The sequence below is a fragment of the Pyruvatibacter sp. HU-CL02332 genome (assembly GCF_040362765.1).
Classification (GTDB): domain Bacteria; phylum Pseudomonadota; class Alphaproteobacteria; order CGMCC-115125; family CGMCC-115125; genus Pyruvatibacter.
Map to the genome: position 1 here is coordinate 53,733 of NZ_BAABWK010000002.1, position 55,954 is coordinate 109,686.

The 55,954-nt window shown below is 57.5% G+C and carries 57 protein-coding genes and 1 tRNA gene (2 of these 58 only partly in view); 24 read left to right on the top strand and 34 right to left on the bottom strand.

Annotated elements, in window-relative coordinates; translation table 11 throughout:
- The 3 genes in view from ABXH05_RS10860 to ABXH05_RS10870 are tightly spaced (at most 10 nt apart) and all read right to left on the bottom strand, a layout consistent with a single transcriptional unit that may run on beyond the window.
- Positions 1-478, bottom strand: the 5' portion of a protein-coding gene (locus tag ABXH05_RS10860) for an ROK family protein (protein WP_353561038.1). 440 nt of this gene lie to the left of the window's left edge; 478 of the gene's 918 nt are visible here — the first part of the coding sequence; the start codon lies at positions 476-478; its stop codon lies beyond the left edge, outside the window.
- A gap of 10 nt (positions 479-488) precedes the next feature.
- Complete coding sequence (locus ABXH05_RS10865; RefSeq protein ID WP_353561039.1) at positions 489-1,169, bottom strand: hypothetical protein; 681 nt, start codon at positions 1,167-1,169, stop codon at positions 489-491.
- The gene (locus ABXH05_RS10870; protein WP_353561040.1) at positions 1,166-1,453 is read right to left on the bottom strand and encodes a DUF3572 domain-containing protein; all 288 of its coding nucleotides are present in this window, start codon (positions 1,451-1,453) and stop codon (positions 1,166-1,168) included. The genes ABXH05_RS10865 and ABXH05_RS10870 overlap by 4 nt, the downstream gene beginning before the upstream one ends.
- 180 nt (positions 1,454-1,633) lie before the next feature.
- On the opposite strand from ABXH05_RS10870, the gene ABXH05_RS10875 reads away from it, so the two are divergent.
- Positions 1,634-1,999, top strand: a complete 366-nt coding sequence (locus tag ABXH05_RS10875; RefSeq protein ID WP_348140965.1) for a response regulator — start codon at positions 1,634-1,636, stop codon at positions 1,997-1,999.
- 25 nt (positions 2,000-2,024) lie between these two features.
- The gene (locus ABXH05_RS10880) at positions 2,025-3,398 is read left to right on the top strand and encodes a PleD family two-component system response regulator (RefSeq protein WP_348140963.1); all 1,374 of its coding nucleotides are present in this window, start codon (positions 2,025-2,027) and stop codon (positions 3,396-3,398) included.
- Positions 3,399-4,131: 733 nt separating this feature from the next.
- Here ABXH05_RS10880 and rpmG read toward each other — a convergent pair.
- The 7 genes from rpmG to topA all read right to left on the bottom strand — a co-directional run bounded on the left by rpmG (position 4,132) and on the right by topA (position 12,790).
- Positions 4,132-4,299 (bottom strand): 50S ribosomal protein L33, encoded by a 168-nt coding sequence (rpmG, locus tag ABXH05_RS10885; RefSeq protein ID WP_043949228.1) that lies wholly within the window; start codon positions 4,297-4,299, stop codon positions 4,132-4,134.
- Between the two features lie 120 nt (positions 4,300-4,419).
- On the bottom strand, positions 4,420-5,622 hold the full coding sequence (locus tag ABXH05_RS10890) for an MFS transporter (RefSeq protein ID WP_353562376.1): 1,203 nt from the start codon (positions 5,620-5,622) through the stop codon (positions 4,420-4,422).
- A gap of 12 nt (positions 5,623-5,634) precedes the next feature.
- Positions 5,635-6,267, bottom strand: coding sequence for an NUDIX hydrolase (locus ABXH05_RS10895; protein ID WP_348140959.1), 633 nt, complete (start codon positions 6,265-6,267; stop codon positions 5,635-5,637).
- The gene (locus tag ABXH05_RS10900) at positions 6,264-7,070 is read right to left on the bottom strand and encodes an NUDIX hydrolase (RefSeq protein WP_353561041.1); all 807 of its coding nucleotides are present in this window, start codon (positions 7,068-7,070) and stop codon (positions 6,264-6,266) included. Before ABXH05_RS10900 ends, ABXH05_RS10895 begins: the two co-directional genes overlap by 4 nt.
- A gap of 47 nt (positions 7,071-7,117) precedes the next feature.
- Positions 7,118-7,603 (bottom strand): DUF983 domain-containing protein, encoded by a 486-nt coding sequence (locus tag ABXH05_RS10905; RefSeq protein ID WP_502947744.1) that lies wholly within the window; start codon positions 7,601-7,603, stop codon positions 7,118-7,120.
- Between the two features lie 75 nt (positions 7,604-7,678).
- Positions 7,679-9,958: a ribonuclease R gene (rnr, locus tag ABXH05_RS10910; RefSeq protein ID WP_502947735.1), complete on the bottom strand. Its 2,280-nt coding sequence runs from the start codon at positions 9,956-9,958 to the stop codon at positions 7,679-7,681.
- Positions 9,959-10,069: 111 nt separating this feature from the next.
- Positions 10,070-12,790 carry a type I DNA topoisomerase gene (gene topA / locus ABXH05_RS10915; protein WP_353561043.1) on the bottom strand — a complete coding sequence of 907 codons (2,721 nt, stop codon included), beginning with the start codon at positions 12,788-12,790 and terminating at the stop codon, positions 10,070-10,072.
- Positions 12,791-13,147: 357 nt separating this feature from the next.
- On the opposite strand from topA, the gene ABXH05_RS10920 reads away from it, so the two are divergent.
- Entirely contained in the window at positions 13,148-13,372 is a 225-nt protein-coding gene (locus ABXH05_RS10920; protein ID WP_348140949.1) for a hypothetical protein, read from the top strand.
- A 13-nt stretch (positions 13,373-13,385) separates the two neighbouring features.
- On the opposite strand, the gene dprA is transcribed toward ABXH05_RS10920, so the two are convergent.
- From dprA to ABXH05_RS10945, 5 genes are read right to left on the bottom strand one after another with little or no spacing between them, the layout of a single operon-like run.
- Positions 13,386-14,537 carry a DNA-processing protein DprA gene (gene dprA / locus ABXH05_RS10925; RefSeq protein ID WP_353561044.1) on the bottom strand — a complete coding sequence of 384 codons (1,152 nt, stop codon included), beginning with the start codon at positions 14,535-14,537 and terminating at the stop codon, positions 13,386-13,388.
- A 7-nt stretch (positions 14,538-14,544) separates the two neighbouring features.
- Positions 14,545-15,183 (bottom strand): glycerol-3-phosphate 1-O-acyltransferase PlsY, encoded by a 639-nt coding sequence (gene plsY, locus ABXH05_RS10930; protein ID WP_353561045.1) that lies wholly within the window; start codon positions 15,181-15,183, stop codon positions 14,545-14,547.
- 42 nt (positions 15,184-15,225) lie between these two features.
- A complete protein-coding gene (gene pyrC / locus ABXH05_RS10935) occupies positions 15,226-16,509 on the bottom strand; it encodes a dihydroorotase (RefSeq protein ID WP_353561046.1) in 1,284 nt (427 codons plus the stop codon).
- Between the two features lie 29 nt (positions 16,510-16,538).
- Positions 16,539-17,510, bottom strand: a complete 972-nt coding sequence (locus ABXH05_RS10940; RefSeq protein WP_353561047.1) for an aspartate carbamoyltransferase catalytic subunit — start codon at positions 17,508-17,510, stop codon at positions 16,539-16,541.
- A gap of 58 nt (positions 17,511-17,568) precedes the next feature.
- Positions 17,569-18,495 (bottom strand): AEC family transporter, encoded by a 927-nt coding sequence (locus tag ABXH05_RS10945; RefSeq protein ID WP_353561048.1) that lies wholly within the window; start codon positions 18,493-18,495, stop codon positions 17,569-17,571.
- A 115-nt stretch (positions 18,496-18,610) separates the two neighbouring features.
- On the opposite strand from ABXH05_RS10945, the gene ABXH05_RS10950 reads away from it, so the two are divergent.
- Positions 18,611-19,069, top strand: a complete 459-nt coding sequence (locus ABXH05_RS10950; protein WP_353561049.1) for a PaaI family thioesterase — start codon at positions 18,611-18,613, stop codon at positions 19,067-19,069.
- On the opposite strand, the gene ruvX is transcribed toward ABXH05_RS10950, so the two are convergent.
- On the bottom strand, positions 19,066-19,530 hold the full coding sequence (ruvX, locus tag ABXH05_RS10955) for a Holliday junction resolvase RuvX (protein WP_353561050.1): 465 nt from the start codon (positions 19,528-19,530) through the stop codon (positions 19,066-19,068). The two genes, ABXH05_RS10950 and ruvX, sit on opposite strands and share 4 nt — an antisense overlap.
- Positions 19,531-19,709: 179 nt before the next feature.
- On the opposite strand from ruvX, the gene gatC reads away from it, so the two are divergent.
- From gatC to tesB, 7 genes are all read left to right on the top strand, one after another.
- Positions 19,710-19,997, top strand: coding sequence for an Asp-tRNA(Asn)/Glu-tRNA(Gln) amidotransferase subunit GatC (gatC, locus tag ABXH05_RS10960; protein WP_348140932.1), 288 nt, complete (start codon positions 19,710-19,712; stop codon positions 19,995-19,997).
- Positions 19,994-21,472 carry an Asp-tRNA(Asn)/Glu-tRNA(Gln) amidotransferase subunit GatA gene (gene gatA, locus ABXH05_RS10965; RefSeq protein WP_353561051.1) on the top strand — a complete coding sequence of 493 codons (1,479 nt, stop codon included), beginning with the start codon at positions 19,994-19,996 and terminating at the stop codon, positions 21,470-21,472. The genes gatC and gatA overlap by 4 nt, the downstream gene beginning before the upstream one ends.
- Complete coding sequence (gene gatB / locus ABXH05_RS10970) at positions 21,472-22,935, top strand: Asp-tRNA(Asn)/Glu-tRNA(Gln) amidotransferase subunit GatB (protein WP_348140928.1); 1,464 nt, start codon at positions 21,472-21,474, stop codon at positions 22,933-22,935. The genes gatA and gatB overlap by 1 nt, the downstream gene beginning before the upstream one ends.
- A gap of 105 nt (positions 22,936-23,040) precedes the next feature.
- Positions 23,041-23,385 (top strand): hypothetical protein, encoded by a 345-nt coding sequence (locus ABXH05_RS10975; protein ID WP_353561052.1) that lies wholly within the window; start codon positions 23,041-23,043, stop codon positions 23,383-23,385.
- An 88-nt stretch (positions 23,386-23,473) separates the two neighbouring features.
- Positions 23,474-24,112, top strand: a complete 639-nt coding sequence (locus ABXH05_RS10980) for a glutathione S-transferase N-terminal domain-containing protein (protein WP_353561053.1) — start codon at positions 23,474-23,476, stop codon at positions 24,110-24,112.
- Between the two features lie 294 nt (positions 24,113-24,406).
- A complete protein-coding gene (locus ABXH05_RS10985) occupies positions 24,407-24,679 on the top strand; it encodes an SEL1-like repeat protein (protein WP_348140922.1) in 273 nt (90 codons plus the stop codon).
- 156 nt (positions 24,680-24,835) lie between these two features.
- On the top strand, positions 24,836-25,699 hold the full coding sequence (gene tesB / locus ABXH05_RS10990; protein ID WP_353562380.1) for an acyl-CoA thioesterase II: 864 nt from the start codon (positions 24,836-24,838) through the stop codon (positions 25,697-25,699).
- A 9-nt stretch (positions 25,700-25,708) separates the two neighbouring features.
- Here the strand turns inward: tesB and mscL are convergent, their stop codons facing one another.
- Positions 25,709-26,131 (bottom strand): large conductance mechanosensitive channel protein MscL, encoded by a 423-nt coding sequence (gene mscL, locus ABXH05_RS10995; RefSeq protein WP_353561054.1) that lies wholly within the window; start codon positions 26,129-26,131, stop codon positions 25,709-25,711.
- 175 nt (positions 26,132-26,306) lie between these two features.
- On the opposite strand from mscL, the gene ABXH05_RS11000 reads away from it, so the two are divergent.
- A tRNA-Ser gene (locus ABXH05_RS11000) sits at positions 26,307-26,397 on the top strand.
- A gap of 37 nt (positions 26,398-26,434) precedes the next feature.
- Here the strand turns inward: ABXH05_RS11000 and ABXH05_RS11005 are convergent.
- The 12 genes from ABXH05_RS11005 to ABXH05_RS11060 all read right to left on the bottom strand — a co-directional run bounded on the left by ABXH05_RS11005 (position 26,435) and on the right by ABXH05_RS11060 (position 39,001).
- Positions 26,435-27,244 carry a TonB family protein gene (locus ABXH05_RS11005; protein ID WP_353561055.1) on the bottom strand — a complete coding sequence of 270 codons (810 nt, stop codon included), beginning with the start codon at positions 27,242-27,244 and terminating at the stop codon, positions 26,435-26,437.
- A complete protein-coding gene (locus ABXH05_RS11010; RefSeq protein WP_353561056.1) occupies positions 27,241-27,648 on the bottom strand; it encodes an ExbD/TolR family protein in 408 nt (135 codons plus the stop codon). The genes ABXH05_RS11005 and ABXH05_RS11010 overlap by 4 nt, the downstream gene beginning before the upstream one ends.
- Positions 27,645-28,058, bottom strand: a complete 414-nt coding sequence (locus ABXH05_RS11015; RefSeq protein WP_353561057.1) for an ExbD/TolR family protein — start codon at positions 28,056-28,058, stop codon at positions 27,645-27,647. Before ABXH05_RS11015 ends, ABXH05_RS11010 begins: the two co-directional genes overlap by 4 nt.
- A gap of 8 nt (positions 28,059-28,066) precedes the next feature.
- Positions 28,067-28,753: a MotA/TolQ/ExbB proton channel family protein gene (locus ABXH05_RS11020; protein WP_353561058.1), complete on the bottom strand. Its 687-nt coding sequence runs from the start codon at positions 28,751-28,753 to the stop codon at positions 28,067-28,069.
- 16 nt (positions 28,754-28,769) lie between these two features.
- Positions 28,770-29,603, bottom strand: coding sequence for a heme ABC transporter ATP-binding protein (locus ABXH05_RS11025; RefSeq protein WP_353561059.1), 834 nt, complete (start codon positions 29,601-29,603; stop codon positions 28,770-28,772).
- A complete protein-coding gene (locus ABXH05_RS11030; protein WP_353561060.1) occupies positions 29,597-30,673 on the bottom strand; it encodes a FecCD family ABC transporter permease in 1,077 nt (358 codons plus the stop codon). Before ABXH05_RS11030 ends, ABXH05_RS11025 begins: the two co-directional genes overlap by 7 nt.
- Before the next feature lie 2 nt (positions 30,674-30,675).
- Positions 30,676-31,629 (bottom strand): heme/hemin ABC transporter substrate-binding protein, encoded by a 954-nt coding sequence (locus tag ABXH05_RS11035; RefSeq protein WP_353561061.1) that lies wholly within the window; start codon positions 31,627-31,629, stop codon positions 30,676-30,678.
- Complete coding sequence (locus ABXH05_RS11040; protein WP_353561062.1) at positions 31,629-32,687, bottom strand: hemin-degrading factor; 1,059 nt, start codon at positions 32,685-32,687, stop codon at positions 31,629-31,631. The genes ABXH05_RS11035 and ABXH05_RS11040 overlap by 1 nt, the downstream gene beginning before the upstream one ends.
- A 43-nt stretch (positions 32,688-32,730) precedes the next feature.
- The gene (locus ABXH05_RS11045; RefSeq protein WP_353561063.1) at positions 32,731-34,962 is read right to left on the bottom strand and encodes a TonB-dependent receptor domain-containing protein; all 2,232 of its coding nucleotides are present in this window, start codon (positions 34,960-34,962) and stop codon (positions 32,731-32,733) included.
- Between the two features lie 379 nt (positions 34,963-35,341).
- Entirely contained in the window at positions 35,342-37,591 is a 2,250-nt protein-coding gene (locus ABXH05_RS11050) for a copper-transporting P-type ATPase (protein ID WP_353561064.1), read from the bottom strand.
- Between the two features lie 120 nt (positions 37,592-37,711).
- Complete coding sequence (gene cueR / locus ABXH05_RS11055) at positions 37,712-38,101, bottom strand: Cu(I)-responsive transcriptional regulator (RefSeq protein ID WP_348140888.1); 390 nt, start codon at positions 38,099-38,101, stop codon at positions 37,712-37,714.
- 51 nt (positions 38,102-38,152) lie between these two features.
- A complete protein-coding gene (locus tag ABXH05_RS11060) occupies positions 38,153-39,001 on the bottom strand; it encodes a TauD/TfdA dioxygenase family protein (RefSeq protein ID WP_353561065.1) in 849 nt (282 codons plus the stop codon).
- Positions 39,002-39,142: 141 nt separating this feature from the next.
- On the opposite strand from ABXH05_RS11060, the gene ABXH05_RS11065 reads away from it, so the two are divergent.
- On the top strand, positions 39,143-39,496 hold the full coding sequence (locus ABXH05_RS11065; protein WP_353561066.1) for a DUF1801 domain-containing protein: 354 nt from the start codon (positions 39,143-39,145) through the stop codon (positions 39,494-39,496).
- On the opposite strand, the gene ABXH05_RS11070 is transcribed toward ABXH05_RS11065, so the two are convergent.
- A complete protein-coding gene (locus ABXH05_RS11070; protein ID WP_353561067.1) occupies positions 39,493-40,839 on the bottom strand; it encodes a sodium-dependent transporter in 1,347 nt (448 codons plus the stop codon). The two genes, ABXH05_RS11065 and ABXH05_RS11070, sit on opposite strands and share 4 nt — an antisense overlap.
- A gap of 112 nt (positions 40,840-40,951) precedes the next feature.
- Between ABXH05_RS11070 and ABXH05_RS11075 the strand changes: the two genes are divergently transcribed.
- The 4 genes from ABXH05_RS11075 (at position 40,952) to ABXH05_RS11090 (ending at position 45,062) form a co-directional block, all read left to right on the top strand.
- Complete coding sequence (locus tag ABXH05_RS11075) at positions 40,952-42,772, top strand: amidohydrolase (RefSeq protein WP_353561068.1); 1,821 nt, start codon at positions 40,952-40,954, stop codon at positions 42,770-42,772.
- Between the two features lie 88 nt (positions 42,773-42,860).
- Positions 42,861-43,478: a carbonate dehydratase gene (gene can / locus ABXH05_RS11080; protein WP_348140878.1), complete on the top strand. Its 618-nt coding sequence runs from the start codon at positions 42,861-42,863 to the stop codon at positions 43,476-43,478.
- Positions 43,479-43,529: 51 nt separating this feature from the next.
- A complete protein-coding gene (locus tag ABXH05_RS11085) occupies positions 43,530-44,558 on the top strand; it encodes a bestrophin family protein (RefSeq protein WP_353561069.1) in 1,029 nt (342 codons plus the stop codon).
- Positions 44,559-44,663: 105 nt separating this feature from the next.
- Positions 44,664-45,062 carry a BLUF domain-containing protein gene (locus ABXH05_RS11090; RefSeq protein WP_353561070.1) on the top strand — a complete coding sequence of 133 codons (399 nt, stop codon included), beginning with the start codon at positions 44,664-44,666 and terminating at the stop codon, positions 45,060-45,062.
- A 16-nt stretch (positions 45,063-45,078) separates the two neighbouring features.
- Here ABXH05_RS11090 and ABXH05_RS11095 read toward each other — a convergent pair whose 3' ends face one another.
- Positions 45,079-46,191, bottom strand: coding sequence for a D-alanyl-D-alanine carboxypeptidase family protein (locus ABXH05_RS11095; RefSeq protein ID WP_353561071.1), 1,113 nt, complete (start codon positions 46,189-46,191; stop codon positions 45,079-45,081).
- A gap of 194 nt (positions 46,192-46,385) precedes the next feature.
- Here ABXH05_RS11095 and ABXH05_RS11100 point away from each other — a divergent pair, with 194 nt between their 5' ends.
- Both ABXH05_RS11100 and ABXH05_RS11105 read left to right on the top strand, forming a co-directional pair.
- Positions 46,386-47,000, top strand: a complete 615-nt coding sequence (locus ABXH05_RS11100) for an SPOR domain-containing protein (protein WP_353561072.1) — start codon at positions 46,386-46,388, stop codon at positions 46,998-47,000.
- Between the two features lie 121 nt (positions 47,001-47,121).
- Entirely contained in the window at positions 47,122-48,354 is a 1,233-nt protein-coding gene (locus tag ABXH05_RS11105; protein ID WP_353561073.1) for an APC family permease, read from the top strand.
- 15 nt (positions 48,355-48,369) lie between these two features.
- On the opposite strand, the gene ABXH05_RS11110 is transcribed toward ABXH05_RS11105, so the two are convergent.
- Complete coding sequence (locus ABXH05_RS11110) at positions 48,370-50,502, bottom strand: lytic transglycosylase domain-containing protein (protein ID WP_353561074.1); 2,133 nt, start codon at positions 50,500-50,502, stop codon at positions 48,370-48,372.
- 306 nt (positions 50,503-50,808) lie between these two features.
- On the opposite strand from ABXH05_RS11110, the gene dapA reads away from it, so the two are divergent.
- The gene (dapA, locus tag ABXH05_RS11115; RefSeq protein WP_353561075.1) at positions 50,809-51,687 is read left to right on the top strand and encodes a 4-hydroxy-tetrahydrodipicolinate synthase; all 879 of its coding nucleotides are present in this window, start codon (positions 50,809-50,811) and stop codon (positions 51,685-51,687) included.
- A 27-nt stretch (positions 51,688-51,714) separates the two neighbouring features.
- Positions 51,715-52,197 carry an SsrA-binding protein SmpB gene (smpB, locus tag ABXH05_RS11120; RefSeq protein WP_353561076.1) on the top strand — a complete coding sequence of 161 codons (483 nt, stop codon included), beginning with the start codon at positions 51,715-51,717 and terminating at the stop codon, positions 52,195-52,197.
- On the opposite strand, the gene ABXH05_RS11125 is transcribed toward smpB, so the two are convergent.
- Together ABXH05_RS11125 and ABXH05_RS11130 are read right to left on the bottom strand one after the other, a co-directional pair.
- Positions 52,194-52,880, bottom strand: a complete 687-nt coding sequence (locus ABXH05_RS11125) for a uracil-DNA glycosylase (protein ID WP_353561077.1) — start codon at positions 52,878-52,880, stop codon at positions 52,194-52,196. The two genes, smpB and ABXH05_RS11125, sit on opposite strands and share 4 nt — an antisense overlap.
- An 8-nt stretch (positions 52,881-52,888) precedes the next feature.
- The gene (locus ABXH05_RS11130) at positions 52,889-53,500 is read right to left on the bottom strand and encodes a LabA-like NYN domain-containing protein (RefSeq protein WP_353561078.1); all 612 of its coding nucleotides are present in this window, start codon (positions 53,498-53,500) and stop codon (positions 52,889-52,891) included.
- A gap of 112 nt (positions 53,501-53,612) precedes the next feature.
- On the opposite strand from ABXH05_RS11130, the gene folK reads away from it, so the two are divergent.
- From folK to ABXH05_RS11145, 3 genes are all read left to right on the top strand, one after another.
- Positions 53,613-54,152, top strand: coding sequence for a 2-amino-4-hydroxy-6-hydroxymethyldihydropteridine diphosphokinase (folK, locus tag ABXH05_RS11135; RefSeq protein WP_353561079.1), 540 nt, complete (start codon positions 53,613-53,615; stop codon positions 54,150-54,152).
- Positions 54,153-54,375: 223 nt separating this feature from the next.
- A complete protein-coding gene (rpoZ, locus tag ABXH05_RS11140; protein WP_348140854.1) occupies positions 54,376-54,810 on the top strand; it encodes a DNA-directed RNA polymerase subunit omega in 435 nt (144 codons plus the stop codon).
- A protein-coding gene (locus ABXH05_RS11145; RefSeq protein WP_348140852.1) for a RelA/SpoT family protein crosses the window boundary here: on the top strand, positions 54,788-55,954 show its start. Its footprint extends 1,203 nt past the window's final position; 1,167 of the gene's 2,370 nt are visible here — the first part of the coding sequence; the start codon lies at positions 54,788-54,790; the stop codon falls past the right edge of the window. Before rpoZ ends, ABXH05_RS11145 begins: the two co-directional genes overlap by 23 nt.

Here is a 55,954-nt window from a genome sequence, read left to right on the forward strand (position 1 = left end):
GTGGGGTATGTCCCCATTCGCCTGTGATGGAGTTTGGGCCGGAGACCAGTTTGCCATCCACAACAAGGCCGCCGCCGACGCCGGTTCCCAGGATTACGCCGAACACTGTGTGATGGTCGGCACCGGCACCGTCGCTTGCTTCAGACAACGCAAAACAATCAGCATCGTTGGCGAGCCGCACCCGTGGGCCGATGCGCTGTTCAAGGTCGGCGAGGAGGGGGTGACCGATGAGCCAGGTCGAATTGGCGTTTTTTATGAGGCCGGTTTGAAGTGACATGGCCCCGGGCATGCCAATGCCGACAGAACAGGGACGACCGGCTTTGTCGTCGAGTTGGGCGACCAGTGACGCGAGCATGTCGAGATTGGCTGCATAGTCCTTGGCGGGCGTTGGGACGCGCAGTCGCAGGACATCGCTTCCATCTGGCGCCATAAGCAGGGCTTCGGTCTTTGTGCCACCAAGATCAATGCCAATGCGCATGGGTGTCGCCTTAGGCAGCTACATGCGCGCGGATGCGATCACTGATGTGGCTGGCCGTATGCTCCCAGTCGCCAGAGCTTATGTGGTCGGCTTTTGGCGAGGGCACCAGCTTGCGAAGGCGAGGGTCCGCCACGAAATGTACAAGCTGGACGTCATTGACCGCCTCATGCACGGACTGGAGATTGTGGGGAATGTCGTCCAGGAAGAAGATCGGTCGTCCACCAAGACTTGCGAGTGACGACATGGCAGGGCCCTTCAGGCCGCTGTTGGCCACAAGCGGATAGGGCATACCGCTGTCTTCAAGCGACCTGGCGCGGGCATCGCGCTGGGCAAAGGGAACGTTTGACAGAACAACAATGTCGGCTTCGTCTGACAGTCGAGCCAGGGCATCGGCCGCGCCTGAAACAGGGGCAAGCCGATGGGTTTCTTCTTCGAAGAAGCCGCCAAGGAGCTGCTTCATGTCAGCGGGCTCCACGACGACGCCGGTTTCACGGTGCTTCACGTTGCCGGTGATGGCAAAACTCTTGAGGGAAATCTCGTAGCCCTGCCTATCCAGATAGCTCTCAAGCCCTGCCATGAACTGGAACAGGACCTCGTCAGCGTCGGTCACGATCAAGGGACGGTCCTTGCTCAAGGATAGGGCTGCGATCTGTTCTGTGACAAACGGGTCGAGTGTGGCGTGTTCGGTCATGCAGACGTCCAGTCTTGGGTCATGGCGCGGCCTCCAAGGGCCTTGCGGGCAAGGGCGGGGTCCTGATCGTGGCAACCTTCTTCGGCGGTAAAGGCGAGCAGGAGCGTTTCGTTACCCAATAGATAATCCAGAATTGCCGCCTGTCCGTGTTTCTCGGCCACCATTTCCCTCAAATCATGGGGCTCGATCCCCGTCATCCGCAGAAACCCTTCAATGCGCTGGGAATCTTCCAAAAGGAACGTCAACGCGTGGAGGGCCAAAATCTGTGCATCTTCACTATTCAAAACGCCGTTTTCCCTTGTTTTTAGGCCTGATTCTCTCGGTGAAACCTGCCTGCTTAAACAGTGCCTTAAACCTTTTAGCCCACAGTCGGCAAAGTTGAAGGGGAAGAGTGTCGCCAATCCGGGTGGGCCAATTCTCCGAAATCAGAGATTTTGCCTGTTAAGGCACCAGGAGAGACCAGAATGTCGAAGCGCGTTTTGATCGTCGAGGACAATGAGCTGAACATGAAGCTGTTTCATGATCTGCTTGACGCCCATGGGTATGAAACCCTTCAGACACGAGACGGCATGGAAGCGCTGGAGATTGCGCGCTCCGAACGCCCTGATCTCATCTTGATGGATATTCAGCTGCCGGAAGTGTCGGGCCTTGAGGTCACCAAGTGGCTCAAGGAAGACGACACCCTCAAGCAGATCCCCGTGGTGGCGGTTACGGCCTTTGCTATGAAGGGTGACGAGGAAAAGATCCGCCAGGGTGGCTGCGAAGCGTACATTGCCAAACCGATTTCGGTTGCGCAGTTCATGGAGACCGTTCAGCGGTTCCTCAACTAGGGCACGGTAACCGGGAGAGTAACTGATGACGGCACGTGTCCTGGTGGTTGATGACATCCCTGCGAATGTCAAACTGCTCGAAGCAAAACTGACTGCTGAGTATTTTGACGTTTCAACGGCATTCAACGGTCGTGAAGCGCTTGAAGCTGCGACAACTGAAAAACCCGATATCATTCTTCTTGACGTTATGATGCCTGAGATGGACGGCTTTGAAGTCTGCCGCCGTCTTAAATCCATGCCGGAAACTCAGCATGTTCCCGTCATCATGGTGACGGCGCTTGATCAGCCTGCTGATCGCGTGACAGGGCTTGAGGCTGGCGCTGACGATTTTCTGACAAAACCAGTCGATGACATCGCGCTGATGGCGCGGGTGCGCAGCCTGGTACGGCTCAAGCTCATGACGGACGAGCTACGTATGCGCGAGACGACCAGCAACCAGCTGGGTCTTATGGATGAAGCCGAAGCTCTGCACAGAGCTGACGCCGCCATGGGGCGTGTTCTGGTGGTTGAGGACCGTGAGACATCTGCACGCCGTATTGCAGAGAGCCTACGTGAGCAAAACCGTGTCACGATAGAGAGCGATGCCCGTGAGGCATTGGTTCGCGTAAGCGGTGAAGATTATGACCTTGTGGTGGTCAGTCTGTCTCTTGAGCGCTCGGATGGGCTTCGTTTCTGCTCGCATTTGCGATCTGAAGAGCGCACGCGAAATACTCCAATTCTGGCCATCGTTGAGAATGGCGACACGACGCGGCTGGTGCGCGCACTCGATATGGGTGTGAACGACTATCTGATGCGTCCGGTGGATCGCAACGAACTGACGGCCCGTGTCCGCACGCAGCTCAAGCGTAAGCGGTATCAGGATGTGCTGCGGCAGAACCTGCAGTTGAGCCTGGAAATGGCCATTACGGACCCGCTGACGAACCTGTACAACCGTCGCTACATGGAAAGCCATCTGAGCACGCTTGTGCAGCGGGCGGCTGACCGGGGTAAGGCAATTTCATTGCTGATCGTCGATATCGACTTCTTCAAGGCCGTGAACGATACCCATGGCCATGATGTGGGCGATGATGTTCTGCGGGAGTTCGGTGAACGTCTGGCGCGCAATGTGCGCGGAATCGACCTGGCTTGCCGGTATGGCGGGGAAGAATTCGTGGTCGTGATGCCTGATACGGACGTGGCTTTTGCGAATACGGTGGCAGAACGGCTGCGCAAGGGCATCGCGGACGAATCGTTCAATGTGGGCGGCGGTGTAGGGGCACTCGACATCACAGCCTCCATCGGCGTGACGTCACTTCAGAGCCCCACCGAAAGTGTGGACCAGTTCCTCAAGCGGGCTGATCAGGCGCTGTATCGCGCGAAGCGCGAAGGTCGCAACCGGGTCGTTTCCGAAGCTGCCTAATCGGCCGGATATTTTTTCAGATCAATCCATCAAGTGATGCATTTGCTTTTGCAGCAGATGCATCTCAACAACTCCGCACACCTATGTGTGGAAAGAATGTGGATAACAACGCGTTTGCATGAAGAAAGATGGTTAACGTCATAATACTTTTGCAGTTTTCGTTCCGAAGTATCCATTAAATACTTGCCAGTTCTCGGACGGCTGATAGGTTTTTGGTGCTGGTGTCTTTTTGGGGGAGATGCTGGCAATAGCGCCTTGGGACTGCGAGTGGGGATTTGCGGGACCGGTGCCGGACGGGGATCAGTTTTCTGATATTCAGTCTGGCAAATGGCTGCTGAAAACGGGGGGCGTTGCCTTTTTAGTGAGGGGATCGCCGTTACGAGCTCCTGTTTCGATCAGGCTGCCGCATCGCCAGATCACATGAAGCAGGAAAGCAGGTGGACCGCAGGTTTCCGGGGTTGAATAGGCCTCTTTTGGGCCCGGAAAAATGCACTATCGGCTTTAACGCTCGTCACCGTGGCATTCGCCGGGCACCAGCCGCATCTGGTCCGGCACTTGCGGTGGACTTACCGGCCGGGGACAGGTCTTTGACCGACCCCGGCCGCCCGGTTTCTTAGGAACTGTCTTCAAGTATTTGATTTTTAACGACAAAAACGCCGCCGCGATTTCTCGCGACGGCGTTTTTGTATTCGTTCCAGTCTCCGACCGCTGGTGAGATATCCAGCGCTTCAGGCTACTTGATTTTTGCTTCCTTGAACTCGACGTGCTTGCGCACGACGGGGTCATATTTTTTCACGACCATCTTCTCGGTCATGGTGCGCGCGTTCTTTTTGGCAACGTAGAAGTAGCCAGTGTCCGCGGTGCTCTGAAGCTTGATCTTGATCGTTGTTGGCTTAGCCATTGGCCAGGTCCTGCAGAAGAATTGTGGGGCCCGAAATCCTCCAAAGAGGCAGGCGAAGCGCGCAACCTACTGATCATGCTGCTGGTGTCAAGTTTGTTGCGCTGCGAATGGACGAAAACCTTATGTATCGCGGGCATCTGGCGGTAATGCCGGGCCTGCCGTACGGCGTCGCCAGAGTGTCAGAACAAGGCCGAATCCCGCGATTGTGGCCAGTGAGATGGTAAGGCCGTTGGGGTCGTTGATATCCATGGCAGTCCCTCCCGCGATAGGGCCGACAAGAGCGCCAAGGGAGTACATGACCACGAAGGCTGCATTGGCCGCGGCAAGGTCCGCGCCGGTGAACCGCTGTCCCAGAAGGGCTAGCCCTACCGTGTACATGCCAACCACCACGCCGCCATAGATGAACAGGATGGGGTAGAGGACCCAGGGCTGTCCGGCGGCAAGAGGCAGCAGCATGGGGCCAGCCACGCCGACTGCGGCGCACCCGGCCAGAACATGGCGACGATCAAATCTGTCTGCCAGGTAACCGATCGGCACCTGCATCGCTACATTGCCTGCCGCGAAGATGCTGAGCACGAGGGCAGCCACGGTCTCTGTCGCGCCGGTGCGAATTGAATAGACCGGCAGCAGGTTGAAAACCTGCGTTTCGATGGCGCCATAGGCTAACGCAGCAAAAGTGGCCGCCGGCGCCACCAGGATGAAGGACATGAAGCTCTGAGACGGCTTCTCGTGAATGTTGGGCATCAGGCCGCGGGCCAGCTGCAGGGGCAGAATGGCGACGAGTGTCATGCCAGCGGTGATCATGAAGGGAAGGGAGCCATCCGTGCCGACCGCGAGCAGGATGACAGGTCCCAAGGCGAACGACCCGGCGAAAACGGTCGCGTAGAGGCCAATGATGCGGCCTCTGGTTCTGTCCTCCGCAATCTGGTTGATCCAGATCTCGCTGACGATGAAGAGCCCCGCCAGTGATGCAGAGGTGAGGAAGCGCAAAGGGAACCAGACCCAGATATTGGGAAAGGCCACATAGCCCATTATTCCGATGGATGCTGCGACGGCGCATATCAGCAGGAAGGGCATCATGTTGATGTGCCGAAGGATGCGCGGCACGAGCGGCGTAAAAATGAGATGCGAGAGACCCACCATGGCGGTGTTGAGGCCGATCATGGTGGCTGTTGCACCCATGGAATCCATGCGCAGGGCAAGCAGCGGCAGCGTAGCGCCTAGGCCGATACCCACAGCGCCGATGCAGCCAAGGGCGGCCAGGATGGACCGTCTGCGTTCATCGTCTGTCAGGTTGTGGGTGGCGCTTGAGCCGGTCTGCACGTCCGTCAATGATCAGCCCTCGTATGACAGGATGGGGGTGCCAGAGCGGTAACGCCAGAATGCGACCGGTCCTTCGAGGCTGTTTTTTTGCGCGCGTTCGGAGACTTCCTTCAGGACGAATTCAGTGACGTCGATGATGGGAAGCGTCTTGGCGTGGTTCAGTGGATACCAGTCGAGATCCAACAACTCGCCAGACCCTTTGAGTTCACCTGAGACACTGGCGTTGTGCGCGGTGAAGAACCTGGCGTGAAACCGAATGGGGCTTTCTGCCGGCGTAATGGCCCGAGCAAGGAGCCGAAGCTTCTTTGCATCAGGAACAAGGCCCTGATCGCGGAACTGTCCCCATGTGCCTTCAACGGGTGCGCCGATGTCTCCGGGGCAGGCGAGTAGGAGGCCGGTCTCCTCAAAGGTCTCGCGAATGGCAGCCGCTTCCAGCGCCTGTTTGGCTGGTGATGCCTTGCTTGATGCGGATTGCGCGGTCGTCACGCGTTTGTCGTCGGCGTCGAGTTTCCCGCCGGGAAAGACGAATGCGTCTGGAATAAAGGCATGGCGTGAATGGCGACGACCCATAAGGACTTCGGGACCATCGGATGCATCGCGCAGCAGGACAAGACTGGCGGCATCCCGGGGCTTAACGGCACTCATACTTTGATCTTGTCCTGAATTGGTTTGGCGCCGCGAAAGTAGACAAACGGCACAGGGCGTTTGGCTGCATCCTTTGGCGCCTGAAGGCGAGATTCAATCTCGGCAATCACCATGCGGGTGATGTTGGGAAGGTCTACGTCACGGGCCTCGTCAACAGTTAGCCAATGCAGGTCGAGCAATTCTCCGGATGCTCCGGCGGTGTCGTGCATGTCGCTGAGAATGGTCGAGGCATCGCCCATTAAGAAGCGGGTATCAAACCGGCGGTTGCGATAGGGCGGTGTAATGGCGCGGGCGATCATGTCGAACTTTGAAAGGTCGGGCAGGGCGCCCTGCTGGAAGTAAGCGTGCCAGTCTGCGTGGCGAGACTTGGGAGCGGCGCCTGTATTCGGGGCGCCTACCACAAGGCCGGTTTCCTCGAAGGTCTCGCGCACTGCCGCCAGGGCGTAAGAGCGGGCGCGGGCGAGTGATGGGGTGCCGCGCATGCGGTCCATCAGCTGCCGCTGAACAGTACGGGTCAGGTCCCTGGCTGGTTTGATACGGCTGTCGGCAATGTCCACACGTCCACCTGGGAACACATATTTGTTCGGCATGAACTTGTGGCTGGCGGCACGTTTTCCCATAAGAATGCGCGGTGCGTTGTCGTCATGGCGCACAAGGATCAATGTGGCTGCATCTTTGGGACGTACGGCCGGTGTCTTTTCCTCGCGATACTCGCTGGGCCGCATATAGGCCGGATCGAAGGGGCCACCTTTTTTGGATGGGACCTGTTTGGTCGATTTTGCTGTCTTTTGATTTTTTGTCATGGCGAGGGACGATGCCTCGCATTGTCAGGTCTGTCTAGGACTTGAAATCAGCTAATGCCTGTGCGGGCCCCTGAGGCATCAGCTGGCTCTTCGTCATATTCAAAGCCGTGCATGCGAAAAGCCCACTGCAGGCCGACCAGAGCGCCTTTAATGGGCGGGAGCAGGGCCATGCACATGATCAGCGTTACCGGCAACCATACCGCCATGTGAATCCACAAGGCGGGCTCCCAGATTCGTTCCACCACGATCATCAGTGGAATGATGATATGGCCGGATACAAAAATAGTGAAATAGGGTGGCGCGTCGTCTGCACGATGGTGGTGCAATTCCTGTCCGCAGCTGTCACAAGAATCAACAACCTTCAGATAAGCGCCAAAAAGAGCACCTTTGCCGCATTTCGGGCATCTGTGCTTCAGGCCTTTCATCATCGCCGGCCAAACGGGACGTGCTGTCTGGCCTACAGACGTTACTGGTGTGACCAGGGTGGGGTCGGTACCAGGCGATGCAATCGGGGCTGTTGTTTCCACTGTCATGAAAGACAAAATGATCTGTAGGGTCTTGGGTCTCAAGGTGTCCGATTGCCGCACAGCCTGCCAAACGGTCGCAGGTCACTTGCGGCGGGAGGAGGATTTCTTTTTGCCTGAGCGAGGCAGTTTTGGGCGTCTGGAGGGGTTTGCCCGTCCATGTTTTCCGCCTGCCTGCGAGCGTGCGTTCTGGCGATCCTTGCGCGCGTGCTTCTGCTCGGATGGGTCTGCCTTGCGGCCGCCGGCAATCATCTCAAAGCGCATACCGCCTTTCAGCGGCGCTACTTCTTCGAGGCGCACAGTAACGTCGTCGCCAAGGCGGAACATCATGCCTGTGCGCTCGCCGATGAGGGCGTGAAGGCTCTCTGAATGATGATAGTAGTCGCCATTCAAGGATGAGATGAGTACCAGGCCGTCAGCGCCGGTTTCGTTCAGTCGAACGAATAATCCAAATCGGGTGACGCCTGAGATGCGACCTTCAAACTCGGCACCGATGCGATTGGACAGGAATTGAGCAAGATAGCGGTCCTTGCTTGCGCGTTCGGCTGCCATGGCGCGCCGCTCAGTCGACGAAATATGTTCGGCAATCTGCGCGAGGTTCTTCTCCTCGTCGTCGGTAAGCCCGTCTTTTGCAACGTTGGGCGTGAGTCCGAGTGCGCGAATGAGAGATCGGTGGACCAACAGATCCGCATACCGACGAATGGGTGATGTGAAATGCGCATAGCGTTGCAGGTTCAACCCGAAGTGCCCAAGGTTCTCAGGGTTGTATTCTGCTTGAGCCATGGATCGCAGCACGACTTCACTGACCATGTCGGAGGTTTCGGTATCGGCGGCGCTTTCAAGAATACGGTTGAGATGGCCGGGCTTGATAACTGCGCCACGGGGTATGGACATATCCAGTGTCTGCAGAAACTCCGCCAGCGCCGTCAGCTTTTCAGGGGAGGGTGCATCATGGATCCGATACACTACCGGCGCCTTCTTGCTCTCAAGGGTTTCGGCAGCGCACACGTTCGCTGAAATCATGAACGCCTCAATAAGGCGCATGCTGTCGAGCCGCTCCACGTCGCGAATTTGCGCGATGTGGCCATCGGGGCCCATTTCAATTTTTCGTTCTGGCAAATCAAGCGCGAGGGGCGCTCGTTTTTCCTGAGCGCGTGTGATCGCCTCATAGGCTTGATAGAGCGGCACGATGACGTTTTGTGTCAGTGCGTCGGGTACATCAGATTCAACATCTGATGTCAGGCTGTCATACGCTCGTTGGGCCTGCTGATAGGACAGCTTGGCAGCTGAGCGCATGATGGCGCGCATGAACTCATGGCTCTTCTTGTTGCCATGCTTATCAAACACCATGCGAACCGCGATGCAGGGGCGGTCTTCACCCTCAACAAGCGAACACAGATTGTTTGAAATGCGTTCAGGCAACATAGGAATGACGCGGTCAGGGAAGTAGGCCGAGTTGCCGCGCTTTTCAGCATCGCGGTCCAGTGCAGAGCCCGGGCGGACGTAACCTGCGACGTCGGCAATGGCTACGATAACTTCGAAACCGCCTTTGTTGTTCTGTTCTTCGCTGGGTGTTGCCCAGACCGCATCATCGTGATCGCGCGCATCTGCCGGGTCGATGGTGATTAGAGGAATGTCGCGAAGATCGGTTCGCCCGCGGGCGTTGGCAGGCTTTGCCGCTTCGGCTTCAGCAAGTGCTGCCGGGTCAAAGTCTACGGGAATACCCTGTTCATGCACGGCAATGAGGCTGATGGCGTGGGTGCCCTCGAGGGGACCAAGTGACTTGATGACCTTTGCGGAGTGCCGGTGGTACTGGCGACCTGAAAGAACTTCTGCTTCAACCAGATCTTCAGGCTTTGCATCGGCGACATCGCTTGATGCAATCCGGTAATCGTTTCGTTCGCGTTTATCTACTGGTTCGAGGGTCCAGTCCTTGCCTGGACCCGAGCGCAGGACACCGATGACGGTCTTGGCGCCATCCCCGAGTTTCTTGATGACACGGGCTTCGTAGTCAAAGCCTTCAGTTGCCTTGTTGAGCCGGGCGAGGACACGGTCACCAACGCCGAAACTACCAGGGTCCTTGTGACCTGCAGGTGCCAGAACGATTGTCGGTGGGTCTGTTTCTGCCGTCCAGTTGGCAGGCTTGGCGATCAGCTCTCCATCGGCATCGCGGTCCACAATGTCGACTACGCCAACCGGCGGAAGTTCGCCCACGCGGGTGAACTTTTTGTTGGACGCCTTTTCAAGAAGGCCTTCTTCTTCCATCTGCCGCAACAAACCTTTCAGGGCTACGCGCTGCGGACCCTGAATGCGGAAGGCGCGAGCGATTTCGCGTTTGCCCGGAACGCCCTGATAGGTCGCCATGAACTCAAGGACCTGGTCCTTAGTCGGCAAAAAGTTGGCAGACGCAGCTTTGGCTTTGCCGCGTTTTGCAGGTTTTTTCCGAGGGCGAGGGCTATTGGGTTTTTTGGCCACTTAGGAATCGTCTGACGACGTATCGGCTGTTTCATCAGCCTTTGGTGACGCGGATTTGGCCTTGGCTTTGGTTTTAGCTTTAGCCTTTGTTTTCGCCTTGGCTTTGGTTTTTGACTTCGCCTTCGCCTTCGCCTTCGCCTTCGTTTTGGTTTTCGCCTTGCTCTTGGCTTTTGTCTTTGCCTTCGACTTTGCCTTGGGTTTCTTCTTGCCGGACTTGGCAGCTTTTTCAGCCACAAGCTCGACGGCACGCTCAAGTGTCAGATCATCAAGGTCGATGCTCTTGGGCAGCGTGGCGTTGATCTTGGCGTGCTTGATGTAAGCGCCATAGCGGCCATCGAGAACCTGCACGGGACCGTCATCATCAGGGTGCTTGCCCAAATCCTTGAGGACTTTTGCCTGATTGCGGCCACCTCCACGCTGGGCTTTCTGCGCAATCGCATCTACGGCGCGGTTGATGCCGACGTCGAAAACTTCTTCGATGCTATCCAGATTGGCGTATTTGCCGTCGTGCAGCACAAACGGGCCGTAGCGGCCCAGACCGGCAGTAATCATCTTGCCGGACTCAGGATGCAAGCCGACGTCGCGCGGCAGGGACAGCAGCTTGAGTGCATAGTCGAAATCCACGTCGCCCTTGTCCATGCCCTTGGGAATGCCCGAGCGCTTGGGCTTTTCATTCTCTTCGGTTTTCTCACCCAGCTGGATGTAGGGACCAAATCGGCCGCTCTTTAGTGTGACTGCAAGTCCGGTTTCGGGGTCAGTGCCGAGTTCCTTGTCGCCCCCGGCTGCATCCTGTGCGCTGTCGCCGGCCATGGGCCGCGTGAACTTGCATTCGGGATAGTTGGAACAGCCGATGAAGGCACCGAACCGGCCGGTCTTGATTGACAGCTGGCCGGCACCACAGGTTGGGCAGAGGCGAGGGTCCGAGCCGTCACCCTTGTCAGGGAACACGTGATGGCCGAGCACGTCATTCAGTGTGTCGAGCACTTCGGTGATGCGCAGCTCTTTCGTGTCGTCCACGGCGGCAATGAAATCTCGCCAGAAATCCTTCAGGACGTCGCGCCAATCCATCTCGCCGGCTGAGATTGAATCGAGCTGCTCTTCGAGGCCGGCCGTAAAGTCATACTGGACGTAGCGATTGAAGAATTTTTCAAGGAACGCTGTAACAACGCGGCCCTTGTCTTCAGGCATGAACCGGTTGCGGTCCATGTGCACGTATTCACGATCCCTCAGTGTGCTGAGAGTTGACGCATATGTTGATGGGCGACCGATGCCGAGTTCTTCCATCCGGCGCACCAAAGACGCTTCGGTGAAGCGGGGTGGGGGCTCGGTAAAGTGCTGGTCGGCATTGACGGCTACCGTCTTTGGTTTTTCGCCTTCGGACAATTTGGGCAGACGGTTGCCATCCTCGTCGCCTTCTGAATCATCCACGCCTTCCTGATAAAGGGTCAGGAAGCCATCAAAGGTGAGGACCGAGCCATTGGCGCGCATGCCAACGGAGCCGTCTTCATTTGTCATTTCCACGGTTGTGCGCTGGAAGGCAGCGCTTTCCATCTGACTGGCGATGGCGCGCTTCCAGATCAACTCATAAAGCTTGAGCTGCTCGTCACTGACGAATGTGCGGATGTCCTGGGGCGTCCGCGACAGGTCCGTTGGGCGGATTGCTTCGTGTGCTTCCTGCGCATTCTTTGCCTTGGTGCGATAGATGCGCGGGCTGTCGGGCAGGTAGTTGGCACCAAACTGAGCCGTGATGGCATTGCGAGCATCGTCAATGGCCTCTGGCGTCATCTGCACACCATCGGTTCGCATATAGGTAATGAGACCAACCGTCTCGCCACCGATGTCTTCACCCTCGTAAAGGCGTTGGGCGACCTGCATCGTTCGCGAGGCGTTGAAGCCGAGTTTGCGTGACGCTTCTTGTTGCAGTGTGGATGTGGTGAAGGGAGCCGGCGGATTCCGCTTGGCGGGCTTGGCTTCCACAGAGGCAACAGTAAGAAGTGAGTTCTTGACCGCGGCTTCGGCCTCGCGGGCCAGCGTTTCGTTGGCCAGATCGAATTTGTCGAGCTTCTTGCCGTTGAAGTTGGTCAGGCGCGCGTTGAACGCTTCACCGCTTTCATTCGTCATATCTGCGGCGATTGACCAGTATTCCTGCGGCTTAAACTGATCGATTTCCATCTCGCGGGACACGATCAGACGTAGTGCCACGGATTGTACCCGGCCAGCAGATCGGGAGCCGGGCAGCTTGCGCCACAGGACCGGCGACAGGTTGAAGCCCACCAGGTAGTCCAGTGCACGGCGGGCTTTGTAAGCCTCGACCAGGTCATTATCGAGCTCGCGGCCATTTTCCATGGCTTCAAGGATCGACTTCTTGGTAACGGCGTTGAAGACAACGCGCTCCACCGGCATGTCCTTGAGCACTTTCTTCTGCTTGAGCATATCAAGCACATGCCAGGAGATAGCTTCGCCTTCGCGGTCGGGGTCAGTCGCCAGAATCAGCTTGTCGGCGCCTTTGACGGCAGTCTCGATGGCTCGTATCTGCTTTTTTGAGCTGGGAGAGACCTCCCACTTCATATCGAAGTCGTGCTCCGGGTCCACGGACCCGTCTTTCGGCGGTAGATCACGCACATGACCGTATGAAGCCAGGACTGTGAAGTCCTTGCCCAGGTACTTGTTGATGGTCTTGGCCTTGGCCGGGGATTCTACGATTACGACGTTATTGACCACGCAAACCTCAAACTCGGGTCGGCGCAGATGCGCCGGTATTGGGGAGGGAGACCCTACCGTTATTCAAAAAGTGGGCTCCGATTCGTCGCGACAACATGGTGTTGGAAGTGGCGAGGTGTCAAATGGGCGCCGGGATTGGTTTTTAAATTAGGTAATTCGACACCAAATAGGTGCAGGTTCGTTGGCAACTGTCATTAAAATGAAATGTATCGTTGATTGCACGCTAAACGTGTGTTGTCATACGTCGTATGACCGCCTTACTTATACCCCTAGGTTGTAGTGGGATATGTAGGCTACGGTCTGGGGGTGGATGGCTGAAGACAGCCATTAAGGTTAAGAAAAAGAACGGGTGAAGCCTTGAACGATAACTCAGAAATCAGTGTCGGAGACGACCAGCAGCAAACTGCAGCATATGTGTTTGATATGTTGATTGGTCTTAGTTCTGCTGCGCGTCAGACGGATTTGACGTTCCTGGCCTATTTGCTGGAAATGGCAGGGAGCGAAGCGTCCCGTGTTGCTGAAGGCAAAAACTCAAAAGGCAAATCAGCACCCAGCCCACGTGCGAAGCGGGCTGCCCGCTAAGTCTGACTTTCTGTCATTCAGCTGACACGCCACCTCCGGGATGACGGGTGGCCTGTCCACCTATCTCCAACTCCAGAACAGCAGCCGAGACGGCCGCGATGTGGATGCCGCTGAGCCGTGCCAGATCGTCGATCTGGATTGGCGTTGGACTCAGCAATTCCAAAATTGCTTCGGTAACGGCCTGAGGATTGTTTTCGGGTTCATTGCTTTCATATGCGGGTGCTGCTTCCACTGAGTGCGAAGTGGCCGAGGCAAATGGAAACGTCATACCCGCTGGATCGTTGAACTGGGATTCTATGCCTTCCAGAACATCCTCAGGGGTTTGAACAAGCGTTGCGCCGTTGCGCAGCAGCCCATTGGTCCCCTGTGCACGCTGATCCAGTGGCGAGCCAGGGACAGCAAAGACCTCGCGGCCTTGTTCCAAGGCAAAGCGGGCGGTGATCAGCGATCCAGATCTTGCCGCGGCTTCTATGACAACCACCCCCGCAGACATGCCTGAGATCAGCCGGTTTCGACGGGGAAAGAACCGCGCTATGGGCTCTGCATCAAACGGCATTTCGGACACCACAGCGCCAAGTTCCGCGATATGGTGATAGAGGTCGGTGTTTTCCTTTGGATAGATGCGATTGATGCCACCGGCTGTGACCGCGACGGTCCCGGTCTCGAGGCTGGCCTTATGCGCATAGGTATCGACCCCACGGGCAAGACCCGATGAGATGGTCACGCCATGCCGCCCAAGGCCCTGAGCCATGAGGTCTGCCATCTTTCGGCCGGATGCAGATGCGTTGCGCGCTCCGACAATGCCAATTGTTCTTGCGGATGCAATCGACGCATCGCCCATGACTGTCAAAAAGGGTGGGGGCGATTCAACTTGTGCCAACAAGGGTGGGTAGCCGGACTGGCCGATAGCGACAGGCTTTGCACCGTACTTGTCAATTTGCTCCAGCTCACGGGCGGCATCGCTCTCAGTGGCGAGCTTTACCGTTCGCCGACGTCCGCGACGGGCAAGTTCGGGAAGGGCCCGGAGTGCCTCTGCAGCGCTGCCATATTTGGACAACAGGCCCCAAAACGTATGCGGCCCAATATTCTGTGAACGGATTAAACGTAGCCAGTCAACGAGCTCGGGGGTGCTCTGCGGCGTTTGCCAAGGTGCCCCGATGCTCATGGTTGCGTTACGCCTCTTCTGCAGTCTTCTTCTTGGCGCCGATACGCGGCTCTTCTCCGGCAAGGATGCGTTGGATGTTGTCCTTGTGTCGGATGAAAATCAGCACGGCATAGAAGACGGCGAACGGGATGATCAGCCAATGGTCCGCATACCAGAAATATGCGGGTGCCAATGCGGCCGCCACCAGGGCGGACAATGAAGAGATGCGTGTCACAGCGGCTGTGACCAGCCAGGTGGCGCAGGCTGCCAGCCCGATGGGGAAGCTGAGGGCGAGGGTAAGGCCGAGGAACGTTGCAACGCCTTTGCCCCCTTTGAAGCCAAGCCAGACGGGGAAGATGTGCCCTACAAAGGCAGCAGTACCTGCCAGAACCGCCATTGTGTCGCCTGCGACGTAGCGGGCGATGAGCACAGCGACTGCGCCCTTTGCACCATCTGCAATAAGCGTTGCTGCAGCCACCCAGCGATTGCCGGTGCGCAGAACGTTTGTTGCGCCGATGTTGCCCGAGCCAACAGACCGGATATCTCCGAGGCCGGCCATGCGGGTGAAAACCAGCCCGAAGGGAATGGACCCGAGGAGATAACCGAAGGCCAGCGCCATGGCGTAGTAGGGGGCTGAGTACTCTATGGAGATTGGATCAATAAGCATCAGACGGTTCCCTTGGCATGCGATGGGTGCATGCTCTTTTGTTTAAGCCTCGAACACGCTCTTGCCAGCAACAATGGTGCGCATCGCACGTCCCTGAAAGCGACGATCTTCATGGGCAGTGTTCTTGGATTTTGATCTCAGCGCATCTGCCTCGACAACCCAGGGCTTGCCCAGATCGATCAATACCATATCAGCAGCCGCGCCGGATTTCAGATGCCCTGATGGCAACCCGAGGATGTCTGCCGGCTTTGATGTGATTGTTGCCAGCGCATCCGTCAGCGAAATCTCGTCGTTGTGTACCCGTTCCAGCAGAACCGGCAGAAGTGTCTCAAGACCTACAGCGCCATAGGCAGCCTCGGCAAACGGGCGACGCTTGGCGTCCGTGTCTTGCGGATTGTGGCCTGACACAACGACATCAATGGTGCCGTCGATCAAACCGGCAAGGAGCGCCTGTCGATCGCTCTCGTCGCGCAGCGGCGGTGAGAGTTTGAAGAAGGTTCGATACTCGCCAATGTCTGTTTCGTTCAGTGACAGATGGTCCGCACTCACACCGCATGTGACAGGCAAGCCTTCTGCCTTGGCCTGGCGGATGACATCGACAGTTTCAGCACATGATACCTGGCTCACATGGTAGCGCCCGCCGGTCAGTGCCACGAGGCGCAGGTCGCGTTCCACAATGATGGTTTCAGCTTCTGCCGGGATGCTTGCAAGACCAAGTCGGGTGGATAGCTCGCCTTCATTCATGACGCCGGATGCGGCAAGGGATGGGTCTTCGGCGTGCTGAACGATGAGACCGTCAAACAGTTTGGAATAGGTGAGGGCGCGTCTGAGCAGCTGCGCATCCATGACCGGGCGGATGCCATCGGTATAGGCAATGGCGCCGGCATCCTTGAGGAGGCCGAACTCGGTCATCTCCGAGCCTTCAAGACCTTTGGTCAGGGCGGCCATGATCTCGATGTTGACACTGGCTGTGTCGCGGGCCCGGCGCATTACAAAGTCGACGATGGCGGCATCATCCACCACAGGGTTTGTGTTGGGCATCACCACCATGGTTGTGACGCCACCTGCCGCGGCGGCGCCGCTTGCTGTTGCCAGCGTCTCACGATGCTCTTCGCCGGGTTCACCCGTAAAGACGCGCATGTCGATGAGGCCGGGAGCCAGGACATGTCCACCGCAATCAATTGTCTCAACGCCGGCCGGAGCCCCCTGTGCGAAGAGGTGGCTGCCGAAATCCAGAATGTGCCCATTCTCAACCAGCACCGCACCCTTGGTATCAAGGCCGGAGGCTGGGTCGACCAGGCGCGCGTTTATGTAGGCAGTGGACATATGGTGCTTCGGGTCCGAGTTTTTGTGGACTACTGGTTTGGCAAATGGCGTGAGAGGGCGTCGAGCACGGCCATGCGAACGGCGACACCCATTTCCACCTGCTCACGAATGAGACTGCGGTCTACGTCGTCTGCAACAAGACTGTCGATTTCCACGCCGCGGTTCATTGGTCCGGGGTGCATCACCAGCGCCTCCGGTTTGGCGTAAGCGAGTTTTTCGTAGTCGAGGCCGTAGAGCCTGAAATATTCGCGTGTGGAGGGAATGAAAGATCCGGTCATGCGTTCCATTTGAATGCGGAGCATCATGACCACATCACACCCTTCAAGACCTTCGCGCATGGATGTGAAGGCGGTTGCGCCCAGCGCCTCGATGCCGCCGGGCATGAGGGTCGGCGGTCCGATCACCCGGACGCTGGCACCAAGTGCCGTCAGCAGATGAATGTTGGAGCGGGCTACGCGGCTGTGAAGTATGTCGCCGCATATGGCGATGCGAAGACCTTCGATGCGGCCAAGTCGTCGGCGGATGGTCAGGGCATCGAGCAGCGCTTGGGTCGGGTGTTCATGGGTGCCGTCACCGGCATTCACGACGCCGCAGCCGACCTTTTGAGACAGCAGCGCCACGGCACCGGAGTCCGGGTGGCGCACCACCAGCAGATCAGGGCGCATGGCATTGAGTGTCATGGCCGTATCGATCAGTGACTCGCCCTTTTTGATGGCGGAAGTCGAGACCGACATGTTCATGACGTCGGCGCCCAGTCGCTTGCCGGCCAGTTCAAACGAACTCTGTGTGCGGGTCGAGGCCTCAAAGAAGAGATTGATTTGCGTGCGACCGCGCAGGCTCGAAGACTTTTTGTCGACCTGACGGTTCTGCTCGACATACTCGTCGGCCAGGTCAAGAAGCGTGTTTATGTCTTGAAAAGATAGGCCCTGTATCCCCAGCAAATGACGGTGGGGAAAGGTCGCCTCGGGGCGGTCTTGGTTTCGATCTGGGAGCGCGTTCATCGAAAGCGGAGTTTATAGATATTGCGGAGAGATACTGCAAGTATCGCTCTGAGGTGTTTCAGCCAAGCAACCAGATCATTGCTGGCATAGTTACCATGGCGGCAAGCGTGGACGCAGTAATGAGGCTGGCCATGAGCGGTGCATCGCCGCCCAGCTGGCGTGCCAGGACATAGGATGCAGTGGCGCCGGGTACAGCGCCGCACAGGATGGCCACCATACGGGCCACCCCATCCACACCAAAAACCCAGCACCAGCCAGCCATAAGCAGGGGCATTGCGATCAGGCGCAGGGTGGTTGTGAAGGCGATGGGGACACGTTGAGCGGATAGCTGAGACAGATCGAGGCCCGCTCCGACAGCCAGCAGCCCGAGTGCCAGGGCCGCGCGCCCCAGAATATCAACACCGCTCAGCAGGGGGGCCCAAAGGCCGATGCCGGACGCGTTGAGAAAGATGCCGACCGCACAGGCAATGACTAGCGGGTTGCGGATGAGCAATTTGCCCAGAAGGCGGAAGCTTGCGGGATCATCGCCCGCATAGCGCATGAGAATGAACACACACAGCACATTGACGGTGGGCACGAGCACGCCAATGCCGACTGCTGCGAGCGCCAGGCCTTCGGTGCCAAAAAGAGCAAAGCTTGCAGCAAGGCCGACGAAGCTGTTCCAGCGGGTCGCGCCCTGAAAGATGCTGGTGAAGGCCGGACCACTTTGGCCCATAGGTCCTGAGATGACGGGGCGCAGGGCAATCAGGATAAGGGACATCGTGAACAGGCCCGCAAACAATGCGGCGGCCATGTTGGGCACGGGAATGTTGGAGAAGTCCGCAGACACGAGGGAATGGACAAGCAAGGCGGGGAAAAGAATGAAATAGGTGACCCTGTCCAGCGGTACCCAGAATTCCTCGCCGGGAAACCCGATGCGCTTGACGTAGGCACCCAGCGCAATGACCAGGAAGACCGGGATGAGGGCGTAAATGGTTTCAATCATGGGCGCACCGAGGCCTTTATTGGAAGCTGTTGGCGATTGATGCCTGCAGCCTAAATTCGGCCCTCTTTTCGGGGCGATGTTGGATCATCTTGAGTTTCAGTCATAGGTGAAATCCATGCCGACTACGAGTCATGCCAGCGATGCGTCAGACACCCATTGGCGGGATCGTCTTTCCTACCTGACGTCCGGGGACGTCGATCTGCCTCTTCTGGTCCAGAAGCTCTCGCTTGGCGGCTTGGAACATTGGGAACCCGGCCATGTGCGCAAGGTGTGGGCGCTGGAGCCTGATTTTCTCAATGCCGAGGGATTCTTGTTTGGCGGGTACTACGGCGTGCTGGCCGATCAGGTGGCCACGTTTGCCGCGATGACCGTTCTTGGCGATGAGGAAGTAATGCGGACGGCCAGCCTGCATGTGGATTATTATCGTCCAACTGCAAAAGGGCCGCTTACCCTGACCGGGAACGTCACGAACAAGTCCTCAAGTCTCTTGCATGTGGAGATCGATTTCATGAGGCCGGATGGAAAACTGGCCGCCCGCGCACAGGCGGTCTTCGCGCTCAGGGCCGCAACTTAAATTCCCTGCAGCCGGTCCAGGGCACCTTGCAGAATGAAGTTGGCAGCCATTGCGTCGATGACTTCAGCGCGGCGGCGGCGGGAGGTGTCGATACTGATGAGCTCCCTTTCCACCGCGGCTGTAGACAGGCGTTCATCCCAGAGGAGAACCGGCAGGTCGAGCTCCCTTGAGAGATTTCTACCGAAAGTACGGCTCGACTGGGCACGGGGACCGGACGTGCCGTCCATATTGATGGGAAGGCCCATGACCAGGCCTGAAGTCTGGCGTTCGTTGATGAGTTCGCGAAGTTCTGCCAGGCCAACTGTAAATTTGCCGCGTTTGAGCGTTTTTACCGGGGACGCGATCCGCCGATCCGGGTCACTTGTGGCAACGCCTATGGTTTTGGTGCCCAGATCAAGGCCCAACAGGCCGCCTATGGGGGGCAGGGCTGCGGCAAACTCGACGGCATCTTCTGTGATCACGGAATGGGGCACTTTTCAGGTCAGAAAGTCAGCTGCGGCTTAAGGTTGAAGCGTCTTGTACGTTACGGCTATGTTCCGCGCCACTCTTACTCCTTTGCAGGACCCCTTGAGGTGAGTCGGTGTGCCGTCCTTTTTCGGGTGGCATTGGCCGGATCACAAGCAGTTGGAAACCAAGTTTTATGTCAGTCGATGCGGCTACCGTCCGCAAGATCGCGATGCTCTCGCGGATTGCCATTACGGACGAAGAAGTACCCCCGCTGGTGGGTGAGTTGAACCAGATACTGGATTGGGTGGAGCAGCTCAGCGAAGTGGATACGGATGGGGTCATGCCCATGACGTCCGTTGCCGATATCACAGCTCCCCTGCGGACCGATGCCATTACAGACGGCCAGAAGGAAGCGGCTGTGCTGCACAATGCTCCTGACGCACGTGAGGGGCACTTTACCGTGCCTAAGGTGGTGGAATGAGCCAGCTCACTGATCTTGATATTGCCGGTGCGCGTGACGCGCTGGCCAAGGGAGAGTGTTCGTCCGAAGAACTGACGAGCGCCTACCTTGAAGCAATTGATGCCGCCAAGGCGCTGAATGCATTCATCACGGTGTTGCCCGGCAAGGCCGTTGAGATGGCCAAGGAATCTGACGCCCGTCGCAAGGCCGGTGAGGTTGGTGCTCTTGAAGGTGTGCCGCTGGCCATCAAAGATCTTTTCTGCACAGAAGGGGTTCTTACGACTGCGGCCAGCCATATCCTCGATGGATTTACCCCGCCCTATGAGAGCACGGTGACCGCCAATCTCTGGGGGCAGGGCGCCGTCCTGCTTGGCAAGACCAATCTTGACGAGTTCGCCATGGGCTCGTCAAACGAGACGTCCTACTACGGGCCTGTGCGCAATCCCTGGACGCTTGATGGTGCTGATGCTGGTCTTGTGCCTGGTGGGTCGTCTGGTGGGTCTGCAGCGGCTGTTGCCGCAAACCTGTGTGCCGGCGCAACCGGCACGGATACAGGTGGATCGATCCGTCAGCCAGCCGCATTGACCGGCACAGTCGGCATGAAGCCAACCTATGGACGCTGCTCACGCTGGGGCACCATTGCGTTTGCCTCTTCGCTGGATCAGGCAGGCCCGATGACGCGGACCGTGCGGGATGCGGCCATCATGCTGGGTGCGATGGCGGGGCATGACCCCAAAGATTCCACCAGCATTGATACGCCGGTGCCGGACTATGAAGCGGCTCTTGAGGGAGGCGTGAAAGGCCTGACAGTCGGTGTGCCGGATGAATACCGCATCGACGGCATGCCGAAGGAAATTGAAGACCTCTGGCAGCAGGGTATTGAATGGCTGAAGGCGCAGGGTGCTGAGGTGAAGACTGTCAGCCTTAAGCGCACCAAATACGCGTTGCCGACTTACTACATCGTGGCGCCAGCGGAAGCATCGTCAAACCTGGCTCGGTATGATGGCGTTCGCTATGGCTTGCGTGTGCCGGGTGACGACATTACCGGCATGTATGAGAACACCCGCGCTGAAGGTTTCGGCGCGGAAGTGAAGCGCCGCATTCTGATCGGTACCTATGTGCTGTCTGCTGGCTATTACGATGCGTATTATCTGCAGGCACAGAAAGTCCGGACCCTGATTGCTCAGGACTTTGCTGAAGCGTTCTCAGACGTGGATCTAATCCTGACACCGACGGCGCCGGAGCCGGCCTTTGGCATTGGCACCAAGACGGATGATCCGTTGAGCATGTATCTTAATGATGTGTTCACGGTCCCAGCCAGCCTTGCCGGGTTGCCAGGCATATCTGTGCCATCGGGCATGTCGGCGAGCGGTTTGCCTTTGGGCTTGCAGCTCATTGGCAAGGCATTTGATGAAGAAACAGTCCTGCGCGGCGGCTACGCCCTTGAGCAGGCTGCGGGCTTTACAGGCAAGCCCAGCCCGTGGTGGAGGTCGTAATGGCGGAAGCAGAAGCAAAGCTGGTCGAAGGAGCAACGGGCTCCTGGGAAGTCATCATTGGCATCGAGTGCCATGCGCAGGTGGCGTCAAACTCTAAACTGTTCTCAGGAGCTGCGACCGAGTTTGGGGCTGAGCCCAACAGTCAGGTGAGCCTCGTGGACGCGGCGATGCCGGGCATGTTGCCGGTACTCAATGAGTATTGCGTGGAGCAGGCCGTTCGTACGGGACTGGGGCTTGGGTCTGAAATCAACAAGCGCTCTGTCTTTGCGCGAAAGAACTACTTCTATCCGGACCTGCCGCAGGGCTACCAGATTTCACAGTTCGAGCTGCCAATTGTTGGTGAGGGCGAGGTCATCCTCGATCTTGCTGAAGGCATCCAGCGGACTGTTGGGATTGAGCGTCTGCATCTGGAGCAGGACGCAGGCAAGAGCATTCACGATCAGGACCCTGCTTTGTCTTTCGTTGACCTGAACCGGTCAGGTGTTGCCCTGATGGAAATTGTCTCCAAGCCGGACATGCGTTCTGCCGAAGAGGCGCAGGCCTTCTTGAAGAAGCTGCGGACCATCGTGCGCTATCTGGGAACGTGCGACGGCAATATGGAGCAGGGCTCCATGCGTGGCGACATCAACGTATCTGTCCGCCGCCCCGGCGAGCCGCTTGGTACTCGTGCCGAAATCAAGAACGTGAACTCGTTCCGGTTTGTAGGGCAGGCAGTTGACTATGAAGTCGGTCGTCAGATTGACCTCATAGAGGACGGCGGCGAAGTGCTGCAGGAAACGCGGCTGTTTGACCCGCGTTCCGGTGAGACCCGCTCCATGCGCTCCAAGGAAGAAGCACATGACTATCGCTACTTCCCTGATCCCGATCTTTTGCCGCTGGTGCTGACAGATGAGTTCATTGATGGCATCCGCGCAACGTTGCCGGAGATGCCGGATCAGAAGAAGGCCCGCTTTGTTGAGCAGTTTGGGCTGAAGCCTTACGACGCTGGCGTCCTTGCCGGTGACAAGGCGTCTTCGGACTTCTTCGAGAAGGTGGCTGAAGGGCGTGAGGCACGTCTGGTTGCCAATTGGGTAACTGGTGAGTTCTTTGGGTCGCTCAACAAGCTGGGCGTGGAGATTGAAGACTCGCCCATCAGTGCTGATGACCTTGGTGAACTCATTGATCTGATTTCCGATGACACGATCTCCGGGCGTATTGCCAAGGATGTGTTTGAAATCATGCTCGAGACGGGCGATGCGCCGGGCAAGATTGTTGAAGAAAAAGGTCTCAAGCAGGTCACGGATACAGGGGCCATTGAAGCCATTGTTGATGAAGTGATTGCTCAGAACCCGGACAAAGTAGCTGAAGTCAAAGAGAAACCGAAGCTTGCGGGCTGGTTTGTCGGTCAGGTCATGAAGGCCAGCCAGGGAAAGGCAAACCCAGCAGCTGTAAACAAGATTCTGGCGGAGAAGCTCGGCCTTTAACGGCTGGCTCCTTCTTCTGCACAAAAAATATGACCGCCGGGTATGACCTGCTACTCTTGTGACAAGAGGGCCGGTTGATCCGGCGGTTTTGTTTGGGAGTAGACAATGCGCAAGTTGGCACTGTTGGTGATGGCGGCCCTGTTCATCAGTGGGCCTGCTCTGGCGGGTATTGAAAAGATCAAGGCTCTGCATGATGACCATGAACGCCCTCGGCCATTGATCAAGGCCCCGGTCACGACACTTGATGCCCCCGGCGAGATATTTGCTGTTATTGGTGGCGACTATGGTTTTGTGCTGTTTGATGCTGGCGGTGCGGAGCTTGCCACGTTTGATGATAGTCAGGATGCGGTTGGTTTTGCCATCAAACCGGGGCGCTACAAGGTCATCCCCAACATCGAAGGTGATGTGCATCACCATCAGTTTATTGAGGTGCTGATAAAGACTCATTGAGTCTGTGCGCCCAGCAACCATATGAGCCTCGCTGCACAAAGCAGCGGGGCTTTTTTATAAAGGCCGACAGATATCGGGGAGAGACACGATGATCGATTTTTACACCTGGACAACGCCCAATGGCCGCAAGGTTTCCATCATGCTGGAAGAGACCGGTCTGGAGTACACAACGCATCCGGTGGACATCAGTAATGACGAACAATTTGCGCCGGACTTTCTCAAGATTAGTCCGAACAATCGCATTCCAGCGATTGTCGATCAAAAGGGTGACGGCGGGCCAGTCTCGGTTTTTGAATCCGGTGCCATTCTCATCTATTTGGCCGAAAAGACCGGACAGTTTTTGCCGGCCTCAGGTCCAAAGCGGGCAAAGGCGCTTGAATGGCTTATGTGGCAGATGGGCGGCATTGGGCCGATGATGGGGCAGGCGAGCCACTTCGTGAATTCTGCGCCAGAGCAAATTCCTTACGCCATTGACCGCTATCTCAGCGAAAGTGCGCGGCTTATCGGTATTTTGGACAAGCAGCTGGCGGACAACGAGTTTGTGGCAGGCGACTATTCCATTGCGGATATGGCCATTTACCCCTGGGTTTCTGTTGGCTTCGATATCATCAGCAAAGCCAAGGCCGACATCGTTGGCGAGGGGGCTAACTGTAGCCGCTGGTTGGCAGCGAATGCTGCCCGACCTGCAGTTGAAAAGGGAATGAATGTGCCTCCTGCACAGTCCTGACCTGATTTTCCCTGTATTTCCACGCCTGGACAGCAGGCCGGAACGTCGCTGGAAAACGCGCAGTTCTGCGGTTGAGATCTCAGGGTGTGACTTTTGAGTCGCCCCTGAGTCTCAAAAAGAACCGACTCTTTCATCGCATTTGAATCGTTTAACTCATTGTTTAGACGAGCACGCCAGATTTGATCTGCAAGCGTACGCAAAGTCGTGCGCGTGATGCCGGGGGGCATCGCTGGCTTGGGTCCAAGAACTGGATATCTGGCTTTGCAGGTTTAAGAGCGATGGCAGGAGGAATTCATGGCTCGTGTGGAACTTGACGATCTGAAGCGGTTTGAACTGGCAGCCGAGAAGGGCACTAGCGGAGCGCTTTATAATCTGGGGCTGATTTTCTCAGTGGGAAAAGGCGTGGAGCCTGATCTCGTGACAGCGCATAAGTGGTTCAATCTGGCGGCGCTTCGCGGCTCCTCAGAGGCCAAGGATCAGCGCAAGGAATTGTCTGACATGATGTCTGCGGCGGAAATTGCCGAGGCCCAGCGTCAGGCCCGCGAATGGATGGCCTCGCACGCCTAAGGGCGCGATTTCAGCCATCTTTTACAGCATGGCAGCAGGCGGATTTGCGCCTGTTGACGATTTGCCATCCCATAAGGCATGACTTTTCGCTCCGCAGGCGCTGCGCATTTTGTGCTCGCCTGCGTTGTTGCGTTTAATGCCCATTGCGAGGATGCCATGCCGGATCAAGTCGAAAACCTTTTGAGCCTGCTTGATCTCGAGCCCATCGAGGTCAACCTGTTCCGCGGTGAAAGTCCGGCGGATTCCTGGCAGCGGGTCTTTGGTGGTCAGGTTATCGGCCAGGCCCTGATGGCGGCCCAGCGCACCGTGGAAGACGACCGGCACTGCCACTCGCTTCATGCCTATTTCATTCGGCCCGGCGATCCCAAGGTTCCCATCGTCTATGAGGTTGATCGCTCGCGGGACGGACGTAGCTTCACCACGCGGCGGGTGATTGCCATTCAACACGGCAAGCAGATCTTCAATATGGCTGCATCCTTCCATGCCTTTGAAGAGGGCTTTGATCATCAATTCCCGATGCCGGATGTGCCGGGTCCGGATGATTTGCCGTCTGAGCTGGACATGCGGGCGGCGGTTGTGGATCGCGTGCCAAAATCCATGCGGGATCGGTTTTTGCGCCCTCGGCCGATTGAGCAGCGCTTTGTGGAGCCGCCCAGCTATTTTGATGCGGAGAAACGTGAACCTGTGAGCCACGTCTGGTTCCGGGCTGTGTCGCCCATCGGGGATGACGTGGCGCAGCACCAGTGCGTGCTTGCCTACATGTCGGACATGACGCTTCTGGACACCTGCATTATGCCGCACGGTGTCAGCTGGATGGATGGGAAGGTGCAGTCAGCGTCGCTTGATCACGCGATGTGGTTTCACCGGTCCTTCAAGGCCGATGAATGGCTGCTCTATGCGCAGGACGCCCCATCTGCGTCGTTCGCACGCGGCTTTAACCGAGGCAACATCTTCACGCAGGATGGCGTGCTGGTCGCCTCGGTTACGCAGGAAGGTTTGATCCGCCCGACAGGCCGCTAGGTGTGATGGCTAGCTGCGCTGCGTCTTGAGGAGGTCTCTGATTTCCTCAAGCAGAACCTCTTCGCGTGGTGGTGCGGGATCTTCCTTCGGTGCTTCCTCTTCGGCTTTCTTCATCTTGTTGATGGAACGCACGATTAGGAACACCACCCAGGCCACGATAAGGAATGAGATCACGGCGTTGATGAACAGGCCGTAGTTCAGCGTGGCGGCGCCGGCTTCGGTTGCCGATGCCAGGGACTCGTAGGATTTGCCGTCGAGCGACACAAAGAGCGACGAGAAGTCCACACCCGCCAAAATGAGCCCGATGGGCGGCATGACGACGTCGTTGACCAGTGATTTGACGATGGCAGTGAAAGCGCTGCCGATCACGATACCGACCGCAAGATCAATGACATTGCCGCGCGCAATGAAATCCCTGAATTCCTTGAACATATGCATCTCCCCCTGGCGTGTGCTCAGAATCACCGCCGACGCTGGCGGTTTTGGGAGTATGCACCTGATGTGTATGGGGCCGAAAATGGCCACTTGCGCCGATTGTGTGAAAACGGCGTTGGAAAACCGTAATTCATGGTTGAAATCGTAAGATTTCCCGCGTATCCCCGGCGGTGGAGAGGTGGCCGAGTGGTCGAAGGCGCTCCCCTGCTAAGGGAGTATACGTCAAAAGCGTATCGAGGGTTCGAATCCCTTCCTCTCCGCCATTCCCCTTAGATGAACTGTTGGTCTTTTGTGCTGTGCTTATCGGAGCGCAAAGGCAATCGGTACTGTGACCTGGAAAGTGGTCTGTGGTGGCGCAGGGAAGGGCGCTGCCTTTTGCACCATCCGTTTTGCTGCCCTGTCCAGCGCAAAGTGTCCGGAACTTCTTGTGACCCGGGCGCTTGTCAGGCTTCCATTTGAGCCAATCGTCAACTCTATGGAAGTGGTGCCCTGGTGCCCGGATCTGCGTGCTGAGGCAGGATAGGTCCTCTCAGCTTCTATGCGGGCTCTGACCACTGCCAGATACGCGTCGTAGCTCTGGGTGTGCGTGTCGATAGACCCACCGATGCCTGGCATTGCTGCCACAGCGCCTTCTCCAAGAGTTGGGGTAGCGTTGCTTGCCGCGGTTGCTGGCGCCGCATCTGAGCTGCGGGTATCTGGCTGTGTGGTTTGATCCCTAGGTGTGGCATCCGGTCGAGCGTCAGCTCTTGGCGGTGTGGCTATTGGCAGTCGAGGCGGGGTTCTTGGTTTGGGTGCTTTTTCTTGTCGTTTGGGTTTTGCTGGTGCTGGGGCGATAGCGTCTGTGGTCAGGGGCTTTGTCGTTGGAGCCTCTGCCTCTTCAGCAACGATTTCTTCGGTCTCTGCCGGCTCCGGCTGGGCTGCAGGTGCGCCGCCAAGAGCAATGCTCATGGTGCCGATGATTTTCCCGCCGCCGCCGGATGATGCCGTGGGCTGTATGGCAAAGATGTAAGCAGCGGCCGCCAAGTGGCTGACTAGTGCAACGATGAGGGTCCATAGCCATAACTTGCCGAGCCTTGGTATGTGAGCGGCCTGCGCCGAAGGAGCTGTCACCGCTCTGTCTCAATGGTCATGACCACCGCGTGCTTTACGCCAGCGGCATCAGCGGCATTTAGAAGCTCGATGACGGTGGACGCCATCGCACGGCTGTCGGCTTTAATCGCGAGCTTCTTGTTTTGCGTGGCCGTTGAGGCCAGGAGGGCTTGAAGATCACTTTCGCCGAGTTGATTCCCAGACAGAACAACGTCACCGGCCCGAGTAACTGCAATTGTTGTAGGGGCTGCAGACTGGGTTTGCGGTTCAGCTCTAGTGGACTGGAGCGGTTCAAATCCTTCCGGCAGGGGCGTGTCGACGGCGCCTGCAATCATGAAAGCCAGCACAAGAAGCAACACGATGTTGATGAGGGGCAGGGTGCTGTCTGGGCCGTGCCGCGTATGAGAGCTGCGCAATGACCTCATTGGTTTGGTCCCTGCTTGTCGATGCGAACATTTGTTATGTCTTCGTGCGTCAACGCTTCCAGAAGGCTGATGACAGGCTGGATCGCCGTGCCTTCGAGTGGACGCAAAATAACCGTCTGTCCCTCTGACAAGGTCCTGGCGGCTTCAGAGGCTGCGTCCGGCGCGTCCGCAACTGGGCGTCCATTGATTGTCACGGTGTTGTTTGCATCTACCGTGATGACCAGTGGGGCAAGATCGGTGGTTTGCTCATCAAGGGATGCTTGGGGACGCATTTCCACCTCCCTCCAGGTGGCAAACTGAGACACAAGCATGAAGAACACGAGCAGGATGAAAACCACGTCGATGAGCGGTGTCAGGCTCAGGACGACGCGCGCGCGGCCTTTGCTAAGAGTGATTGCCTCACTGCTCATGGTGTCGGTTACTCAGCCGCCATGCGCAACGGGTTTCTGACGGGGGCAGCTTGGGCCAGAGATTCCCCGATCAGGCATTCCGCTTCATCAGCAAAGCGCGTCAGGCGACCTTCAAACCAACCGTGAGCCAGCGTGGCTGGAATGGCGACAACGAGGCCGGCTGCGGTAGTGAGCAAGGCTATCCAGATGCCACCGGACAGCAGGCTGGGATCAACGGTGCTGGCGGCATTTTCCAGAGCTTGAAAGGCGCCGATCATGCCAATGACGGTTCCCAGAAGTCCAATCAGAGGGCTAAGCATTGCGATCATGCCAAGAGTGCCAAGCCCACCTTCGAGCGGGCGCATGATCGTTCGGGCGGCGCGGCGTCCAGCGTCCTCGGCAAAACTGCGGTCTGCATCATGGGTTTCAATCGCGTTCTGTGTGGCCGTCTTGATGATGCCAAGCCCACCACCACGCGCATGGCTTCCCATGCGGGCAATTGAAAACTGAACGAGTTTGGCAAGGACGAGCGCCATCATCACAACCGACAGGATCGCCAGTAGCCACAGCACCGGACCTCCAACAGTCAGGAAATCGACTATGGCTGTCGTTGGCTGCTCAATACCCTGAGGGCTGATGGTCGGAAGCAACGCTGCTGCCTCGACGGTTGCATGACCTTCAGGCAATGCAGTGGCTGATGTAACTGTCTCATCCATGGGTGCTGTCCGGTTTCTATTGAGCTGCGACGCTGGAGGTTGTTGCTCGGGCCGGGCTGTGGCCGGTCGGCAAAATCAGATGACGGTTGCTGTCCGCATCAAAGACGCGCCTGACCTGGAGGCCGAAGACCTCTTCGATGAGGTCGGGCATCAACACGTTGTCAGGTGTCCCTAGGGCGGCCAGGCTGCCTTGGGAAAGCACAGCCACACGGTCCGCATAGAGGGCCGCAAGATTGAGGTCGTGTACCACAGCGACGACACCTGCTCCTTCGCCGGCCAGTTCCTTGGCGAGATGGAGCGTTGCGTGCTGGTGTGCGAGATCGAGACTTGCCGTTGGTTCATCGAGCAGCAGGTATCGCGGCGTCACGCTACCGGCTTGCCGCCAGCTTTGCGTGAGGACACGGGCTAGCTGGACGCGCTGCTGCTCACCGCCGGACAATCGCGTGTAGGGACGGTCTGTCAGGGCTGTGACGTCGGTTGCGTTCATGCCCCATGTAATGGCGGCATTGTCTGCATCGTGGTCTGCTTCGTCCCTGAAGGGATCACGACCCATGGCAACAACGTCCCGGACTTTGAACGGGAAGGTGAGGGAGGCATGCTGCGGCATCAATGAACGGTGGCGTGCAAGTGCTGCAGCCGACATCTCTTTGATAGGTATTCCATTGATGGATGCAGTGCCGTGCTCAGGGTCCATCTCACCACTGAGAACACGCAACAAGGTTGATTTTCCTGCGCCATTGGGACCGACAATGACGAGGACTTCACCGGGCAATATGCGTAGTGAAATGTCCTGAAGGACCGGACGCCCTGACAGGCTGACGGACAGTTGGTCTGCAACAAGAGCTACCATGCTGCGCCATCCCGTCCTGCCCGCCGCAGAAGCCAGAGGAAGAAGGGAGCACCCAGGAGAGCTGTCAGAATGCCAATGGGAAGTTCGGCGGGCGGTGCGAGGTTACGTGCAGCAACATCAGCCCACAATAGCAGTGCCGCACCACCTAGGACCGATGAGGGCAGGAGAATGCGATGGTCCGGCCCGATCACCAGGCGCAACAGATGTGGGACCACAATACCCACAAATCCAATCATGCCGCTGACAGCAACGGCTGCGCCCACACCTGCTGCCACCAGAACAACGGCCATGTTCTTGAACCGATCGACGGAGAGGCCCAGAGAGGCAGCTTCTCGCTCGCCCAGTAAGATGAGATTGAGATTGCGGGTCAGCATGGGGACGGCTGCCAGCATCAGGCCCATGAGAATGAGGGCAGGGATGATGGCCGCCCATGTGGCGCTTCCGAGACTGCCCAGCATCCAGAAATTGATGGCACGCAATTGCTCGTCATTGCTGATGAACATCATCAGGCCCATGAGAGCGCTGCCGATGGCCGTGACAGCGATTCCTGCCAGCAGCATGGTCAGCACAGGTGTTTGTCCGCCAATACGGGCAATGGCCATGACGGCCAAAGTGGCGACAAGACCGCCAAGAAATGCGGTGACCGGCAAAATGTAGAGTAGGCCAACACCGACGAAAGACACCATGCCGCCAAGAGCAATGGTTGCAACGGCGGCCGCGCCTGCGCCGGCTGAGACGCCAATGATGGATGGCTCTGCAAGCGGGTTGCGAAACAGGGCCTGAAGAACGGCTCCGGCAACCGCCAGGGTTGCGCCGACGGCTATGCCGAGAACGACACGGGGACCTCGGACGTCCAGAGTAATGGTGCGGGCAACTGGATCCTCAGTGCGCGCACCGGTGAGGGCACCCCATAGTTCTGATGTCAAAGTTGCAAGAGACAGGTCTGCAGAGCCGGATGTGAGGCCCGCAACAGCTCCTGTGATGGCCAGAAATGCCAGCAGGGGCAGAAACAATGCGTCTTTAAGCGCATTTGCTTTCGCGGGCGCAACGAGGGGCACAGCATGGGTCACGTTCAGATTCCTGTGAGGGTCAAGCGACCAGATGGCGCCTGTTCGCGCCCGGCGAGGGGAATATCTGCATCGGGATGAAAGATATCCGCCAGATCAGCAATGGCTTGCGGTGTGCGAGGACCAAAGCCGAGTAGATACAGGCTGTCGGCAACAATGATGTGACCTTCACGTCCGGCTGTGGTTTTAGAGATCACGTCAATCTCAGCAAGGGCTTCGGGGCCACCCAGAGCCATGACCACGTGACTGGGGATCAGGATGAAGTCCGGATCCGCGGCAAGCACCGGCTCAAGTGATAGCGGCTTGTAGCCGTCCAGAGTGGGCAGGGCGAGGCGCCCGCCAGCCAAGGTGATAACCGCTTCCGCGGCCGTATTAGTGCCTGCACCAAGAAGAGGGCCTGCACCGGCATTGAGGACGAGGAGGACCGAGGGCTTGCCCGTCGTAGGAACGGCGTCTGCTAGTTCATTGAACTGTGCGGTTACGGTTGCTGCGAATTCGCGTGCATTGCTTGCATTGCCCGCGGCTGCGCCGACGGTTTCAATGAGGTTGCTCACTCCATCTGGTGTCCATGGTGTGCCCACTTCGACAACAGTCAGATCAGCGCTTTTGATCTGCTCAACAGCGGCCGCCGGACCAGCCCCTTCGCCCAATAGAATGAGGTCGGGGCGCATGCCCAGCACACCTTCGGCTGATAGCTGGCGCAGATAGCCTACTTTTGGCAATGCCTGTGCTTCGGCCGGATACATGCTGGTGGTATCGGCCGCGAGCACCTTGCTGCCCAGCCCAAGAGCAAAGAGGGTTTCTGTTACGGCTCCACCGACAGAGACAATTCTCTCCGAAGCTTGCAGCGCTTCTGCCCGGGCATCCGGTGACGTCCCAGCCAGAAGCGCTGCGCCTCCCCCAAAAATGAGCGCTGCTGCAAGGAGCAAGCTGGTTTTATCGCCTGCAAGTTTGGCCATCAGGCAGCAACTCCCTGACCAAGCACACCGTCGGTTATCAACTGACGCCAGTCGTCACGTTCTGTCTGGCCAGGTTTACGCTCTCCGAAGAACTGCACCATCATGTCGCCATTGGCGTCGTAGATTTCTACTGACGTAACATCGCCATCGACAGTTGGTTTGCGAACGACCCAAGCGCTGGCGACAAGGTCTGTGCGCAAATGCAGATTGAAGCCGTCGTCCAGTACGTTGATCCACGGCCCCATCGGCTCAATGCGAACAACAGGGCCGGTGTGAATCTGGATGCAGCCTTTGTTGCCGACAAAAGCCATAATCGGCGCGCCGCGTTCTGCGGCTGTGTTTAGTACGCGCTGAACAGCGTCTAGCGGGGCCTGCTGAGCAAATCGACCTTCAGCCAGTCTGAGTGCCTGCTGGCGTCCCACTTTGTATTTGCGCAGGAGCGGGAAGAAGTCGTGGGTGTCCTTGAGGTGAGTCCATTCCTGCAGCAGGCACTCATGGTCGATTTCACTGTCCGGCTTATCCGCCGGAGCAACGGGAACAGGTCCCGTTTCAATTAGGGCGGACTGGTCTTCGTGTGTGAAACGTTTGACGAGAGCATCATATGCCTCGTCATTGCTTTCCGAGCGCATGTAGACCTTGTGCACAGCCGAGCCGTCGAGATCGAAGAACTGAAGGCTGCGGCGTGGACCTGAGCGTGTGTCTTCATCCACGGCAAAGCCAAAGTGCCAGCGACCAAGGAAGAGGCGCAGGTCGATATCGTGGTTGAGGACGATGCCGCCATGGGCGCCAAAGTCCATGTTGGCGTATTCGCCGACTTTCTCGTGCACCACGCCTTCGTTGCGGGTGAGGGCCATAACTTCGCCTAGGTCACCAAACGCAGTGATGACTTCCGACCATGGTCCAGCGAGGCGCGTGGCCGTTTTGCCAAGACCTGAACAGACCAGCTCAGCTTCTGAGATGCCAAGCTCGGTAGCAACGTCGCGGGCCCGCAGCTTGGGTGATTTCTCCCTAAGCTTGGCAACGCGAGCATGGAGATCAGAAACTGAGTTGTCCGTCATTTTGGTTCTCCTGAAGAGTGATCGCTGAGATCGTGTTGGGTGGTTACCAGGCAAGGCGATAGCTGACATCAACGAGGACACTGCGGCCTTCTTCGAGCGTCTCGGAGGAGACGCGCTGGTATTCTTCGTCAAAGAGGTTTTCGGCAGTGACGCCGATGCTGAAGCCGGAAAGGACACCTTCTTCTGCCCGCCAGCGGCCATAGACCTCATGCACCTGATAGGATTTGCGGTCATTTGCCGTCACAGTCCCGCCATCATGCTTGTCAGCGACAGTTGCCTGCCAGCCGATGAAGCTGTCGATTTCTGGAAGTTTCAGGCGAAGGTCTGCTGTGAGCTGGTCGGGCTGTTCAACGCCGATGGGGTCACCGGTCGCCTTGTTCTTGGTGTCCATGGTGCTGCCTGCCAGCGTCACGCGAATGCGCGAAGAGTCGTAGCTGGTCTCAAGCTCAAAGCCGTCTAGCTCCGCGCTTGCGACATTCACAATCTGCGTGGTGCCGCCACAGCCGTTGGGGTCCACGGTGATTGAGACGAATGCCCGGCACGTGAACCCTGGAACCAGAATTGGCGCTGGGAAGAACTGCGGGTTTGTCGTGTCCGCGGTTTGCGTCACCTGGGTGGTGAGGAAGTTCTCTCCCTTGATGGAGTAGTACCCGCCCTTGGCCTGCAGGACATCGCCTTCACCAAACACATTTTCGAACTCGACCCCAAGACCGCCTTCCCACGTATCCGTGGACTGTGGCTTGAGCGTTGTGTTCGTAATAAAGGTGTTAAAGCCGACGATGGCATTCGTTGCGGTGAAAACCGGGAAGTGAGTTCCTGTCGGGAACAGTTCGTCCAGCCGCGGTGCACGGAATGCTTCTGCATAGGAGCCGTAGACAAAACCCCATTCAGTTGGGGCAAACCTCACACTGACTTTAGGGGAGAGCTGGTTGTCTTCGGTCTTGTTACCGGCGCTATCTGCACTATCAAAGTTGTCATAGCGGAAGCCTGGTGTGACGGTGAGCTCAGATCCCTCAAGCCCAAGAAGGTCATAGAAGCTGAACGCGGACTGGGCAAAAATCCCGTAGAATTGCTGGTCGCCAGTCACCACGCCGCCGCGAACGCCGCCGTTGAGAGCACCTTCAGCATCTTCCGTGTAGAAATCGAGACCAACAGTAAGGGACAGGTCGATGTCGTCGGCCAGTGCGAAGTTACTGGTGTTGTCGGCGTTGAAGCCAAATGTAGTGAGTTTGCGCTCCTGCAACTGATTGGCCTGGGTGCCGGTGAGGTTCTTCTCGTCAACGCTGCTGGTTGTCCGATAGACGGTGACTTCTGCATCAAGAACAGGATTGGTGGGCGGATTGAAGAAGAAGCCGCCAGATATGGTTTCTGAATCGATGTTCTTGTCAGCAAGCGTGCCAGCGGCCGCTTGCCCGTTGTTGGGCTCGCGGGCGTCGTTGCGGAAACGGTTCCAGCCCAAGCGGACGCCGGAGCTTTCGTTTTCCCTGAACTCACCGCGAACAAAGCCGGACAGAATATCGTCTTCGGAGTCCAGTTTAACGTCATTGCCAAGACGGACATCGTAGGAGCGGCGGCGGACGATGCCGGCGGTGACATCCGTCATGTCGCTGGGACGCCAGGCGCCTACGATGCGCTGTGCAAATTCGTCATTGCCTGATCGATAGGAGAGGCCAACGCGACCGCCAATTGTCTGGTCATCTTTAAGAAAATCATCAGCGGTGAGAGTGCGCAGAGCAATGATGCCACCTGTGCCACCTGACCCATACAGGGCGGAGCTTGATCCCCGCACGACTTCAGCTTCACCCAAAAACGCTGGATCAATGAAGGCGCGGCCGTCATGTCCGGATACGAAATTCTGTCGGGCACCATCAAGCGTGACGATAACGTCCGGTCCTGAAAAGCCACGGATTGTGGGTACTTCGCCTGTGCGGCGCGGGCCACCGAAGCTGGTAACGCCGGGAATATCGTCAAACAGATCGTCCAGGCTTGCGGGGATTTCGTCGGCAATTTCCTTAGCGCCTTTGACGGTTACCAGTCCGGGGACATCAAACGCCTTCATCGGGCTGCGCGTGGCTGTCACACTGATGGGGGCGGAGCGGACCGTTGTAGGCGCCTGTGTGCTGTCCGATTCCTGAGCGTTTGCGGCTCCCAGGGCCATGGCTAGGGTTGCCATGGCCAGTGGTGCAGCTCCGCCAAAGCGATGTAGAGCGGTTGTGCTCTTGAGCACTGTTGCGAGACGCATGGACCTGTTGGTCTGGAAAATATTTTCGGACACTCTGTTACCCCCTGCGGGCCTACCCGCATATAATACTTAGACTCAATCGCAATAAATATTGGCACTTATCCGGGGAAAAATGCCGCCGGATGTCTTCAATGGGAGATTTGTATATTGCGAGTCACTTGCAATAACAAGCGCAAAATTGGGTGTTACCGATTAATAGGCGCTGTGATCGCGTGAGCGATGGGGCAGTTTGTAACGAGCCATTTGGTCGGAAAGCACAATTGGTTGTGGAATCGCAATGCCTCTTGGGCCCGATTTGGTTCGCCGCGCGTCTTCCGGAAACTTGTAATTTATGGTGCTCCGGAACCACGGGCGTTGTCTGGCGATACGGTATGTGTTGGCCGGGCGACGTGTCGAATGTAGACGAGGTTCGTTACAGGTTTTTGCCCCGCAGTCGTAAGGCATTGGCTATCACCGAGACGGAGCTGAGACTCATGGCACCGGCTGCGATCATTGGGCTTAGCAACAGGCCAAACCATGGAAAGAGAATGCCAGCTGCAATTGGCACGCCCAGCGTGTTGTAGCCAAACGCGAAAAACAGGTTCTGCCTGATGTTTCCCATGGTGGCCCGGCTCAGGGTGAAAGCCTTTTCGAGATTGACAAGGTCCCCCGACACCAGGGTAACGCCGGCGCTCTCCATGGCTACGTCTGTTCCTGTGCCCATGGCGATGCCGACGTCTGCCTGAGCAAGAGCCGGCGCGTCATTGATCCCGTCACCGGCCATTGCCACAGTCGCGCCTGCGCGTTGAAGCGTCTCGATGATCTTGTGTTTGTCCGCAGGCATCACGTCCGCATGGATTTCATCGATGTCAAGCTGCTGCGCGATGCTTTGTGCCGTCGCATCGCTGTCACCAGTCAACATGATGAGGCGCAGACCGGCACCACGAAGGGCCGTGAGGGCTGTAGGTGTGCTGGCCTTGATAGGGTCGGCGACGCCAATGAGGCCTGCGGGCTTTCGGTCAATGCTCACGAACATGACGGTCTGACCCTGACGACGGTAAGCCTCGGCGTCGGAGGCCCATGTCGGGTCCACCTCAAACATGCCTTCCATGAGCGTCTTGTTGCCGATGGCAACATGCCGACCATCGACGATCCCTGTGACACCCTGTCCCGTGATGGACTGGAAGTCCGCGGCGTTGTTCAAAGAAATGTTTCTGCTGGTTGCGCCCTGAACGATTGATGCGGCCAACGGGTGTTCGCTGGCTTGTTCCACTGATGCGACGAAGTGCAGGAAGTCGGCCTCTGCAATGGATTCCGATGGCAGGACGGCAACGAGTTCCGGGCGGCCGAGTGTCAGGGTTCCGGTCTTGTCGAAGACGACTGTATCCACTTTCTCCAGGGTCTCCAGCGCTTCCGCATCCTTGATCAGAATTCCGTTCTGCGCGCCTTTGCCCATGCCCACCATGATTGACATGGGGGTTGCCAGCCCAAGCGCACAGGGGCAGGCGATGATCAGCACGGCAACTGCGTTGATAAGACCGTAGGCCATGGCCGGTTCAGGTCCCCAGATTGACCAGACAACAAAAGATATAATTGCGACGGCAATGACCGCGGGTACGAACAAAGCCGCCACGGTGTCTGCCAGCCGCTGAATGGGTGCGCGGCTGCGTTGGGCGTCTGCCACCATGTGGACAATCTGCGACAGGAGCGTGTCTTCGCCGACGCGCGTGGCCTGCATGGTGAAGCCGCCAGCCTGATTGACGGTGCCGCCAATGACCGTGTCGCCATTGCTTTTTTGAACCGGCAAGGGCTCGCCGGTGACCATGGATTCATCAATGGTGCTGCGACCTTCATTGATGGTGCCGTCTACCGGGATCTTGTCTCCGGGTTTGACCCTCAGCATGTCGCCAGCTGAAAGGGCATCAAGCGGCACATCCTGTTCACTGCCGTCAGATGCAATGCGGCGTGCGCTGGGCGGCTCCAGTTGCAGAAGGGCTCGGATGGCGCCGGACGTGGCGCTGCGGGCACGTAGTTCAAGCACCTGGCCGAGGAGAACAAGCGTCGTGATGACGGCAGCGGCTTCGTAATAAACGGCAACGCTCCCATCGGCCGCCTGAAAGGCTGTCGGGAAAGCGTCAGGGGCAAAGGTCGCAATCACGCTGAAGGTGAAGGCGACGGAAACGCCCAGTCCGATCAGTGTAAACATGTTGAGATTCATGGTGCGAACGGACTGGATGCCGCGGACGAAGAACGGCCATCCGCCCCACATGACGACGGGCGTCGCAAGGGCCAACTGGATCCATTGCCCGGTAGCCGCGCTGAACATTCCGTCGAACGGCCTGCCGGGAATAAGGTCGCCCATGGCAAGGATGAACAGGGGTGCTGTAAAGAGGAGGCTGACCCAAAAACGCCGGGTCATGTCATCGAGTTCGGTTGTGTCTTCCTCCAGCGAGGGGAGGCCTTCGGACTCCAGCGCCATACCGCAAAGGGGGCAGGTCCCCGGTGCAGGCTGCCGAACATCCAGATGCATCGGACAGGTGTAGACAGTGCCACTGAAGCCAATGGGAACAGTGTCGTATTGGCCCGGAGCAACGTCCAGATTTGCTGGGGCTGAACCACAGCAATCCGAGTGGGCTTCGTCTGGACGTGTCGGCTCTGGCGCGCGAGATGTTGACTGGTTCATGTTTCCCCAAGTCTTTAAGGCATGTCGGGACAGGACCCGATTTAACTAGGACTTTGGACGTTCCAGTTACGGGAAGGTCAAGGGCATAGCGAGACCAAAGGAAGAACCGGTAGATTTGCCTCAGGCTTTGGAAAGATCGTCGAGGATAGGGCAGTCCGGCCGATTGTTGCCCCGACAGTTTTTGGCCAGATGCAGGAGCGTGTTGGCCATGGCCTCGAGCTCTGCGCTCTTTGCGCGCAGTTCCTCCACATGGGTCATCGCCAGCGCTTTCACGTCAGCGCTCGCCCGGTCGCGGTCCTGCCACAGGGTGAGGAGCTGGGTGACTTCCTTGACGGAGAAACCAAGGCCACGGGCACGGCGAATGAAGCGCAGCGTATGGATTTCCTGATCGCCATACACCCGGTAGCCCGCATCACTCCGGTCCGCTTCAGGAATGAGGCCGATACTCTCATAGTAGCGGATGTTCTTGGCGGTAACGCCAGATGCTTTTGCTGCTTCACCGATATTCATGTTGCAGAGGTTAGTCCTTGTGACATGGCTGAGGCGGAGCGACACGCGTCGTCAGGCGGCCCGCTCTGAAATAGTGGTCCGGTGTAGAAGGCGGTCGTAGCCATCATAGCCACCGCTGGCACGATGCAGGAGACACCGGTTGTCCCACATGACCAGCATGTTGGGTTTCCATTTATGCTGGTACACAAACTTGTCCTGCGTTTGGTGCTGATAAAGGCGCATGAGCAGATCATCGCTCTGCTCCTTACTCATGCCCTTGAAGCCCTGAATGTACCCAATGGTTGAGAAGAGAGCAGGGCGGCCTGTTTCCGTATGCGGACGAACAAGGGGATGTTCGTTCTTGAGGCGTGCTTCCTCTGAGCTGATGATCCGCATGCTGCGATCGGTTTCTTCGTCCTTGTCCTGCCCATACATGCCGTCAGGGGCGTAGGCAGCCTCTGCTGAATGGATGGCAACGACGCCCTCGATCTCAGATTTGAGGTCGTCTGGCAGGTGGTCATAGGCCATGTGTTGATTGGCAAAATAAGTGTCGCCGCCTTCGGGGGGGATGGTCAGACCCATGAGGCATGTAGCGATGGGCGGCTTCTCCTGGAAGCTCCAGTCGGTGTGCCAGCCCTCTGCAAACAGAGGAGACGTTTCGTCGGCACGGCGCATGATGGCGGCGATGTTTTCACGGCCATCAATGGGGGCGAAAAACGGGTCATGGCCAAAGTCGCCAAAATAGAGGGTGAAGCGTTCAAGGTCGTCGTCGCTCATGGGCTGGTCAGGAAACACCAAGACGTGATGCTCGAGCCAGGCTGAGCGTATCTGGGCGATGCTTTCGGCATCCAGCGGTTTGGTCAGGTCCACGCCCGTTGCATAGGCTCCGCACGCCTGTCCGGTGGGTTTGATGTCCAGCATGGCGATATCCTCCGTTTTATATTTGCGGCAAGTGTGCCTGTTTCTTGCGTGGATGTCATCGGATAGGCTTGTCACATGGGACAGCAAGTCACCTCGTTTGAAAGTGTTATGGCCGGGTATCCGCCAAAGTTGCGGCCGGTCATGAAAAAACTGCGTAAGCTCGTTCGCGATGTCGCTAGTTCCAACGCGGATATCGGCGAGTTAGTGGAAACGCTGAAGTGGGGGCAGCCGTCGTTTCTCCCCAAGCGTCCCAAGGTCGGCACGACCGTGCGGATGGATGCGGTGAGCGAAAAACCAGCGCGGGTGGCCTTCTATTTTCATTGCCAGACATCGCTGGTGGAGACGTTCCGCGAGCTTTATCCCGACACGCTGAGTTTTGAGGGCAACCGCGCGATTGTGCTGGACGCCTCAAAGCCACTGCCTGAGGCCGAGCTTCGGCACTGCCTCGAGATGGCGCTGACCTATCACAAGGCAAAGCGCAGCAGGGCTGCCTAGAAGCCTAGGGCTTTCGACCAGATCAGCACTACAATGCCCAATGGGGCGATGTAGCTGAGGCAGAAACGCAGATATTGTTTCACCCGACCATCCGGCAGGTCCGGCACGATGGCCCGGCTCACGAAAATGGCCATGCCTAGCCCGCTGATGGGAAGCAACCACGAAGATGTTGCCTGATCCAGGAAGTCGAACAAACTCAGGCCAAGGATGGAGATGCTGTCCCACACCGTCATGGATAGGGTCACAGCGGCACCGCCAATCCATGTGGCACCGGCGGCTATAAGGGTGGCGCTGCTGCCGCTCACATTGAGGGTCTCTTCCAGCCAGTGACGGGCAATGATCATCAAGGCGATGAGTGACGAGAAGGCCGCAAGCAACGTGGCGGTGAAGAACCCAAGGCCAAACAAATTGCCGTTGGGCAACAGGGTGAAGCCTTGCGGCAGGGCAATGAAGAGGAGGCCGGGCCCGCCATTTGATTCCAGATTGAAGGCAAACACGATCGGGAAAATGATAAGGGCAGCGGCGACGGCTATGGCCGTATCCAGCAGGGCAACCGCGATCCCAAGGCGTGGGACATTTGCCCCATCGTCCAGATAGGCCCCGTAGATGAGCATGCCGCACATACCAACACTCAAAGTGAAGAAGGCATGGCCAAGCGCTTCTCCGAATGCATCAACGGACAGGGCTGAAAAGTCGGGCTGAAACATGTAGGTGAATGCTTCAGCGAACTTGCCTGTGGTCGCTGCTACCATCACCAGCATTGCAAAGAGCAGGACCACAAAGAGTGGCGCGACGTAGCGCATGACGGACTGGATGCCGCCGGTCACGTCGTAATAGATGACGAGTCCGGCTGTGATGACGATGGCCGTTACGGCACTAAGCTGAAGGGTTGGGTCTGCCAGCATGGCGGAGAAGGCATCAGCCCCTGTGCGGGCGGCATCGCCGCCGAGCACGGCTTGTGCGAAGTCCAGGGTGTAGATTCCGACCCAGCCTGACACGACGCTGTAAAACGCGAGAATCATGACGGCAATGATGGCGCCAAGGGCACCCAGCCCGCCCCAGAGCCGTGACATCGCTTTTTCCTTGGCGACCCGCAGGAATGCGCTGGCGGGAAACTCGCCGCCCTTGCGACCGACAAATACTTCACCAATCAGCAGCGGTGCCCCCAAACCAATGAGGCATGCCAGATAAAGCAGGACGAACGCGCCACCCCCGTTTTCCCCTACGATATATGGGAACTTCCATATGTTGCCGAGGCCAACAGCCGAGCCGGACGCGGCGAACACAAACATCAGCCTGGAAGACCAATGGGGACGGGCTGGTGCGATGGACGATGCGGTCATTGTGGGAGCTTTTCACCGGGCGGTTGTCATCAGAGCGTTTTTATTGGTGGCGATGCGTGCCACAGTTCAACAAAGAATAGCCGATAAATGCGTTTAAGGGGCAAGCGGACAAATGGAACAGTCAGGGACAATTGACGGCGTGCGGAGCGTATCCGCCAAAAGCGGTTGCGGTAGTCATCATACAAAGACGACAGATCTGTTTGGATGTCCGTGCTGCGCGCCGGTTCTGGGTGAGCTTGGTCTTCTGTCTTTGCCTCATATGGCAGCGTCTGCCAATGCGCTGGCCTGGAAGAACGAGAACCTGGGCGTGCCACCACAGGCCGTGGGGCTGACGATCTTCACCAATGCGACTGTGATCACGGCCGATGCCGATTTCTCAGTTGCAGAAGCGCTGGCAATCGACGGCGACAAAATTCTTGCGGTCGGATCACTGGATGATGTGAAGGCCAGTGTTCCTGATACTGCAACCATTGTTGATGCAGGCGGCAAAACCATTTTGCCCGGCTTCATCGAGCCGCATATGCACTTTTTCCCCATCGCCATGCTTAGCCGGTTTGAAGATGTGGGCGCGGTCAATTGTCCGACCGTTGCATCGGTGCTGGATCGGGTGGGCGAGCTGGCGAAGTCTGCCAAAGAGGGTGAGTGGATTATCGGGCGGCAGTTTGATCCGTCTCTTCAGGATGGTCCCGATGCGATCACCTGCGAGATGCTTGACCCGGTCACTGGCGACACGCCCTGTCTGTTGTTCAATGCATCGCTCCACATTGCCTACTGTAACTCGGCGGCGTTCAAGATTGCCGGTCTATCTGCGGGGACGCCGGATCCTGAGGGTGCAGCCTTTGGACGCAATGCGGATGGGTCTCTCAATGGTGTGTGTCAGGGCGGGCCTGCCTTTGGTCAGGTGCTGGCGCACAACCTTGCTGCCATGGCATTGGACGACGTTCCTGCTGCCTGCAAGCATGTGTGCGAACGGGCCAATCAGGTTGGCATCACCACATTCTGCGACCAGGGGGCGGGCAGCTTTCAGGGCGCCAATGAGCTGGCGGCGTTCGACGCGTTTGCCGAGAGTGGCCATATGACTACGCGGTTGCGCTATTCGCTGTTTGGCAGCTTTGCGGATACCTGGGACAAGACTGACGTGTCATTCGGACAGGGTAATTCCTACGCCCGCGCCACCGGGTGGAAGATTGTGTCCGATGGGTCCAATCAGGGCCGCACGGGTCTCCAGCGTGAGCCTTATCTGGGCCGTGAGGATAAAGGGCTGGCCTATGTTGCAGCCGATGACCTCAAGCAGCAGGTGACCCAGCGAGCGCTGGAAGGTTGGCAGGTGGTGGTTCATGCTAATGGCGACCAGGCGATTGACAACACACTCGATGCCTTTGAAGCCGCCTATGAAGCCGGTGCACCGCGCGACATGCGGTACCGGATTGAGCATTGCTCGGTGCTGCATGACGAACAGATTGGCCGCATCAAGAAACTCGGTCTGTCACCCAGTTTTCTGATTGGCCACATTTATTACTGGGCGAAAGCATTCAGGGATGAAGTGTTTGGGCCTGAGAAAGCCAATCTGCTGGGACGGGCCCGGTCGTGTCAGGACGCAGACATTCCCTGGACGATGCACTCCGATGAACCGGTGTCGGAGATGGGTCCGCTTCGCTGCATAGAGAACGCGGTCACTCGTAAAATGTGGAAAGAACCTTCATCCACTCTCAATGCGGATGAACGGGTGACTGTTGAGGAGGCTATTTTGTCCATCACGCGGGTGGCGGCATGGCAGTGCCACTCCGACCATGAAGTGGGGTCGCTGGAAGTTGGCAAATACGCCGATTTCGTGGTTCTCGACAATGATCCGCGCAAGGTGCCGGAAACCGAGATTTCGCAGATCAAAGTCCTTGAGACTTGGTCCGGGGGACGTCAGGTGTATGCGAGCTGAGGCTTACAAATTGGGGCTGGCCAAGGCAGGCCGGGTCAGGTCATAAAGACCCACTATTTCTAATGATTTGCAGGCATTTGATTGATTCATGACGCAGATATCCGATCTTTTTACGCGCAATCGCCTTTGGGCGGACCGCATCAAGGAAATCAATCCAAACTTCTTCAGCACGCTGGCAGAACAGCAGTCTCCGGAGTTCTTGTGGATTGGGTGTGCGGATAGCCGCGTGCCGGCCAATGAGATTGTTGATCTGCCTCCCGGGGGCGTTTTTGTTCACCGGAACATTGCCAATGTTGTGGTGCCGTCGGATCTCAATTGCCTGTCGGTTATTCAGTATGCGGTTGAAGTATTGCAGGTGAAGCACGTCATTGTGTGTGGGCACTATGGCTGCGGTGGCGTAAAGGCATCGCTCGATGATGCGGATCACGGCCTCATTGACAACTGGCTGCATCACATTCGTGACGTTGCACGGCTTCATCATGAAGATTTTGATGATGGCATGAGCGAAGAAGAGCGGGTCAACAAGTTGTGCGAGCTCAATGTGATTGAGCAGGTCCGCAATGTGGCCAACACAACAATCCTCCGGCACGCATGGGAGCGTGGCGGGACGGTTGAAGTGCATGGTTGGGTCTACTCGATCGCCGACGGCATCGTGAAAGGCCTGTGCACCCACACAGCAGATGGTCTCAAGGACGATGCTGCCTAGGGCAGCCTCAAGGGCTGCCTGATCTGACGACCGTATACCGGAGCAACCACCATGTATGTCCGCCGCAATATCCGAATTGCGCATGTCTTCAATGACTCCTGGCGCTTTCTGCTTCTTGTTGGTGTCTGGTCAGCCCTGATTGTCTATTGCTTTGAGTTTTTGGGGTGGGAATTTCTGGCGGTACCGTTTCTACCGGTATCGACCATCGGCATCGCCGTTGCGCTCTATCTCGGGTTCAAGAGCAACTCGTCATATGCGCGTTGGTGGGAAGCCCGGAAGATCTGGGGTGCGATTATCAATGACAGTCGCAGCTGGGGAAATCTGGTCTGCCACTTGATCCATGATGACAATGGACGTGTTGACCATGGGGCTCAGCTGGATTTGATGCGCCGGCATATTGCCTGGGTCAACGCCCTGGCGTTTCAGCTGCGAACCACGACGCGCCTGCGCATCAAACAACGCACCCGTATTTTCGATTTCCGCCGCGACATGGACGATCACGCGTTCCATCAGCGCAAGGAAAGCTACCTGCGCTATCTCGAGCAGGAAGAAGTTGATGTCGTCGAGAAATGCGGGAACCCGGCGACCCAGATCATGCGGCTGCAGGGCGCAGATGTACGTGACCTGGCGCTTGAAGGACAGCTCGACCCGATCCGCGAAGTGTCGATGATGGACATGATCACGCGCTTCTATGACAGCCAGGGCAAGGCGGAACGCATCGACAAAACGCCATTCCCCCGACAGATCGCGTTTTTCGGGACGGTTTTCACATGGCTGTTTGTCATCCTGCTGCCGTTTGGGTTTCTGGACGCCTTTCAGGGTGAGGTTGAGACACACGCGCTCAGCCAGTTGATGGGGCAAGAGTACATGTTTGTGCTCGTTCCCTTCACCATGCTCATCTCATGGGTGTTTTATGTGATGGAGAAGGTAAGTGACTCGACTGAGGACCCGTTTGAGGGTGGGGTACATGACGTACCTGTGTCGGCCATCTCCACAACAATTGAGATTGATCTCAAGCAGATGATCGGCATGGATGATGTGCCTGAGCCGCTGAAACCCATCGGCGACGTATTGTACTGATTTGGTCACTGATCCGCAGGCGGATTAACACACCATTTACCATTTGCGCGCAGAGTTTTGCGAACGACGAATATGGGTTCGTGCGAAAAACTTGCGTGAGGGCACATGGCGTTCTGCCAGTTGGCGTATGTGAGTGATGTGAGCGGGGCGAATGGGTGTTATCACCCTGATGATCTCACCCACCTTGTCGCCTGCGCCCGGCGCAATAATGTGCGTGACGGCATTACCGGCATTCTGCTGACAGGCAATCGGGGCTTCATTCAGGTGATTGAAGGCCCGCGGATGGCCGTCCTGTCCTTGTTTGACAGGCTCGAGAGTGATCCTCGGCACGAAAACCTCATTCTGCTCCACAAGGGTGATGCGCAGTTGAGGGCTTTTCCCGAGACGCCATTGTCTTTGAGCAAAGCCAGCCCGGACACCATCCACCAGCTTGAGTCAGCTCTGCCATCCCTGGGAACAGGTCTGTGTGCCAAGCTGACGACCGAGGCAGCCAGCCTCGTTTAGCGGTGCCGTGACACGCTTACTTTGAAAGTGGAATGCAGGCTGCACCGGCTGCTTTGAGCTGGGTGCAAATGCTGCGTGCGGTTGCTTCATCCACGCCAAGATACTTGGCACGGTAGAGCGTTCCCGTGGCGCGCTGCAGCGGCTCAACCCGTGTGGTGGCCTGAGCGAGCTGGGGTGAAATCTTTGTCGCAGCTGAAAGCTGTGCCTTGGCTGCAGCTTCCGTCGAAAAGGCGCCAAGCTGAACACCCCAATTTCCAGTGACGATGGCAGCGGTGTTTGTCGGGGCCGGTGTTGCTGTGGTTGCTACCGGCGCAGGGGCGGGAGCAAGCTTGTTGGCCTTGGCCGCATTCAGTGAGGTGACGATAAGCTGATCAGCATTTGCCGCATTGGTAGCGTTCCAGACCACGGCAATGACATCACGGTCGCCCGCTTTTCCCGTCTTGGCGCGATTGACCTTAGGCGTGACATTTGAACCGGCGGTGCTCGCTGAGCTATTGCCGGAGAGGGCGCTCAGGAAGTTGCGAGGCCCCTGATAGGTGATGCCTTTCCAAGCGAAACTTGTGCCGACAAGCCCCTTGGCCCGCTCCGGGAATGTGCGCATGAGGGCCAGCGAGAACTGAATCATGTCGCGCGGCGTTGAGAACTGCTTGGGGTGAGGCGCACCTGAGATGTTGACGAAGCTTGTCTGTGTGAGGCCAAGCTCTTTGGCCTTTTCGTTCATCATGGCCACAAAGCGCACTTCGGAGCCTGCCAGGAATTCGGCAAGAACTGCTGCTGCGTCATTGGCGGATGCTGCAAGGACTGCGTCCAGTGCATCGCCGGCCGTGATGGTGTCAAAGTGATCAAGGCCGAGTTTTGGTTGTGGCTGCTGGATGGCTGTCCCGGTCACGAAGATGTTTGTGGTTGGTTTGACGGTGCCTTTTTCAAACGCTTCAAACATCAAATAGATGGTCATGAGCTTGGGAAGGGCGGCTGCGTGCTGGCGGTTATCTGCATTATCGGCAAGCAGGACGTCTCCGTTTCGGGCGTCAATTACCACCGCTGAGGCGGCGGCATGGGCTGCTGAAGAGGCCGAAAAGCCTGCAAATCCGAGCAAAACTGCAAAAGCGCAAGATGCGAAAGCACGCATGGCTAAATTTCCTGTTCTAGGCCAAATCGTCTGGTCACACACAGTTTACGGCTTAACCTTACAATCCGCTTAAGACGGAATTCAGGCGAATTGCAGGCAACGGTCATGCCTCAATTGTTCCTTATTCTGGCAACACTTCCTTTACCCCGTTCGTCGAGCATAGGCCCTGTAATTTCATTGCGGGGAGAGGCCCCATGTTCGCTCAGATGACCACACACTCCATGTCGAGCCTGCTGACACGGCTGCTATCCAATCGTGAAGCGCTGAATACGGCGCTTGCTGGACTGCTGCTTGTTGCCCTTGTGCTGGGTATGTCCGGCAAGGCGCAGGCCGAGGAAGTCGTTGATGATCTGGGCAGCTACGACCGCGAAATGCTTACGTCACTGATTGAAGCTGTGATTGCGGCGGATGAAGGCGACATGATCGTGACAGCGGCCATTCCCGATGCCTCTGCGCCAGCGTCCAGCCCGCGGAGCATCATTCCATCCCGCCGTGCGGACATCGCTGGAAGTGCCATTGGCAGCCAGCCTGTTGCGGCGTCACCAGTTGATCCTGGCTTTGCCTTGCAGCTTGGCTCTTTTGCTTCAGCTGAAAATGCCCAGCGCGGGTTTGAGCAGGCCAACACCAAGTATGGTTCAACGCTCGCCAGCAATACGCTTTATGTGCAGCCGATTGATCTTGGTGAGCGCGGTGTTTTCCATCGCCTTCGTATTGGCGGCTTTGAGAGCATGCCTCAGGCATCTGCGGCGTGTACCACCCTTGGGATTGAAGCAGCTGACTGCATGATTGTTTCTGCCATGATGCAGTAATGATCTAGCTCAGGGCCTCAGGTAGTTTTGCCCTAAGCTCTTCACAGACTGATTTGAATTCGCCGTCATTGCCCATGGGGCAGTGGCGGCGTATTTCTTTGTGCAGTGAGGGGGTCTTTTCATGTCGACGTCTGAACAACCACATCTGAGGCGGGCGCTTGGTCCGGTGCTGCTGACGCTCTATGGCATTGGCGTCACCATCGGGGCAGGTATCTATGTGCTGGTGGGGGAGGTTGCAGCGGTTGCAGGCATGGCGGCGCCGATTGCATTCATGCTGGCGGGTGTCCTGGCAGGCCTTTCAGCTTTTTCATACGCGGAGCTTTCTACGCAGTTTCCGCTTGCAGGCGGTGAAGCCAGCTATGTGAGCCATGCCTTTGCCATGCCCTGGTTGACGACGACCACGGGACTCCTGGTGGCGTTTTCGGGCATCACGTCCTCAGCAGCGGTGCTGCTGGGGTTTGTCGGATATCTCAATGAACTGGTGGCAGTGCCGGGGTGGGTTGCGCTGGTGGGGGTAATTTCACTTCTAGCCGTCATCACATTCTGGGGCGTGTCCCAGTCCCTCATCGTCGTTGCTGTCACAACGCTGATTGAGATTGGCGGGTTACTGCTTGTCATTGGGGCTGGACTCCCTGTTCTTGAAAACCTTCCAGCGGCCTTGCCTGATATCTGGCCAGGGATGAACGAGCTAGTGTGGGTGCTGGTCGTGTCCTCAAGCGTGCTGGCTTTCTTCGCTTTCATCGGCTTTGAAGACATTGTGAACATGGCGGAAGAGGTGAGGTCGCCAAGCAGGACTTTGCCAATTGCCATCATTACTACGTTGGCCGTCAGCACACTGCTCTATGTTCTGCTGACGACGATCTCGGTTTTGATCATTGAACCCGGGGAACTTGGATCCAGCGATGCGCCGCTCGCGCATGTGTTCGAGGCCAGCGGGGGTAATCCGGCTATTCTCAGTTCCATTGCCATTCTGGCGGTTGTAAACGGGGCTTTGATCCAGATGATAATGGCGTCGCGGTTGCTCTATGGCATGGCGCAGCTTGATCGGTTGCCGCAAATTCTGGCGCATGTGAATCCCGTCACGCGAACACCTGATGTGGCAATCATAGGCGTGGCTCTGATCGTGCTGGTGTTTGCCTTGACACTGCCAATTGCCGAGCTGGCGTCCTATGCGAGCTTTGCTGTGCTGGCCGTGTTTGCGATTGCCAATGTTGCGTTGCTGGCATTGCGTCGCTCAAAGGACTACGGCACACCGCCGTTCAAAGTGTATCTCATCGTGCCGGTTCTTGGCGCGGGTGCCAGTCTGGCATTACTCGGCTTTGGTCTTGCGCAGCGCTTAGGTCTCATCGGGTGAGGCTTGATGTGGCCTCTACTGGGTTGCTGGCACTGGCACAGAGGCGGGTGGGGCTGAAGGCACAACACCGGCGCGATGCAGATCCTGAATGAGCTTCACATTCACGGGGCCACCGGCAAGACGTGCGCGATACACCTGTGTGTTTTCCAAAACGCGCTGAACGTAGTTGCGGGTCTCGGAGAAGGGGATCTGCTCCACCCAGTCAATGGGGTCGATGCCCGGTGTGCGCGGGTCGCCATAGGTAGCGATCCATTCATTCACACGGCCGCCACCTGCGTTGTAGGCGGCAATGGTCAGAATGTAGGACCCTCCGAACTCATCCAGCAGGTCACCCAGATGGGTGATGCCGATCTGGGCGTTGTAGGTGGGGTCTGTCAGCAGGCGGGACTTGCTGTAGGGCAGGCCATAGGCGTTGGCCGTCCGTTTCGCAGTACCTGGCATCAGCTGCATAAGGCCACGAGCGCCGGCATGGCTGACGGCCTGCGGGTTGAATTCACTTTCCTGACGAGAAATGCCGAATGCCAATGCCCGTTCCACAGGTGAGCCAGCCGACGGCACGTTCGGGAGGGCGTTTGTGGGATACGCAAAGTCAGGAAGCTCAATTCCTTTTCGCGACGCAATCTTGGCAGTGCGGACAGCGAGGTTCGGACGTCCGGCGATGCGCAGCCAGTTGGCCATGGCTTCCAGGTCGCCAGCATCCGTCAGGTAGCGGGACAGATGATAGAAGAAGGCAGTTACGAGACGCTCTTCACCAAGGGCGTTGAGCATCTTCATGGCAGCGACAGCACTGGAGGTGTTGAACGTCGCTGGCGCTTTGCGTCCTTCAGAGATGATGTTGATGGTGTTGATACCACCCAGCAGCGACTGGCGCGCCAGTTGGCCGTAGAAGGTGGTGTCGTGTTCCGACGCGCGCTGATAGTAGAAGCCGGCATCTTCCTTGCGACCGTCGGCCTGCGCCGCGCGTCCGGCCCAATATTCTGCACGGGCCTTGCTGATCGGCGTCTTCACATTGGCTGCAAGGGTGCGGAAGTGGAAGTAAGCCTTGGTGGGATCATTGAGGAACCGCAAGGCAATCCAACCTGCCAGCCATTCGCCTTCGGCAAATGATACGCCGGATGACATGCCGTGGTTGCGCACCAGGTCATAGGCCGTGCGGAAGTCTCTTTCCTTCAGCAGACGTCGTGCGTGCAGATGGCGCTCGCGCCAGAACTCGTCCGGGCGGACCATTTCTTCACCGGTTGTCGGTGCGCGCAAAATGAGGGGGACAGCATCGTTCGGCGCACCATTGCGTCGCCGCCAGCGGGCGCGTTCGAGCAGCAATCCGGGATTGTTGGCCAGGTTGGCCGGGACGGCATTTACGGCGCCATCTACGCCAGCGCTGCGTCTGGCCAGCCGGATGCGGGCTTCAGCGAGTGCGGCATGGTCCGCTCCGACAAGCGATGCCATTTGCCGGGCATCGGTGGCGTCCTTGTCCCACAACAGCCTGTCGAGACGGGCAATGTGATCCTCGCGGCGCAGGGTATTACGATGCTGGCGGATGATCTGGGCTTCACGGGTGCTCTCAAAGTCATGCTCAATCCAGCCGGCGCGGACCATGTCGCGTCCCCGCTCTGTATCCCCAGCTTCGATTAGAGCTTCACCAAAACGGATCTTGCCGTCGCCGGTGATCGGAGGGTTCAGATCAAACCAGGACAGGATGGAGCCGGTATCCGGGCGCTCGGCGAGCAAAGCCTCTTCGGCGCGGCGCTCCAGCCGGTCGCGGCGTGGCCAGTCCTGATTGGCGTTCAGGAAGGTCGTGATCTCAATACTGCTGGCGCCGGAGTTCTTGTCCTGGAGCTCAAGCCAGCGAATGATCTTTGATGCTGTCTGGTCCTTGATGCGTGTTGCTGTTGTCCGGGCTGTGACCCAGTCGCCGGATTGCGCGTCTGACAGCGCGGACTGGACCAGCGCATAATCTGCGTAGGTCAGGTTCAGGCCGGGAAGGGGAACTGTCGCGTTTGGATCAACGGCAGGGGGAGCAGGCCGCTGCGCGGGGACTGCCTGTGTATTGCCTGTCAGGGCTCCCAAAGGGACCAGTAAGGCGGCGAGTGCCACGCTGCGAAGGAATGAGCCAAACAGGCGAGGAGAGCGGGCAGTCAAAGATGGCATCATTTCTACCAGACTGGAGAAGGTGGTTGGGGATCAGCAGACCGTATTCGCCAGTCTAACCGTGATTTGTGTCGTATGGGCGATGCTTTTTATGAATGTGATCGGGCGATTGATCGCAGGCCGGTTTGTGGGAGCAGGGCTTGATAAAGCAATGCAGCATTTGCATATGAGCTAACCTCCTCAGATCAGAGCCAGATCAGACATTGCGGCATGGGACGCGTTCACATAATGTCCGCGCCCGCACCTCATAATGAGGTAACCCGCGCTGCATCTGCGCCTTCTTTAGTTTTTCCAGGGACCAGACCGATGTTTAAAGGCTCAATTGTCGCTCTCATCACACCATTTGATGGTGAGAATGTGGACGAGAAAGCGCTGCGCGGTCTTGTGGACTGGCATGTGGACCAGGGCACGCACGGCATTGTGCCCTGTGGCACGACCGGTGAAAGCCCGACACTGAGCCATGACGAGCACAAGCGCGTGGTGGAGATCGTCGTTGAGCAGGCTGCCGGTCGCGTCCCCATCATGGCGGGTACCGGCTCGAACGCGACTGCTGAAGCCATTGAGTTCACCCAGCACGCCGCAAAGGTCGGTGCGCAGGGCGCTCTGGTTGTGACGCCGTATTACAACAAGCCGTCTCAGGAAGGGCTGTATCAGCACTATCTTGCCGTGGCGGACAGTGCTGACATTCCCGTGTTCATTTACAATGTGCCATCACGCAGTGTTGTGGACATGAGTGTTGACACAATGGCGCGGCTGGCAGAGCACAAAAACATTGTCGGTGTGAAGGATGCGACGGCTGAACTTGATCGGGTCATGCTGACGCGCGCTGCCATCGGCCCGGACTTCATTCAGCTGACCGGTGAAGATGCCTCCGCACTCGCACACCATGCGATGGGCGGTGTGGGTTGCATTTCTGTGACCGCCAATGTGGCGCCTGCTGCCTGTGCTGAGTTTCAGAATGCCTGCATGGCCAAGGACTATGACCGCGCACGGGAAATCCAGGATCGTCTGATCGGTGTTCATGAGGCCATGTTCTGTGAAACGAGCCCTGCGCCGGTCACTTATGGATGCAGTCTGCTGGGTCTTGCGCCGAACACGGTACGCTTGCCGTTGGTGACCGCGTCTGCGGCGGCAGAAGCGCAGGTGCGTGAAGCCATGTCCAAAGCCGGGCTTCTCAATAGCTGATTTTAGTCAGCATCAGGATCAAATCTCATGGCAGCGAAAAAGAAAGGGGCGTCGGTACAGCACAAGGTGGCTGCTGAAAACCGTAAGGCGCGCCATGCCTATGAGATTGGTGACACGATGGAAACCGGTGTGATGCTGCAAGGCACCGAGGTTAAGTCCCTGCGTGATGGCCGGTCCAACATCGCGGAAAGCTATGCTTCCATTGAAAATGGTGAGTTGTGGCTCATCAACAGCTACATCCCCATCTACAACGCTGCGAGCCGTTTCAACCATGCGCCGCGTCGCCCGCGCAAACTGCTGGTGCATGCCCGCGAACTTGCAAAGCTGCATGCGGCTGTCCAGCGTGATGGCATGACGCTGGTGCCGCTCAAGCTCTATTTCAATGACAAAGGCCGGGCAAAACTCGAACTTGCGATTGCCAAGGGGCGCAAGGCCCACGACAAGCGCGAGGCGGACAAGAAGCGTGACTGGCAGCGCGACAAGGCGCGGATCATGCGCGAACGCGGTTAGGCCTTTTCAGGCTGGCGTTTCAGATCATCCGTGATCTGAGCAAATACGTCTTCAAACATCTCTTCGGTAAGGCGGCCGGTGTTCGTGTTGTAGCGAGAGCAATGATAGCTGTCGTACATCACAAGGCCGTCCAGCTCATGTCGGCTGGCGTGTCCAAACGGATGATCGGCCAACCGGTAGCCGCCCATACGCAAAACACTTTCATGGGCGATACGGCCCAGAGCCAGCATGTGGGTGATCTTTGGCAGCGCCTTAATACGCCCGACCAGGAATGCTCGGCAGGTATGGATTTCAGCTGTTGTCGGCTTGTTCTGCGGCGGCACACATCTCACGGCATTGGTGATCATGGCATCGTGGAGCGTCAGTCCATCGTCCGGGCGGGCGTCATATCTGCCTTGTGTGAAGCCAAATTTTGTCAGCGTCGCGTAAAGCAGGTCTCCGGCATAGTCGCCGGTGAAGGGGCGGGCCGTCTTGTTGGCACCCTGTAGCCCCGGGGCAAGCCCAACAATCAGGAGGCGGGCCTCTGGGTCGCCGAAGGATTCGACGGGGCCGTTGTGCCAGTCGGGGTGTTTTGCTCGATTTTCTTCATGAAACGCCACGAGCCGCGGACAATGCGGGCAGTCGTAGGGCGGTTCGGCGACGGGCGTGATGTCCGGAATGTTTTTGCTTGATGCGCGACTCATGCGCGATCCTAACCGGCTTCTGCTTCGTCCTCATAGTCGTAGTAGTCGTCATCGTCCTCAGCTGCATCGTCCTGCAGAGGACGGACATTGCCGTTGCCGCGCCCGATGAGATTTTGAAGCGTCTGCAGTTCAATGAACGTGTCTGCCTGACGCCGCAATTCATCAGCGATCATTGGTGGTTGTGACTTGATGGTGGAAATGACCGTGACACGGACGCCTTTTCGCTGAACGGCTTCAACAAGGGAGCGGAAGTCGCCATCGCCTGAAAACAGGATCATGTGCTCGATATGCTCGGCCATCTCCATGGCATCGACGGCAATCTCGATGTCCATATTGCCCTTGATGCGCCGGCGGCCCTGGCTGTCGGTAAACTCTTTGGTGGGCTTGGTCACCATGGTGTAGCCGTTGTAATCGAGCCAATCGATCAACGGTCGCAACGGCGAATATTCAGCATCTTCGTTCAGGGCCGTGTAGTAGAAGGCCCGGATAAGATTCACCCGCCCTGTAAATTCCTCTAGCAAGCGCTTGTAGTCGATTTCGAAATCAAGCGCCTTGGTGGCGGAATAAAGGTTGGCACCATCTATGAACAAGGCGGTGCGGTCCGTTGGTTTTAACTGCACGGGCAAAGGCTCCGGATCAAAAAAATTTGGCTGTTACATTGGAGAACAGCGAGTATTCGCAAGGAGTTAGGGTGATTTTGGCCGAGGTAAAGGGCTTGGGAGACACAAATCTGTGATTAATGAAGCTGCATTTGTGGCCTTTGGCGCAAACCTGCCAGGACCAGCCGGTTCTCCCCTGGATACCTTTCGTGCAGCAGCCGCTCTGCTGGCTCGCCGCGGTGTTCATTTCACCGAAGCTTCGTCGGTTTACGCGAGTGATCCCTGGGGTGGAATACGTCAGCCGGTTTTTCTCAATGGCGTGTGGGAAATTCGGACGGTGCTTTCGCCTCACCAGCTGATGGTCACTTTGTTGGACGTTGAGCGTCAGCTGGGCCGTCGCCGGCGGGTCCGCTGGGGGCCAAGGGTGATTGATCTGGATTTACTGGCCTTTGGCGCACGGTCAGGCAGCTGGCAGTCAGGGCCGGCCGGCCGGGGCGCAATGGTTGATCTGGAGCTGCCGCATCCCCGCATGGGGGATCGGGCGTTTGTGCTGCTGCCATTGGCCGAGATCGCACCGATGTTCAAGCCCTGGGGTGATGAGCACTGCACTGTGTCCCAGATGGCAGAAAAACTGCCAATCCGGGAGCGTTTCACGATCCGGCGGCAGGGGTGAGCCCTATCGCTCAATCTGGCAAAATCCCCTTTGGAACCCTTGCGTTTGTGCAGTGCAGCGGTTAGGAGAGGGGTTCGGAAAAACCATTGCCTTGCCTTGCGGCGACCCCAATGCGCTCAGGGCCAAGGTTTACGCGTCTCGATTTTCAGGTCTGCGGCATCGCGTTGTTCGCTGAACCCGGGTCTGTAGAGGCGGCGCATACTGGACTTTTTAGGAGACTTACATGGCTCGCGTTACCGTTGAAGACTGCATCGACAAGGTTCCAAACCGGTTTGAACTGGTTCTCCTGTCATCGCGCCGGGCACGTTCCATGTCCTCTGGTGCGGCTCTGACGATTGACCGCGACAACGACAAGAACCCGGTTGTTGCTCTTCGCGAGATTGCAGAAGAAACCGTTGATTGCGCTGATCTGCGTGAAGACGTGATTGCTGGTCTGCAGCGCCACGCCATGACGGAAGCCAGCGAAGACCTCCCCGAAGATGATGATGCTGTGCCCCTTCAGCTGGGTATGGAATCTCGCGCCGACGACATGCCGGCGGGTGACAACTTCGGTAGCCGCGAAATGAGCGACGAAGACATGCTGCGTGCCCTGCATGATGCAGGTGAGAAAACAGCAGAACGCCCGGCAGGCACTGATGAGGAATACCCGGACCTCTAGGCCCAAAAAACCACCGGCCAAAAGCCGCGCCATCGACGCTGGGTCTGTTGAGACCAACGGCGCTGTTGGTGTGAATCCGGTTGTCGCTGACATCGACAAACCTGTTCTGCCTGCTACCCCAGATCGCAAGTACCGCCCCATGATCCGCCAGTATGAGTTGGTAGAGCGGGTGAAAGCCTATTATCCATCCGTGGACGAAGGGCTGCTCAATCGCGCCTACGTCTATGCGATGAAGATGCATGGGTCGCAGACCCGCGCCTCCGGCGATCCCTATTTCTCTCATCCTCTGGAAGTCGCAGGGCTTCTTACAGATCTCAAGCTTGATCCAGCGACCATCGTGACCGCGCTGTTGCATGACACGATTGAAGACACGGATGCGACGCATGCGGAGATTGCTGATCTCTTCGGTGAGGAGATTGCCCAGCTTGTTGACGGTGTGACCAAGCTCACCCGGCTTGAGTTGACCAGCGAAGAAACAAAGCAGGCTGAAAACTTCCGAAAACTCATTCTGGCGATCTCGAAAGATGTGCGCGTCCTGCTGGTGAAGCTTGCAGACCGTCTGCACAATATGCGGACGCTAGAGCACATCAAGAAGTCCACCACGCGGCACCGGATCGCTCAGGAAACGATGGATATCTATGCGCCGCTTGCGGGCCGGATGGGGATGCAGAGCTTCCGCGATGAACTGGAAGACCTGTCCTTTGCCGTTCTGCAGCCCGAAGCCCGTCAGGCTGTAAAGGCGCGACTTGATCAGCGGCAGGAAAGCAGCCGCGAGCTTGTTAAACGCATCGCGGACGAAATCAAGAAACGGCTGGCGGAAGTCGGCATCGAGGCCTGGGTGTCGGGCCGCACCAAGAAGGCGCATTCCATCTGGAAGAAGATGGAGCGCAAATCCATTTCGCTTGAACAACTGTCTGACATCTATGGCTTCCGGGTCGTGGTGGATTCCGTAGATGACTGCTATCGCGCGCTGGGCATTTTACATTCCACATGGCCGGTCGTGCCTGGGCGCTTCAAGGATTACATCTCAACGCCCAAAGGCAACAACTACCGCTCCATCCACACCACCGTGGTGGGACCTGAACGTGAGCGTGTGGAGATGCAGATCCGCACGCTTGAAATGCATGAGGTGGATGAATACGGC

Excerpts from the sequence above, each read along its gene's own strand:
- ABXH05_RS11025 (WP_353561059.1), bottom strand. The coding sequence starts at position 29,603 with ATGGTAGCTCTTGTTGCAGACCAACTGTCCGTCAGCCTGTCAGGGCGT.
- ABXH05_RS11060 (WP_353561065.1), bottom strand. The coding sequence starts at position 39,001 with ATGCTGGACATCAAACCCACCGGACAGGCGTGCGGAGCCTATGCAACG.
- ABXH05_RS11065 (WP_353561066.1), top strand. The coding sequence starts at position 39,143 with ATGAAAAAACTGCGTAAGCTCGTTCGCGATGTCGCTAGTTCCAACGCG.
- ABXH05_RS10940 (WP_353561047.1), bottom strand. The coding sequence starts at position 17,510 with ATGAACGCGCTCCCAGATCGAAACCAAGACCGCCCCGAGGCGACCTTT.
- rpmG (WP_043949228.1), bottom strand. The coding sequence starts at position 4,299 with ATGGCTAAGCCAACAACGATCAAGATCAAGCTTCAGAGCACCGCGGAC.
- ABXH05_RS11095 (WP_353561071.1), bottom strand. The coding sequence starts at position 46,191 with ATGCGTGCTTTCGCATCTTGCGCTTTTGCAGTTTTGCTCGGATTTGCA.
- smpB (WP_353561076.1), top strand. The coding sequence starts at position 51,715 with ATGGCAGCGAAAAAGAAAGGGGCGTCGGTACAGCACAAGGTGGCTGCT.
- rnr (WP_502947735.1), bottom strand. The coding sequence starts at position 9,958 with ATGGCGACCTATCAGGGCGTTCCGGGCAAACGCGAAATCGCTCGCGCC.
- pyrC (WP_353561046.1), bottom strand. The coding sequence starts at position 16,509 with ATGTCCACTGCCTACATAAACGCGCGCCTGGTCGACCCAGCCTCCGGC.
- cueR (WP_348140888.1), bottom strand. The coding sequence starts at position 38,101 with ATGAATATCGGTGAAGCAGCAAAAGCATCTGGCGTTACCGCCAAGAAC.
- gatC (WP_348140932.1), top strand. The coding sequence starts at position 19,710 with ATGTCAGTCGATGCGGCTACCGTCCGCAAGATCGCGATGCTCTCGCGG.
- ABXH05_RS11050 (WP_353561064.1), bottom strand. The coding sequence starts at position 37,591 with ATGAACCAGTCAACATCTCGCGCGCCAGAGCCGACACGTCCAGACGAA.
- ABXH05_RS10945 (WP_353561048.1), bottom strand. The coding sequence starts at position 18,495 with ATGATTGAAACCATTTACGCCCTCATCCCGGTCTTCCTGGTCATTGCG.
- rpoZ (WP_348140854.1), top strand. The coding sequence starts at position 54,376 with ATGGCTCGCGTTACCGTTGAAGACTGCATCGACAAGGTTCCAAACCGG.
- ABXH05_RS11085 (WP_353561069.1), top strand. The coding sequence starts at position 43,530 with ATGTATGTCCGCCGCAATATCCGAATTGCGCATGTCTTCAATGACTCC.
- ABXH05_RS11100 (WP_353561072.1), top strand. The coding sequence starts at position 46,386 with ATGTTCGCTCAGATGACCACACACTCCATGTCGAGCCTGCTGACACGG.
- ABXH05_RS11035 (WP_353561061.1), bottom strand. The coding sequence starts at position 31,629 with ATGGCCAAACTTGCAGGCGATAAAACCAGCTTGCTCCTTGCAGCAGCG.
- ABXH05_RS10875 (WP_348140965.1), top strand. The coding sequence starts at position 1,634 with ATGTCGAAGCGCGTTTTGATCGTCGAGGACAATGAGCTGAACATGAAG.
- ABXH05_RS10865 (WP_353561039.1), bottom strand. The coding sequence starts at position 1,169 with ATGACCGAACACGCCACACTCGACCCGTTTGTCACAGAACAGATCGCA.
- ABXH05_RS10895 (WP_348140959.1), bottom strand. The coding sequence starts at position 6,267 with ATGAGTGCCGTTAAGCCCCGGGATGCCGCCAGTCTTGTCCTGCTGCGC.
- ABXH05_RS10880 (WP_348140963.1), top strand. The coding sequence starts at position 2,025 with ATGACGGCACGTGTCCTGGTGGTTGATGACATCCCTGCGAATGTCAAA.
- tesB (WP_353562380.1), top strand. The coding sequence starts at position 24,836 with ATGCCGGATCAAGTCGAAAACCTTTTGAGCCTGCTTGATCTCGAGCCC.
- can (WP_348140878.1), top strand. The coding sequence starts at position 42,861 with ATGACGCAGATATCCGATCTTTTTACGCGCAATCGCCTTTGGGCGGAC.
- ABXH05_RS10905 (WP_502947744.1), bottom strand. The coding sequence starts at position 7,603 with ATGACAGTGGAAACAACAGCCCCGATTGCATCGCCTGGTACCGACCCC.
- mscL (WP_353561054.1), bottom strand. The coding sequence starts at position 26,131 with ATGTTCAAGGAATTCAGGGATTTCATTGCGCGCGGCAATGTCATTGAT.
- ABXH05_RS11070 (WP_353561067.1), bottom strand. The coding sequence starts at position 40,839 with ATGACCGCATCGTCCATCGCACCAGCCCGTCCCCATTGGTCTTCCAGG.
- ABXH05_RS11110 (WP_353561074.1), bottom strand. The coding sequence starts at position 50,502 with ATGCCATCTTTGACTGCCCGCTCTCCTCGCCTGTTTGGCTCATTCCTT.
- ABXH05_RS11020 (WP_353561058.1), bottom strand. The coding sequence starts at position 28,753 with ATGGATGAGACAGTTACATCAGCCACTGCATTGCCTGAAGGTCATGCA.
- ABXH05_RS11090 (WP_353561070.1), top strand. The coding sequence starts at position 44,664 with ATGGCGTTCTGCCAGTTGGCGTATGTGAGTGATGTGAGCGGGGCGAAT.
- ABXH05_RS11040 (WP_353561062.1), bottom strand. The coding sequence starts at position 32,687 with ATGACGGACAACTCAGTTTCTGATCTCCATGCTCGCGTTGCCAAGCTT.
- ABXH05_RS10950 (WP_353561049.1), top strand. The coding sequence starts at position 18,611 with ATGCCGACTACGAGTCATGCCAGCGATGCGTCAGACACCCATTGGCGG.
- ABXH05_RS11015 (WP_353561057.1), bottom strand. The coding sequence starts at position 28,058 with ATGAGCAGTGAGGCAATCACTCTTAGCAAAGGCCGCGCGCGCGTCGTC.
- ABXH05_RS10975 (WP_353561052.1), top strand. The coding sequence starts at position 23,041 with ATGCGCAAGTTGGCACTGTTGGTGATGGCGGCCCTGTTCATCAGTGGG.
- dprA (WP_353561044.1), bottom strand. The coding sequence starts at position 14,537 with ATGAGCATCGGGGCACCTTGGCAAACGCCGCAGAGCACCCCCGAGCTC.
- ABXH05_RS10985 (WP_348140922.1), top strand. The coding sequence starts at position 24,407 with ATGGCTCGTGTGGAACTTGACGATCTGAAGCGGTTTGAACTGGCAGCC.
- gatA (WP_353561051.1), top strand. The coding sequence starts at position 19,994 with ATGAGCCAGCTCACTGATCTTGATATTGCCGGTGCGCGTGACGCGCTG.
- dapA (WP_353561075.1), top strand. The coding sequence starts at position 50,809 with ATGTTTAAAGGCTCAATTGTCGCTCTCATCACACCATTTGATGGTGAG.
- ABXH05_RS10980 (WP_353561053.1), top strand. The coding sequence starts at position 23,474 with ATGATCGATTTTTACACCTGGACAACGCCCAATGGCCGCAAGGTTTCC.
- ABXH05_RS11125 (WP_353561077.1), bottom strand. The coding sequence starts at position 52,880 with ATGAGTCGCGCATCAAGCAAAAACATTCCGGACATCACGCCCGTCGCC.
- plsY (WP_353561045.1), bottom strand. The coding sequence starts at position 15,183 with ATGCTTATTGATCCAATCTCCATAGAGTACTCAGCCCCCTACTACGCC.
- ABXH05_RS11075 (WP_353561068.1), top strand. The coding sequence starts at position 40,952 with ATGGAACAGTCAGGGACAATTGACGGCGTGCGGAGCGTATCCGCCAAA.
- ABXH05_RS10900 (WP_353561041.1), bottom strand. The coding sequence starts at position 7,070 with ATGACAAAAAATCAAAAGACAGCAAAATCGACCAAACAGGTCCCATCC.
- ABXH05_RS11105 (WP_353561073.1), top strand. The coding sequence starts at position 47,122 with ATGTCGACGTCTGAACAACCACATCTGAGGCGGGCGCTTGGTCCGGTG.
- gatB (WP_348140928.1), top strand. The coding sequence starts at position 21,472 with ATGGCGGAAGCAGAAGCAAAGCTGGTCGAAGGAGCAACGGGCTCCTGG.
- ABXH05_RS11010 (WP_353561056.1), bottom strand. The coding sequence starts at position 27,648 with ATGAGGTCATTGCGCAGCTCTCATACGCGGCACGGCCCAGACAGCACC.